General features: G+C 40.2%; 54 protein-coding genes (2 of these 54 cut by a window edge). 10 read left to right on the top strand and 44 right to left on the bottom strand.

Features of this window, described 5'->3' with window-relative positions; translation table 11 throughout:
* From ASE01S_RS04855 to ASE01S_RS04710, 29 genes are all read right to left on the bottom strand, one after another.
* Positions 1-383, bottom strand: partial view of an HK97-gp10 family putative phage morphogenesis protein gene (locus ASE01S_RS04855; protein WP_067839169.1) — the 5' portion only. It extends 49 nt beyond the left edge of the window; only the first 383 of its 432 coding nucleotides appear in the window; its start codon is at positions 381-383; the stop codon falls past the left edge of the window.
* Positions 376-711, bottom strand: a complete 336-nt coding sequence (locus ASE01S_RS04850) for a head-tail adaptor protein (RefSeq protein ID WP_067839166.1) — start codon at positions 709-711, stop codon at positions 376-378. The genes ASE01S_RS04855 and ASE01S_RS04850 overlap by 8 nt, the downstream gene beginning before the upstream one ends.
* Before the next feature lie 3 nt (positions 712-714).
* Positions 715-1,032 (bottom strand): head-tail connector protein, encoded by a 318-nt coding sequence (locus ASE01S_RS04845; protein ID WP_067839163.1) that lies wholly within the window; start codon positions 1,030-1,032, stop codon positions 715-717.
* 19 nt (positions 1,033-1,051) lie between these two features.
* Entirely contained in the window at positions 1,052-1,432 is a 381-nt protein-coding gene (locus ASE01S_RS04840; protein ID WP_067839161.1) for a head fiber protein, read from the bottom strand.
* A 12-nt stretch (positions 1,433-1,444) separates the two neighbouring features.
* Positions 1,445-2,650, bottom strand: a complete 1,206-nt coding sequence (locus tag ASE01S_RS04835) for a phage major capsid protein (protein ID WP_012102984.1) — start codon at positions 2,648-2,650, stop codon at positions 1,445-1,447.
* An 18-nt stretch (positions 2,651-2,668) separates the two neighbouring features.
* Positions 2,669-3,358, bottom strand: a complete 690-nt coding sequence (locus ASE01S_RS04830) for a head maturation protease, ClpP-related (RefSeq protein ID WP_067839158.1) — start codon at positions 3,356-3,358, stop codon at positions 2,669-2,671.
* Positions 3,359-4,603, bottom strand: coding sequence for a phage portal protein (locus ASE01S_RS04825; RefSeq protein WP_012102986.1), 1,245 nt, complete (start codon positions 4,601-4,603; stop codon positions 3,359-3,361).
* A 50-nt stretch (positions 4,604-4,653) separates the two neighbouring features.
* Complete coding sequence (locus ASE01S_RS04820; protein WP_041700827.1) at positions 4,654-6,258, bottom strand: terminase large subunit; 1,605 nt, start codon at positions 6,256-6,258, stop codon at positions 4,654-4,656.
* 88 nt (positions 6,259-6,346) lie between these two features.
* Positions 6,347-6,535 carry a DUF5049 domain-containing protein gene (locus tag ASE01S_RS04815; protein WP_018664388.1) on the bottom strand — a complete coding sequence of 63 codons (189 nt, stop codon included), beginning with the start codon at positions 6,533-6,535 and terminating at the stop codon, positions 6,347-6,349.
* A 131-nt stretch (positions 6,536-6,666) separates the two neighbouring features.
* Positions 6,667-6,987, bottom strand: coding sequence for a gamma-glutamylcyclotransferase family protein (locus tag ASE01S_RS04810; protein ID WP_245630321.1), 321 nt, complete (start codon positions 6,985-6,987; stop codon positions 6,667-6,669).
* A gap of 38 nt (positions 6,988-7,025) precedes the next feature.
* Positions 7,026-7,925, bottom strand: a complete 900-nt coding sequence (locus ASE01S_RS04805; RefSeq protein ID WP_042679856.1) for an amidoligase family protein — start codon at positions 7,923-7,925, stop codon at positions 7,026-7,028.
* Between the two features lie 145 nt (positions 7,926-8,070).
* The gene (locus ASE01S_RS04800) at positions 8,071-8,298 is read right to left on the bottom strand and encodes a DUF4314 domain-containing protein (RefSeq protein WP_039652078.1); all 228 of its coding nucleotides are present in this window, start codon (positions 8,296-8,298) and stop codon (positions 8,071-8,073) included.
* Entirely contained in the window at positions 8,295-8,987 is a 693-nt protein-coding gene (locus ASE01S_RS04795; RefSeq protein WP_067839154.1) for a virulence protein, read from the bottom strand. Before ASE01S_RS04795 ends, ASE01S_RS04800 begins: the two co-directional genes overlap by 4 nt.
* 100 nt (positions 8,988-9,087) lie before the next feature.
* Positions 9,088-10,332, bottom strand: a complete 1,245-nt coding sequence (locus tag ASE01S_RS04790) for a site-specific DNA-methyltransferase (protein WP_067839151.1) — start codon at positions 10,330-10,332, stop codon at positions 9,088-9,090.
* Positions 10,313-11,488 carry a methionine adenosyltransferase gene (gene metK, locus ASE01S_RS04785; protein ID WP_156655709.1) on the bottom strand — a complete coding sequence of 392 codons (1,176 nt, stop codon included), beginning with the start codon at positions 11,486-11,488 and terminating at the stop codon, positions 10,313-10,315. The genes ASE01S_RS04790 and metK overlap by 20 nt, the downstream gene beginning before the upstream one ends.
* Positions 11,489-11,505: 17 nt before the next feature.
* Entirely contained in the window at positions 11,506-12,057 is a 552-nt protein-coding gene (locus ASE01S_RS04780; RefSeq protein ID WP_067839148.1) for a P27 family phage terminase small subunit, read from the bottom strand.
* Positions 12,058-12,169: 112 nt separating this feature from the next.
* Complete coding sequence (locus ASE01S_RS04775; RefSeq protein ID WP_042679870.1) at positions 12,170-12,529, bottom strand: HNH endonuclease; 360 nt, start codon at positions 12,527-12,529, stop codon at positions 12,170-12,172.
* A gap of 120 nt (positions 12,530-12,649) precedes the next feature.
* Positions 12,650-13,108 (bottom strand): ArpU family phage packaging/lysis transcriptional regulator, encoded by a 459-nt coding sequence (locus ASE01S_RS04770; protein WP_042679872.1) that lies wholly within the window; start codon positions 13,106-13,108, stop codon positions 12,650-12,652.
* A 4-nt stretch (positions 13,109-13,112) separates the two neighbouring features.
* A complete protein-coding gene (locus ASE01S_RS04765) occupies positions 13,113-14,462 on the bottom strand; it encodes an SNF2-related protein (RefSeq protein ID WP_042679875.1) in 1,350 nt (449 codons plus the stop codon).
* The gene (locus tag ASE01S_RS04760) at positions 14,443-14,724 is read right to left on the bottom strand and encodes a VRR-NUC domain-containing protein (RefSeq protein ID WP_039652072.1); all 282 of its coding nucleotides are present in this window, start codon (positions 14,722-14,724) and stop codon (positions 14,443-14,445) included. The genes ASE01S_RS04765 and ASE01S_RS04760 overlap by 20 nt, the downstream gene beginning before the upstream one ends.
* A 257-nt stretch (positions 14,725-14,981) precedes the next feature.
* Positions 14,982-17,327, bottom strand: a complete 2,346-nt coding sequence (locus ASE01S_RS04755; RefSeq protein ID WP_067839144.1) for a virulence-associated E family protein — start codon at positions 17,325-17,327, stop codon at positions 14,982-14,984.
* Positions 17,324-17,743, bottom strand: a complete 420-nt coding sequence (locus ASE01S_RS04750) for a DUF7768 domain-containing protein (RefSeq protein WP_039652070.1) — start codon at positions 17,741-17,743, stop codon at positions 17,324-17,326. The genes ASE01S_RS04755 and ASE01S_RS04750 overlap by 4 nt, the downstream gene beginning before the upstream one ends.
* 2 nt (positions 17,744-17,745) lie before the next feature.
* A complete protein-coding gene (locus tag ASE01S_RS04745; protein WP_042679881.1) occupies positions 17,746-18,537 on the bottom strand; it encodes a phage antirepressor in 792 nt (263 codons plus the stop codon).
* An 86-nt stretch (positions 18,538-18,623) separates the two neighbouring features.
* Positions 18,624-20,558 (bottom strand): DNA polymerase, encoded by a 1,935-nt coding sequence (locus ASE01S_RS04740; protein WP_067839141.1) that lies wholly within the window; start codon positions 20,556-20,558, stop codon positions 18,624-18,626.
* Positions 20,555-21,115, bottom strand: a complete 561-nt coding sequence (locus ASE01S_RS04735) for a DUF2815 family protein (protein WP_024400913.1) — start codon at positions 21,113-21,115, stop codon at positions 20,555-20,557. Before ASE01S_RS04735 ends, ASE01S_RS04740 begins: the two co-directional genes overlap by 4 nt.
* Positions 21,116-21,119: 4 nt before the next feature.
* The gene (locus ASE01S_RS04730) at positions 21,120-22,247 is read right to left on the bottom strand and encodes a DUF2800 domain-containing protein (RefSeq protein WP_067839138.1); all 1,128 of its coding nucleotides are present in this window, start codon (positions 22,245-22,247) and stop codon (positions 21,120-21,122) included.
* Positions 22,244-22,561: an rRNA biogenesis protein rrp5 gene (locus ASE01S_RS04725; protein ID WP_024400915.1), complete on the bottom strand. Its 318-nt coding sequence runs from the start codon at positions 22,559-22,561 to the stop codon at positions 22,244-22,246. The genes ASE01S_RS04730 and ASE01S_RS04725 overlap by 4 nt, the downstream gene beginning before the upstream one ends.
* A 318-nt stretch (positions 22,562-22,879) precedes the next feature.
* Positions 22,880-23,374, bottom strand: coding sequence for an RNA polymerase sigma factor (locus tag ASE01S_RS04715; protein ID WP_067839134.1), 495 nt, complete (start codon positions 23,372-23,374; stop codon positions 22,880-22,882).
* Positions 23,375-23,534: 160 nt separating this feature from the next.
* Positions 23,535-23,744 (bottom strand): hypothetical protein, encoded by a 210-nt coding sequence (locus ASE01S_RS04710; RefSeq protein WP_042679895.1) that lies wholly within the window; start codon positions 23,742-23,744, stop codon positions 23,535-23,537.
* A 270-nt stretch (positions 23,745-24,014) separates the two neighbouring features.
* Between ASE01S_RS04710 and ASE01S_RS04705 the strand changes: the two genes are divergently transcribed.
* From ASE01S_RS04705 to ASE01S_RS04680, 6 genes are read left to right on the top strand one after another with little or no spacing between them, the layout of a single operon-like run.
* Positions 24,015-24,233, top strand: coding sequence for a helix-turn-helix domain-containing protein (locus tag ASE01S_RS04705; protein ID WP_021401135.1), 219 nt, complete (start codon positions 24,015-24,017; stop codon positions 24,231-24,233).
* Positions 24,234-24,257: 24 nt separating this feature from the next.
* A complete protein-coding gene (locus ASE01S_RS04700; RefSeq protein WP_067839132.1) occupies positions 24,258-25,496 on the top strand; it encodes an ABC-three component system protein in 1,239 nt (412 codons plus the stop codon).
* The gene (locus tag ASE01S_RS04695; RefSeq protein ID WP_021401094.1) at positions 25,480-25,719 is read left to right on the top strand and encodes an ABC-three component system middle component 7; all 240 of its coding nucleotides are present in this window, start codon (positions 25,480-25,482) and stop codon (positions 25,717-25,719) included. The genes ASE01S_RS04700 and ASE01S_RS04695 overlap by 17 nt, the downstream gene beginning before the upstream one ends.
* Positions 25,697-27,334: a DUF2326 domain-containing protein gene (locus ASE01S_RS04690; protein ID WP_067839129.1), complete on the top strand. Its 1,638-nt coding sequence runs from the start codon at positions 25,697-25,699 to the stop codon at positions 27,332-27,334. The genes ASE01S_RS04695 and ASE01S_RS04690 overlap by 23 nt, the downstream gene beginning before the upstream one ends.
* 19 nt (positions 27,335-27,353) lie before the next feature.
* Positions 27,354-29,807 (top strand): site-specific DNA-methyltransferase, encoded by a 2,454-nt coding sequence (locus ASE01S_RS04685; protein ID WP_067839126.1) that lies wholly within the window; start codon positions 27,354-27,356, stop codon positions 29,805-29,807.
* Positions 29,808-32,315: a DEAD/DEAH box helicase gene (locus tag ASE01S_RS04680; protein ID WP_067839123.1), complete on the top strand. Its 2,508-nt coding sequence runs from the start codon at positions 29,808-29,810 to the stop codon at positions 32,313-32,315.
* Positions 32,316-32,660: 345 nt separating this feature from the next.
* On the opposite strand, the gene ASE01S_RS04675 is transcribed toward ASE01S_RS04680, so the two are convergent.
* The 15 genes from ASE01S_RS04675 to ASE01S_RS04605 form a co-directional block, all read right to left on the bottom strand.
* On the bottom strand, positions 32,661-33,734 hold the full coding sequence (locus ASE01S_RS04675; RefSeq protein WP_067839120.1) for a hypothetical protein: 1,074 nt from the start codon (positions 33,732-33,734) through the stop codon (positions 32,661-32,663).
* A gap of 9 nt (positions 33,735-33,743) precedes the next feature.
* A complete protein-coding gene (locus tag ASE01S_RS04670; RefSeq protein ID WP_067839117.1) occupies positions 33,744-34,667 on the bottom strand; it encodes a recombinase family protein in 924 nt (307 codons plus the stop codon).
* Between the two features lie 273 nt (positions 34,668-34,940).
* Positions 34,941-36,323 carry a 23S rRNA (uracil(1939)-C(5))-methyltransferase RlmD gene (rlmD, locus tag ASE01S_RS04665; protein WP_067839114.1) on the bottom strand — a complete coding sequence of 461 codons (1,383 nt, stop codon included), beginning with the start codon at positions 36,321-36,323 and terminating at the stop codon, positions 34,941-34,943.
* Positions 36,324-36,589: 266 nt separating this feature from the next.
* Positions 36,590-37,684, bottom strand: coding sequence for a hypothetical protein (locus ASE01S_RS04660; RefSeq protein WP_067839112.1), 1,095 nt, complete (start codon positions 37,682-37,684; stop codon positions 36,590-36,592).
* 210 nt (positions 37,685-37,894) lie between these two features.
* On the bottom strand, positions 37,895-38,836 hold the full coding sequence (locus ASE01S_RS04655) for a diacylglycerol kinase (protein ID WP_067839109.1): 942 nt from the start codon (positions 38,834-38,836) through the stop codon (positions 37,895-37,897).
* A 230-nt stretch (positions 38,837-39,066) separates the two neighbouring features.
* Positions 39,067-40,497, bottom strand: coding sequence for an Asp-tRNA(Asn)/Glu-tRNA(Gln) amidotransferase subunit GatB (gene gatB / locus ASE01S_RS04650; RefSeq protein ID WP_067839106.1), 1,431 nt, complete (start codon positions 40,495-40,497; stop codon positions 39,067-39,069).
* Positions 40,494-41,975, bottom strand: a complete 1,482-nt coding sequence (gatA, locus tag ASE01S_RS04645) for an Asp-tRNA(Asn)/Glu-tRNA(Gln) amidotransferase subunit GatA (RefSeq protein ID WP_067839103.1) — start codon at positions 41,973-41,975, stop codon at positions 40,494-40,496. Before gatA ends, gatB begins: the two co-directional genes overlap by 4 nt.
* Positions 41,976-41,989: 14 nt before the next feature.
* Entirely contained in the window at positions 41,990-42,280 is a 291-nt protein-coding gene (gene gatC / locus ASE01S_RS04640) for an Asp-tRNA(Asn)/Glu-tRNA(Gln) amidotransferase subunit GatC (RefSeq protein ID WP_067839100.1), read from the bottom strand.
* Positions 42,281-42,795: 515 nt separating this feature from the next.
* Positions 42,796-43,962 (bottom strand): CamS family sex pheromone protein, encoded by a 1,167-nt coding sequence (locus ASE01S_RS04635; RefSeq protein WP_067839097.1) that lies wholly within the window; start codon positions 43,960-43,962, stop codon positions 42,796-42,798.
* An 18-nt stretch (positions 43,963-43,980) separates the two neighbouring features.
* Positions 43,981-45,981, bottom strand: a complete 2,001-nt coding sequence (ligA, locus tag ASE01S_RS04630) for an NAD-dependent DNA ligase LigA (RefSeq protein WP_067839340.1) — start codon at positions 45,979-45,981, stop codon at positions 43,981-43,983.
* Positions 45,982-46,001: 20 nt separating this feature from the next.
* Positions 46,002-48,224, bottom strand: a complete 2,223-nt coding sequence (gene pcrA / locus ASE01S_RS04625; protein ID WP_067839094.1) for a DNA helicase PcrA — start codon at positions 48,222-48,224, stop codon at positions 46,002-46,004.
* A 14-nt stretch (positions 48,225-48,238) separates the two neighbouring features.
* On the bottom strand, positions 48,239-48,925 hold the full coding sequence (gene pcrB / locus ASE01S_RS04620; protein WP_067839091.1) for a heptaprenylglyceryl phosphate synthase: 687 nt from the start codon (positions 48,923-48,925) through the stop codon (positions 48,239-48,241).
* Between the two features lie 434 nt (positions 48,926-49,359).
* The gene (locus tag ASE01S_RS04615) at positions 49,360-50,346 is read right to left on the bottom strand and encodes a Gfo/Idh/MocA family protein (RefSeq protein WP_067839088.1); all 987 of its coding nucleotides are present in this window, start codon (positions 50,344-50,346) and stop codon (positions 49,360-49,362) included.
* A 16-nt stretch (positions 50,347-50,362) separates the two neighbouring features.
* The gene (locus ASE01S_RS04610) at positions 50,363-50,668 is read right to left on the bottom strand and encodes a YerC/YecD family TrpR-related protein (protein ID WP_067839086.1); all 306 of its coding nucleotides are present in this window, start codon (positions 50,666-50,668) and stop codon (positions 50,363-50,365) included.
* A gap of 14 nt (positions 50,669-50,682) precedes the next feature.
* Positions 50,683-51,711, bottom strand: coding sequence for a DUF3048 domain-containing protein (locus tag ASE01S_RS04605; protein ID WP_067839083.1), 1,029 nt, complete (start codon positions 51,709-51,711; stop codon positions 50,683-50,685).
* 848 nt (positions 51,712-52,559) lie between these two features.
* On the opposite strand from ASE01S_RS04605, the gene ASE01S_RS04600 reads away from it, so the two are divergent.
* From ASE01S_RS04600 to ASE01S_RS04585, 4 genes are all read left to right on the top strand, one after another.
* Positions 52,560-53,336, top strand: a complete 777-nt coding sequence (locus tag ASE01S_RS04600; protein WP_067839081.1) for a MurR/RpiR family transcriptional regulator — start codon at positions 52,560-52,562, stop codon at positions 53,334-53,336.
* A 194-nt stretch (positions 53,337-53,530) separates the two neighbouring features.
* Entirely contained in the window at positions 53,531-54,883 is a 1,353-nt protein-coding gene (locus ASE01S_RS04595; RefSeq protein ID WP_067839079.1) for a PTS transporter subunit EIIC, read from the top strand.
* A 192-nt stretch (positions 54,884-55,075) separates the two neighbouring features.
* Complete coding sequence (locus ASE01S_RS04590; protein ID WP_067839077.1) at positions 55,076-56,854, top strand: sulfatase; 1,779 nt, start codon at positions 55,076-55,078, stop codon at positions 56,852-56,854.
* A 271-nt stretch (positions 56,855-57,125) separates the two neighbouring features.
* Positions 57,126-57,671, top strand: the start of a protein-coding gene (locus ASE01S_RS04585; protein ID WP_067839074.1) for a 6-phospho-beta-glucosidase. The gene runs 771 nt beyond the window's last position; the window shows 546 of its 1,317 coding nt (coding positions 1-546); it begins with the start codon at positions 57,126-57,128; its stop codon lies off the right edge, out of view.

Raw genomic sequence — 57,671 nt, 5'->3', positions numbered from 1 at the left:
CACTGCTTTCTTGATTTAGATTTTGCGGGTTTTAGAAATGGCCTTGCAGGTTGCCCATGTTTACCATATTCAATGATATTAGCAATTTTTGCATTGCTACCACCATCGCTTCTCGGTTCTGAAAACCCAACCTTGACATTATAATTACCTCTACGGTCTTGTTTTGCTGAAGTAACACCAAGGGAGGATACAAGTTCTCCCGTGGATTTGGATGGGTATTTTGTTCCCTTTCCAACAACAGAGCGTAGATTATCTTTGACTTTATCAAGCACAACTTCGCCACCAACTTCTAGTACCTTTGGGATAATCACATCAGTTTGCTCAGCCAATTTAGATACCTTAAGAAGAAAGTCCTCAGGCATTCTTACATCCATTTTAGCCATTCGATGCCACCACCTTTTTTGCTAAAACCTCAATATACATTCCTCGGCCTTTTACATCTTCTACACTGGTAATTTCATACCGCCCATCACTATCTACAATGACCATTTTTGTTGTCACATGGATACTAGGGATCCTTCGAAAACAAAAAAGAGCGGTTGCTTCAGAAAATACCGCCCTGTTTGCCCATTTCTCATTACCATGTCGTTCTTCCTTATACGCACGAACCGAGGCAATAATAGTGTCACTGAGTGTACCAAAGCCCTCGCTATCCTTATCGTTTTCAACGGAAACTATATCGATAAAGGTATTCATTTTCCCATAACTCATAGGCTACACCTTCCATTCACGATCTAACCGAAGTAGTAGGTTCACTGTGTTCCAAACCTGCTGCCCCGCTTGTACGCTATCGGCGAAGAAACCAGCCGTCGAGCCATCTCTGCTTTCGTAGAAATGACTCGACAGCATGATTACTGCCTGTTCAGTAGTTGGGGGCATAATATTCTCAGTGTAATAACCCTCAGCAACATGCTGATAACTTTCCGCATAAGAGACGGCGGCTTTGATGTAATGCAGCAGAAGTCCATCGTCTGCGTCATGCGTCAGGATCAGATTTGCTTTTACTTTAGGGAGAAGATTATCAGTTGTCATGCCGTCCGCCTCCTTCCGGTCATTCTTCGTCTGCAGCCATTAACCCAGCCGCTTTTAGTCTAGCGAGCAGAGCATTAAAATCCGTGACAAGAGTGGCTGTATCCTCGGCTATGCTGTCGGCTTGATTAGCAGCCATTTTTACCAGCCCAGAGACTGACTCCGTAGCATCGGTAGGATATGTTGGAGCATACAGTTTACCATCTTCACCAATTTTGATTTCGACAGTATCACCCTCATCAGCAGCTGCGGCTTTTACACCACCGAGAGTCTCCTCTGTTGCCACGAGAAGCGGATTGGCGGAGAGCCCCGTTACCGAGGCTCCTTCCTTGATTTCAAGTGTTCCGCCTATAACAGTTTTTTCTCCGCCTTGTTCGGTATAATTCTTAGTGTTATAGCTCATAACGCACCTCCATTAAGCTTTCTGCTGAAGTACTTTTATGGCTTCAGGTAGAATTAATTTTCCATCCACACGCTGAGTTGCAACAAAGCCTACTTGGCCAGTAACAGCATAAAGTTCATTAAGCCTCTTAAATACACGACCCTGACGATCAGCTACCCAGTAATAACTAAAATCACCAAATGCGATACTCTTCGCAGCTGCAGCAATAGTTGGCATATATGCAGAAGTATACAATGGTCGATTGAGGATAGTATCCGGTGTACCTGCCTGTAAGGAAGGTTGCCATAGGTACTGTCCTTGACCATCCTTTAGTTTACGGATTGCTTTTACAGTGGCGTCGTTCATAACGAATACAGCCTTATTACGGTAAGGTGCCTTTAATGAATAGAACAGATCAAGAACCTCGTCCATAGTGATTGCCGTAGCACCTGCAGTAGTTACACCAATTTGGGCACCACCTGTAGAAGCAAGGATACCTGTCGGTTTTCCAGATCCATCACCGGTAAAGAAAGCTTCTTCCTCTTTGTTACCGATACGCCTTGCAAACTCCTTAGAGATGTAGGCTTCAAGATTGAACACAGAATCGTTAAGAAGCTCCTCGGAAACTTTGATCATGGTAGCGAGTTTGTAAGCTCCTATAGAAACCTGTCCGAAACTATCATCGCTATCTGGGATAGTGCCTTCTTCATCCACCCAAGAAGCAGTACCTTTTGTAGCTACAACAGGAATTTTCCTATCACCAGAAGATGTATTGATAACATTGGCCAGTGAACGGAAAATGTTCTCTTCCTCAAGAGCCTCTACTAAGGTACGTTCAAACTCGTCAGGCACAAGATAACCACCCTCGGAGTCTGTACCGATTTGAAGGGCATTTCTTACGTTTACATCAAGACCTTCCCCTGCACGAGTACGCATAGCATTCCAGAATGCTTTCTTGTACTCTGCAGACGCACGTCCTGTCTTATCTTCAGCATGTTTGGACGGTGTGTTTGTAATAGGGCTACTAGTGGCTTTTGAAAGTTCTAAGTCAATAACCGCCTGACGTTCCAAACGTTCTATTTCCTTACCAAGTGCTACAACTTCAGCTTCCATCTTTTCATAGGTTTGTGTGTCCTCTGCGGATAACAATCCATCACCGCCACGTTTTGAATCAAGGAATGCCTTCGCCGCATCCCAAACCTTAGCGCGTTTCTCGCGCAATTCAAGAATTTTACTCATTGTATTTCCTCCTTTAAATTAGTGAGAAATTAAAGAAAGCCGCTTATCCAGCGACTCTATAGGTGTACCTGTCTTTTGTTTTTGTTTTTTGGGTAGTTTGCTAATAAGTGAGTTAGTAACCGCCATCCTGCTAAAGATAAGGCTATCTGCCAAATCCGGTGTTTCATTTTCCATAAACATGATCTTATCTGCAAAACCCAGTTCGATGGCTTTATTTGCATTCATCCATGACTCTGCATCCATCAGATGAGAAAGCTTTGTTCGAGAAAGACCAGTCTTTAACTCATAGGCATTAATAATACTTTCCTTAACTTCATCTAGTAGAGCTTTAGCTCGCAGCATTTCCTCGCTATCACCGATGGCAATGGTCGAAGGGTTATGAATCATGATCATGGATACCGGCGACATATATACATCTCCACCCGCCATTGCAATAACGGAAGCTGCACTTGCCGCAAGCCCGTCAATTTTTACAGTGACCTTTCCTGTATAGTCCATAAGCATGTTGTAAATCTGAGCTGCTGCAAACACATCCCCGCCAGGAGAGTTAATCCACACTGTAATATCACCGGTGCCAGCCAGCAGTTCATCTTTGAACATCTTAGGTGTGACCTCATCACCCCACCACGTTTCTTCGGATATCACTCCATTTAAATAGAGAGTGCGCCCTTCATCAGAATCTCGCACCCAATTCCAGAACTTCTTCATTTACTGACCTCCTTCGGTTTTGGCAAACGCTCCTGCGTCAGCCAATTTCGTCATATTTCCGTTAACCAGATATAAATCGCCACCTTCCTCAGCTGGGATACGGTTCATGTCCTCCAATTCACGGATATCATTAGCTGACATCCAGCCATTTTGCCGCCCGATAGCATAGCCATTCATTCGGCTTTGATAATCGCCGCGCAGCAGACCATCTAAATTGAACTTGATGAATACTGATGTTTTCTCAGAAGGCAAAATAAGCGATTGCTGGAGACTTTGCTCCCATCTCACCACCCACGGATCGAGAGTGTATTTTACAAACTCCAAAGACTGCTGCTCGATATTGGAGAAACTAGATTTCTCAAGATCTCCCACCATATGGGGAGGCACACGGAAAATCCTCGCAATCTCATTGATTTGAAATTTCCGTGTTTCTAAAAACTGAGCCTGTTCTGGAGGTATACCGATGGCTTGAAACTTCATGCCCTCTTCCAATACAGCGATTTTATGTGCCTTAGCTGTGCCTTGGTAAGCACTATTCCAGCTATCCTTGACTCTCTGTATGTCTTTAATTACTCCTGGGTGCTCCAGCACACCGCCGGGATTGGCTCCATTAGCAAAGAATGCCGCACCGTATTCTTCGGTAGCAAGTGACATACCGATTGCATTTTTTGCCATAGCAATAGGGCTATAGCCAATGAGTCCATCAAAGCCTAAGCCTGGTATGTGAAGTACATCATCTTTGCGAAGTGTGACATAGCCTCCCTTTGGATTTAGGCCACTTTCGTCTGTATCCCGGTAGTAGGTATAAACCAGTTCACCATTTGATGCTCGACTTACTTCCATCTTGTTAGGAAGTAGGGGATAAAGCGCAATTGCCTGGCCACGACCATTTCGAACTATCTGTGCATAAGCATTGCCCCAAAGTAAAAGATGACTCATCAGTGTTTCTCGAAACACAAATGAAGTCATCTCTGGATTTGGTTCATCATGAAGAAGGTAATACAAAGGGTGGAACGGAATCTTTTCTTTACCTCCATCAGAACGATATCTATATACATGTAGTGGCAGTCCAGCAATAGCTTCAGCTAGTATTCTTACGCAGGCATACACCGCTGTTGCTTGCATTGCAGTACGCTCATTTACTGTTTTGCCAGATGATGTACCGCCGAATAGGAAGGAAAATGCGCTACCCACACGGTTTTGCGGTTTGTCCCTTGAACGAAACAGTCCTTTTAATAAATTCATAGGCCTCACCTCCAAATTGAAAGAATTACACCACAAACAATCATCGAAATTTATAGAATTATTAAACCTCTCTCGTCATACACCGAGTCTCCACTATTACCTGGTCCACAGCGGATGGCGCGGTCGAGTGCCATAATAGTTGCCACTGCTCCATCTATTTTTTCTGTACTTTTTTCCTTGTCCGGTTTTATATTTCCAGCCGGATCTGTTTTTATATAGATGTTATCCATCATCCACCGTAGTACTGGATGCCCGCCGTGTGCTATTCTTTCTTCTAATGTCAGTTTCATAAGTTCCTTTGTAGGTGGTGACATATCTTTAAAACCTTGACCGAAGGGAACTACAGTAAAACCTAACCCTTCAAGGTTCTGCACCATCTGAACAGCGCCCCAGCGGTCAAAAGCAATCTCTCGAATGTTGTACTTTTCCCCCAGTTCTTCAATGAATTTTTCAATGTATCCATAATGGACTACATTTCCCTCGGTGGTTAAAATATAGCCTTGCTTCTCCCAAAGGTCGTATTGCACGTGGTCTCGTCGCACTCGGAGGTCAATATTATCCTCCGGCATCCAAAAATACGGGAGAACGGTATATTTATCTGTTTCATCTTCCGGTGGGAACACCAGCACGAAGGCTGTAATGTCAGTGGTAGAGGATAAATCAAGTCCTCCATAGCATACTCTACCTTCAAGGCTCTCTGGTTTTACTGGAAACGCACAGGCATCCCACTTTGCCATTGGCATCCAACGGACAGATTGCTTAACCCACTGGTTCAGACGCAGCTGTCGAAAGCTATTTTCCTCAGCAGGGTTCTGCTTTGCACTTTCACAAGCGGCTCTAACTTTATCGATACTTACTGTAATTCCTAAGCTTGGATTTGCTTTCTTCCATACTTTAGGATCAGTCCAATCATCCTCTTCTTTGGCACCGTAGATTACGGGATAAAAAGTAGGATCGTATTTTCTGCCCTCAATAATATCAACCGCTTTTTGGTGTGTTTCATAGCAGATACTCTGGGTATCCGTCCCTGCAGTGGTGATAAGAAAATATAGCGGTTGGGTTCTCGCATCACCAGACCCTTTTGTCATAACATCAAATAGTTTCCTATTTGGCTGAGTATGAAGTTCATCAAAAACAACACCATGTATATTGAAGCCGTGTTTTGAATAGGCTTCAGCCGACAATACCTGATAAAAGCTGTTGGTCGGCAGGTACACCAGTCGTTTAGTTGAAGCCAGCAACTTCACTCGTTTATTCAGCGCTGGACACATCCGCACCATATCGGCTGCTACTTCAAATACAATTGATGCCTGCTGGCGATCTGCGGCACAACCGTATACCTCTGCTCGTTCTTCACCATCTCCACAAGTGAGGAGAAGTGCGATTGCTGCTGCAAGCTCGCTTTTTCCCATCTTTTTAGGTATTTCTATATAAGCCGTGTTAAACTGCCGGTATCCATTAGGTTTTAAGATACCGAATAAATCACGGACAATTTGCTCCTGCCAATCGATAAGTTCAAAAGGCTTGCCTGCCCATGAACCTTTCGTATGGGAGAGTGCTTCGATAAAAGCCACAGCGTAATCAGCAGCGTCCTTATCGTAATATGACCCTTCAGCTATAAAGGCGGTCGGCTTATATTTCTTCAGTTTCCGCATAAACACCGCCCCTTTTATGGAAAAGGACATAAGAAAAGAGCCTCAATCCTATAGATGAAGCCCTTTTCTCTATCCTATTTAGATTTAGTTATTTCTTTTTATCCACTTCACCCGTCAGTATGAAATGGGCATATTCTGCTTTATGGTCTATTAAATAGACTACCAATTCATAAAACCCTCGTTCATTTGCCTCATACTGTACTCGGTCCACATCAAACATATTTGTGACTCCACTTTCTCGGATGGAAAGGATTTGTTGCTTAATTATCTCATTCATTGGCTACCTCCTCCGATTCTATTGAATCAGTTGTAGCTTTGCGCAGGATTTCCACATCGAAGCCCGCACTCTTATAGCCTTCTAAAATTGTACTGTAATAATAACAACTCGGCTGTCCAAGCGGTCTACCATCATTCATGATGTAGACCATTGCCTTGACGGTTTTGCCTCCCAACTTCACTTTTATTGTTTCCTTGCGATAAAGGAACGGCCATCCCCTCGTAACGGTCAAGTGCCGCTTCATCGGTCGGTGTAATCTCCCAAACTAAAACTGGTACGTTGCCACCCTCAAAAGGCTCGATTGTCGCCACAGCGCCCGCGTGTGCCCCTCTAAATAATAGGCGGTAGTCATTGATTTGGCTTGCTCCTACCACCTTCGCTGTGGGGCATCTGTCGGCCATTTGCTTTAGATTAAGGTTGGAGCCATAGGCAAGATATAATTTATTATTCATTGTAATCCTCCTTCTTAGCTTTGTGGGTTAGGGGCAGCTCAGGCCGCCCGAAACCGCCATGCAGCTGAACCCGAAAGTGCTGCGGTCAAATGCTCTCTGCAGTTTGCAAATTCATCACCAATGAAACCAATCCGGTTTAGGTAGGTTCTCATGGCAAATTTCTCGTTCTCCACCTGTGGCTTCTTTGCTGATGCACACTTTTGTGTTAAGGCTTGATGGTTGATGGCAAGCGCTAGAACAATGTAGCTTCTCATCTTTCCAGCATGAAGCTCGCTGTTAAAACCTCTAAGTTCAACTGTATGGTTTCCGGTAAAAAAGCTGTGAAGGTTGAGGAAATGGTAGCGGCTGTTGTGGTAATGAGTGCTTCTACTCTCGCTGTAACCCTCGTACCAAATGTCCTCAATTTGTCTCATGGTTTTAGGCTTTTTGTGGTTCATCTTCTCAACCAAAATGCTGTCCATCTTTTTGCAGTAGCGCATTCGCTCCGGTGCAATCTGTAGTGCTTTATAAAATAAGTCATTTTTACTTGCAATGATATTTATAAAGTTTCGAATACTTCTTGGGGTATGTTCAGCACCGTCTAGATGAATGTGAATGCCGCAAGATGTATTTGTAAAGGCTCCAGCTTTGCGAAGCTTTCTTACTAGCTCCTGCAAAGTTTCAATGTCCTCCCGGTAAGTTAGGATTGGGCTAACTAGCTCAACGCTATAATCTCTACCTGCAGCTACTTTTCTTCTACCTTCTTTTCTTTGACAGTGAATGCTCCCATCATACATAAATCTCCAAACTCTACCATCTGGAGTTTTTACCTTCTTAGTGTCGTAGTAAGTCCCGCCTTCACTATAAGTGCCTTGCAAAAACTCTGCAGCAACTCTGGCTGCCCTTTCCCTTGTAATCCCTGTAAATTCAATCTCGATTCCGAATTTTGCACTTAACATCGTACCTCACTCCTTTTAAAGTGTGTTTATCCTTTTGGCATGTACATATATCACTCTAAAAGGGTTAAATAGCAAGACAATTATTCGATATAAGGAGCATAATTTACACAGTTTTTCTTTACTTTTTCAGGATAAAACGTGTGCTTTATTCTTCAATCCTTCTGCAGGAATCCTCGCCATATACAATACCTAATGAGCTTCCAGAGTCCCAATTCACATGGATGGTTCCAATATCATCTACACTAATGACAGTTCCTCTCGTCCCAGGTTCCAGTTTGGTATAGGGATCATTCATCTTTACTAAAACCACTCGTGTTCCAGGCCTATAGATACTTCTGAGTTGTTCTAAGACATTAGGGTTAATGGTTTTCAAATTCCATCTACCTCCTCCTGCTTAGCAACTACACTTTTAAATGCAGAACTTCCGTTCAGTTTGGAAAGGAGTATCTTTCTTGCGGCCTTGTATTCTTCACCGATAAATCCTAACCTTAACAGAAAACAACGAAAGGCATACTTTTCATTATCCACTTCCTTAGCTGTGGCAGTGATTCTCTTCTGTTTTTTTGCCATATCACAAAGGGCTGTAATGAAATGCGTGTAAGCTTTAACTTTCTCAGCATCTTCATCAAAGGAAAACCAAGGGAATCGTAGAGTTTCCTCTGTTTGCTCAATAGGTAATTCCTCTACTCCAAGTGCTTTTTTAATGAGATCTCCTTTGCTTTCCAGAATCTTTTCCAAGTTACTTAAGGCAATGTCGGTGAAGTTTTCCTTAGGTATTTCAATTACCAACAAATCTGTATTATCTGTAAGCCCCTGTTCCAGGCCTTCTGGTTTCACATAAGTAAATCCTCGACTATTAAGTTCATCAAGCAGTTTGACCGCTTTTTCGCCCACAACACCCTCATCAAAAATAAGAGCACCTTCCTTATCCACTTCAAATCTGCCTATTTGATAAATAAATGTTGGTGCGCCTTTGTATTCAGGCTTTTCACCTAGTACTTTTCCAATCGCAGTAACGAGGGCCTTTCTCTCACCACCAGTACGATTAAATTCAATTTTCATCCTACATACCACCTTTCTTATTTGGTAGTACCATATATCACTCTAACGCTATACAATAGCAAGTTATTTCTGTGCAAAAATGAATTTAAAACTTGCTCTATCAATCTAATTCATCAGAAGATGTGGCTGCCACATTAAATGGAATCTTCTCTTTTTCTCGAATGACATATACCTCTTTATCTGTGCCAACCTGCTCGATGTAACGCTTCACAATAACATCGCAGTACTTTTCATCCAGCTCGATGGTATAGCAAATTCTATCGGTCTGTTCACAGGCAATCAGCGTCGAGCCAGAACCTCCAAAAGGATCAAGTACGATACTATTAGTAAGGCTAGAATTCATAATGGGGTAGGCAATTAAAGCAATGGGCTTCATAGTCGGATGATCTGCATTCTTTTTCGGCTTATCAAATTCCCAAATGGTTGATTGCTTACGGTCTGAATACCAGAGATGCTTCCCCTTCTTTTTCCAACCGAATAGCACCGGTTCATGCTGCCACTGATAAGGGGATCTTCCAAGAACCAATGACTGTTTCTTCCAAATACAAGTACCGGAAAGATAAAAGCCTGCGTCAACAAAGGCTTTTCTAAAATTAAGTCCTTCTGTATCAGCATGGAAAACATATATACTTCCATCTGATGCCAATACCGATTCGATATTCTTAAAGGCATCTAATAAAAATTGATAAAATGCGTCATTGGCCATATTATCATTTTTGATTTTCCCAGCGGTTCCTTCATAGTTGACATTGTATGGGGGATCAGTTACCACCAGATTGGCGACCTTTCCTTCCATTAAAATGTTATATGTTTCTTTTTTTGTGCTGTCTCCACATACCAGTCTGTGCTTACCAAGTATCCATACATCTCCTAAACGCGAAACAGCGGGCTTACTCAGCTCGCTGTCCACATCGAAATCATCTTCTCTTATTTTGTCTTTCAACGTATCCTTGAAAAGATCATCCAGCTCTCCGGGGTCAAAACCTGTGAGAGATACATCAAAGTCTGCGGCGTTTAAGTCTGTGATGAGAAGTGCCAGTTTTTCCTTATCCCAATCGCCACTTATTTTATTTAATGCGATATTGAGAGCCTTTTCCTTATCCTCATCCATTTCAACAACCACGCATTCTATCTCATCCATGCCCATACTCAGCAGGATCTTCAAACGCTGATGACCTCCGATGACTCTGCCTGTGGTCTTATTCCAAATAACCGGTTCGACATATCCAAACTCCTCAAGAGAGCGTTTAAGTTTCTCATATTCTGGATCTCCTGGCTTTAAGTCCTTTCTAGGATTATAATCAGCAGGGATTAGTAGCTCCGTTTTAATCTTCTCTATTAGCATACTTTTCCACCACCTCCCTTAACTTGCTGTATCTATTAACATCCTCCCAAGGAAACAGGTAGCTGTTAAAATGCCCGTAAACCGCTGTATCCGAGTAGAGGATATTTCTTAGATGCAGCTTTTCAATAATTGCTGCTGGTCTAAGGTTAAAAACCTCCTGAGCTGCAAGGGCTAAAATCTCATCAGGAACTGTTCCGGTTCCAAAAGTATTTATAGAAAAAGCTACAGGATTTGCCTTGCCAATGGCATAGGAAATAGCCACTTCACATTTCTCTGCCAAATCACACCACACAATATGTTTAGCAATATACCTAGCCATGTAAGCTCCGCTTCGGTCAACTTTGGTCGGATCTTTCCCACAAAGTGCTCCGCCACCATGTGATGCAAGTCCACCATAAGTATCCACCATGATCTTTCTTCCAGTTAAACCTGTATCTGCAGCAGGTCCTCCTAATACAAACTGTCCAGATGGATTAATAAGAATTTCTGTTTCATCATCAAAAGGGAAATCCTCAAAACACTGCCATAACACATTATTTAGAATATCTGATTTTAACTCTTCCTGAGTTTTATTCTTTTCATGCTGAACTGACACTACAATGGTCTTAACTCTCACTGGAACATCATCATTATACTCAATGGTCACCTGTGCTTTTCCATCGGGAAGGATACCTTTAATAAGTTTACCTTTCCTTGCCTCATCTAGTCTCTTTACAATTCGATGAGATAAGACAAGGGGAAGGGGAAGCATTTCTCTAGTTTCTATTGTGGCATACCCATACATGGTCCCTTGATCTCCGGCACCGACAGAACCATATTGTTCGTTTACACCATTTCGTGCTTCCAGTGCAGTATTTACACCAGCTGCAATATCAGGACTTTGATTGTGTACATATACATAAATCAAAAATTTCAAAGGATTATAACCCACTTGTTTTAATACATTCCTGACAATGTATCTGATATCAATTTTCTCGCTGCAGGAGATCTCGCCCGCCACGATAATTTTCCCTTTAGTAGCCATAACCTCACACGCTACGCGTGACGCTTTATCTCTTCTAAAGCATTCATCCAAAATATTATCAGCAATAATATCGCACAGTTTATCAGGATGTCCTGCACATACACTTTCTGCTGTTAAATATCTCTTACTCATCTCACATCTCCTTATTATTATTTACCTCTACGGGCAGTCAACAGTCGTTCCATCACATCATCCTGTGGATTTGTACCGGAATACTCTGTCGCACAGTTTTCACGAACAATCTGATATATTTCTATCCAGAGTCTGTTGGTTTGACTCATAAAATTATGGCTCATGGAAACGTATGGACTTTGGATAGCGTTGCCAGTAGTTGGATGCTTAGCAAGAAAACCAAACTCACTTATTGCTTCCTCACACTGTATCCACCTAGCAGCACTCATGGCATATCTTTCTAATAGCTGTGGTAGAACTAGATGTGCACACCCTCGCTCCTCAAGCCATTTCCACGTAAGCTCATAAATTTCGCTAGCTACTAAGGTTTTACCATCCTTTTGTACTGCTGAAAGCATAGCCCTTGGCTGTGGCATCTCCTGCCCTTGAAGTTCTGCGGTATTTTTAAATTCAACAACTTCCAGTTTTCTTTTTCCGGGATTTCCCTCAGCAATTTTATCTATAAGTGCTTTCTTTTTCTGGCCAGATCCAATACGGGCACCACCTCGATTTGTACCATCTTTGGCCATTAACTCACCTCTTTTCTTATTAAGGGGGTATTACCCCGTTTGAAACTGCGACTTTTTGCACGAAGCCCCACGCCCGTTGTCCACTTAAAAGGCTGTAGAGATTCGACTCCCCCTATCGGGATGGCCAACGGTCTCCATCTCTTGCTGTGATGGCAGAGTGACAAGGAGTACAAAGAGCCATCAAGTTACTTTCATCGTGTGTTCCCCCTCGCGACAAAGGAAGGATGTGATGCACTTCAGCAGCCGGTGTCAGCTTTCCCTGCCTTTTGCACTCTTCACACAGAGGATGGGCTGTGATGTAACCGTCACGTATTCTTTTCCACGCACGACCATAACGCTTCCTCGTCTCTGGATCGCGCTGATATTTTTCATATCGTGAAGCTTCCTTTTTGGCATGCTCCGGACAAAAGCGTTCATCTGTCAGCTCAGGACAACCAGGAGAAGAGCATGGTCGTTTAGGTTTCCTTGGCATTTCGCACCTCCATTTGGGTATAGAAAAAGCCCCCGCGGTTTTTCCACGAAGGCTCTCTACAGTTTTTCACAATACCATTGTATAACCGATTTCTAATAAAATCGTCCACGATATTACTCATTACTTTCCATAGAGCAGTAGCGCTAGATGCTGAAGCGCCCGATTCTTCTTGTTGTATGCAGAGGAACGTTCAATGTTAAAGCGGTCACAAATGTTATACACTGCATCTATCTGCTTTTGTTCATCATCCAAATAGAACTCCTTTAACACATACTGTTCATCCTCCGTTAAGGCATCCCACGCCGGTTGAAACCAGTCCATGTATTCCAGTGCTTGACGATAGCGTTCTTTCAATACATCAATTTCATTGATGCAGGCAATGAGCCTTTTCTCTCCTGCTTTTGGATCATGGGTCGATGGCATGCCATTTAGAACTGGAGAAGCAGTGGAACTCATTTCTTCGTTGAGAGTAGCAATGTCCTCATCAGTATGTTCTATGATGTACTTCATGCTGCTGTAATCTTTTAAGGCATTAATTGCCGCTGCTCTTTTATCTAAATACTGCCAGACAATGTTCATCGTATCAGACCTCCTTTAGTGTTGCTTTTACCGCATCTATCAGTGCGGATTGGGTATTGTCTTTATCTTTTAAAGCTTTCATTACACGCTCATCAATGGTGCCTTTGGCAATCAGGTGATGGATCACTACCGTTTCATTTTGTCCTTGACGCCAAAGACGGGCATTGGTTTGCTGGTAAAGCTCCAAGCTCCAAGTCAGGCCAAACCATACAAGAGTTGAACCTCCAGCTTGCAAGTTCAGTCCATGGCCTGCTGATGCTGGATGGATGACTGCAATGGGGATTTCTCCATCATTCCACCTTTTAATAGAATCGCTAGTGGATAATACCTCAACTTCAAAGCGCTTTTGTATTCGAGATAAATCATGCTTAAACCAATAAGCAATTAGAACTGGTTTGCCATTAGCGGCTTCGATTAAGTCTTCCAGTGCATCCAGCTTACGGTCATGTATATGAATAACTACACCTTGATCATCATAGACTGCTCCGTTTGCCATCTGCAGGAGCTTTCCTGAAAGAGCTGCTGCATTAGCAGCAGTAATATCCTCACCTTTCACCGTTGTAATTAAATCCCGCTTCATAGTGTCGATAGTTTTCATTTCTTTTTCAGAAAGCTTCACTGGCACTTCGTTTATAACCAACTCCGGCAACTTCAGGTAGTCTGTCCCTTTCATGCTAATAGTGATGTCAGATATGAGCCTATAAATAGCTTCTTCTGCTCCCGGTTTTGGTTTGTAGGAGAAGATCACTTGCTGATTGCGTTTATCTGGTACGAAAAAGTCCTCTCGATATCTGCCAATAAACCTGCCCAATCGCTGTCCCATATCCAGCAGGCGATACTCAGCCCATAAATCCATCAGTCCATTGGATGATGGCGTTCCGGTAAGCCCTACGATCCTTTTAATCTTTGGCCTGACTTTAAGTAGGCTTTTAAACCGTTTCGCTTGATGGGATTTGAAGGATGACAGCTCATCGATTACTACCATGTCAAAATCAAAGGGTATGGCACTTCTAGAAATTAGCCATTCGACATTTTCTCGATTGATGATGTATACCTGAGCTCTTTTCATAAGGGCTGTTTTCCTCTGTACCTCAGAGCCAACTGCTACGGTGTATTTAAGACCTTTTAGGTGATCCCACTTTTCAAGCTCTGCAGGCCATGTATCTCTGGCTACTCGAAGAGGTGCAATGACCAGAACCTTACGAACAAGAAAACTATCCAGTGTTAAATCAAAGATGGCAGTTAAGGTAATGACACTCTTACCTAATCCCATATCTAAAAGCACTGCTGCTATGGGATGGGTGAGGATATACTCAGTGGCATAAACCTGATATTCATGAGGCTTGTATTTCATGAAGTATCCCTCCAATCTGTTCTATGTGATCCAGGCAGAATACCAAAAATCCAAGTGATTCTAACTGTCTTTTTCGCTTTTCTTGTAGAGGCCTTAAGGTTTTACCTGGAGCTTTTACCTCCACAAAAGCTATTTTTTTATCCGGCAAAAGAATCAATCTGTCTGGCATTCCATCAAAACCTGGTGATGCAATCTTCAGTGCAATGCCGCCTATATCTTTTACTGCTTTTACCAGTTGTTGTTCAATCCATTTTTCTCTCATATAGCCTCCATGTTCCATAAATCCAAAAAGTCTCTATACGCGCGTATATACGCGTCTGCAGGTAATTTCTTCTTTTTGTCTTTAGGATTATTTTTAATAATTATTTTTGGAACGATGGAACATAAGTTATAAAGTAGCCTACTTTACAAGGGGCTGCCGCCTGTTCCGATGAGGTGTACCAAAAGACCGTTTTTGTTTCACCGGAACAGGTGAAATCTGTTCCCGAGAAAAAATTGTTCCATGTGTTCCAAACTAAATTATGTTTTGGGAACATAAACCCATTGTGGTCCATAAAGCGGGATACGTTCTTTTTTCACGAGTCCAGTCCAGCCTCCGATACTTGCCATAATTGCAGATATCTCATTGCCATCCATTCTTCGGAGATTGGCTCGATCTTTGCCAAAGCACTCACACCAGATTTCCATATTAGAAACCGATTTTCGTTTCCAAACACCAACCCTTTGGCTTTCACCAAACTCAGTCCCGTTGATATAGGCTCGACGTTCATATAGATCCATGGTGTCCCAATCCTCAGGTAAAAGCATATCAAGGTACTCTCTAACCAAACCTTCTCGCTCATCGGACTCCATAGCTTCTCGCTGTTCTTCTTTTGCAAGCTTTTCAAGGCTAGCATCAAGGTACAATTTCTCTCCAGCCTTTACATAGGTAAGAGCCTCAGCCCATATCTGCAGAATTTCATCCTGCTTTAGCTGCCAAGATTTTTTTGTGCCATTTCCCGGAGTCTTTACTGGCCAGAAGCGACGGTTTCCTGTGGTGTCCCGCAAATAGCCTTTCTCAGCATTGGTGGTTCCGAAAAAGATACATTGTCTTAAGTGCGGAGTAGCTCTCCTGCCAAAGCTGGCACGATAAATGTCATTTTGGCGAGACAAGAAACTTCGAAGTGTTTCGACTTCAGCTTTTTTAAGTCCGGCTAGTTCTCCAATTTCTAAAATCCAGTAACCTTGAAGTTTTTCTGCGGCGGTCTTATCCTTGGTATCCGATAAGTTCAAGCTATCTGAAAACCAGTCTCCACCCAACTTGGCTATGAGAGTGCTTTTTCCAACTCCCTGCGGGCCATTAAGAACCAACATGGAATCGAATTTGATACCAGGAGTTAGCACACGAGAGATAGCTGCACATAAAGTTTTTCTTGTTACAGCCCGAACATAAGAGTTATCTGATGCACCTAGATAATCGATGAGCAGGGTATCTACTCGCGGTACCTTATCCCATTCAGGGAGTGCATCAATAAACTCACGAATAGGATGATAAGATCGGTCGTCAGCTACCTTTGCTACCGCCACATCATAGTTTCTTGCAGAAAAGGTTCCGTAATGGGTGTCGATGTAACTAATCAACTGAGCATCGTCTGCATCTCTCCAGAACTTTGATGGATGCGGCCAAGGAACATCACCTTTTATTTCGAGACTATCTGATAGCTGATTAAACACAATGCTTTTCAGGTTTGGATCATTTTCAAGTATTAAAATCAAGTTTCTAAGGGTATTTTTAACTGATCCTGTCTTGTCAAGCTCCAGCTGCTTTTCCCAATCTTCATCAATAAACTCTTTTTCAGCCTGAGCCTTTCGTTCTTCTGCAAACTGCTCTTTTACCCGTTCATCCTCTAAAGTTAAATCAGTCATAGCTTTAAACGAAGGTAGTTTGCTAGGTGATGTATTTTCTGCCGCCTTTTCATCTAAGTCGCGAAACTTATGCACTCGGACCAGATCAAAAGCGTTTAGCAGCATTCCACATGCTGGATCTGTGGCATGATGGCTATAAGCAAATTTACCGTCATAGATTACCAAGCCCGCAGAAGAATCTGCAGGGATATAATCAAACCTACCATTCATAGCACTTGACTCATATACATCCGTCAAGAATGTATTAATAGCTTCTTCAATGGTATAAGCTCTGCAAAATGCCCCGACAACGCCCTCTTTACTTAAAGGGTCTGCTTGCTTTGTGATTTTCCTTTGTACAACCTCTGATTGTCTTGTGGATACAGGCCACATGGATGTATCCCGCCAATCTGCATATTTGGAAAGATAAACATCAGGATCTAAAAGCTCTCCATCCTTTTCTTTAAAGACAAATTCTCCATCAGACGGTGTGGATGGCCAATACATTAACCTAGATGGCTCATAAGTGGTATCATCGAATAAATCAATCCCAATCTCCTTTGCAACCATCCGGCCAAGAGCTGGGTATTCATCCTCTGTTACTTCTCTTTTAATTGGAATGATAAGTCTTAATCGCGGTGCATCTGGTGTATGTTTATGGGTTGAATAGATGCAGCATTTGAAATCATGTAATGCTTCAATTTGATCCCAAATCCTCGGTTTGGCATAATCCATATCTAATGTCAGAAGGGAGCGGGAGAGGACATAACCATTTCTGCGCTTTCCTTCACGAAGAGCTCCTCCCACAAATCCACCGACGTCTTTTATTGAGTCCTGCTGAGCGCGACTCATTTTTCGGAATTCAGATACTGTTTCTGTTGTTCGTATAGTAGATTTAACTCGGGAGATGAAGTCCTCCCATGTGATGTCTTTGTTCTTCCACTTTTTATCCATTCGGCTGTTACCAACCGCTATCTTCATATCTTCTGCACCTCCCTGCAGTTTTCGGTAAAATACCGAATAGGAATACGATGCTTCGATGCTTTATCTATTTCTGCTTGCATTCCTTTTGAGATGTTGCGACCAAATACCCACAGTTCCTCGCACTTTCTAAGCCAAACCATTCCAAAGAATAGTCCTAGTTTTCTTTGTTCTGGATCGCTATCATCTAGAACTTGAGGGTATAGCAGATGAGGAGCAAAAGGAATAGTTCCTTGCTCCACTGCAAACTTCAGATATTTTCTGGCCTTCTTCAGATTTTTTTCTGTATCCCCAGCAAAAGGTGAACAAATAAAGACACAAGGTTTGTAGCATTTTACTTTTTCTTCACGCATGACATTTTCCAAGGCTTCTGCTGCAGTTGGATCTGGATAGCTATCGGCGTTATATCTATCCATAACTACATCCCCTCGAATTCAGACTCTTGTTCAATCAGTGGTAAAATGCCATGATCCTTTAGAAGCTCATAAATAAACAAGCGTCCTTTCTGAGTCCAATAGGTATGAACCTTTGAATGTATCGTTCCATCCTTTCCAGGGTACGTATGGGTTTTTGTTGTTGTATATCCATGTTGGGCATACTTTTGATATAAGAGCCAGATTTTCCCTTGACGGAACTGAACGCCAAGATCATGTAGATATTCATTGAACCAGCGACCAGACTTTCCATAATCCTTGGCGATTGTTGTGATAGACACCGCATCCTTGCAATTAAGCACCACATCGTAATAACTGGCTTTTGGTTTCATTTCTGCAATCTGCTGTTCCTGAATACTAATCGTAGTTGTTAGCTCGGCATTTTTGGCTCTTGCAGCTTTAAGTTCCTGCAATGCTTTAATTAAAAAGTCTGGATTAGCAAGCAACTCATCTGTAGCATAAAGTCCATGCCTTCTGATTGAAGGAAGAACCTCATGAGTTACCCAGCGCTTGAACTTTTTAGCCCCTGGCTTGTCAGAGCGAAGAATTAAATTGTATAGTCCACTTTCATTGATACATGTCATTTCCTGCGGACCACCAGGGGTGTCCACTCTTACCGGCTCCCTTTCATCGGCATCTAATCTTTCTGCCGCATCTCGATATTTTGAGATACCGAGTACAGCACAGACATCCTTAAGTACCCACCAAGGACTACCTTCCTTTAAAATTGTTCTGACATTGTTGCCCTCGTAGTTGAAAATAGTTAATTTGTTCATATCGAACCTCCAGCATATAGTTGTAGAGCGATAAAACATGCCCTCAGCTATAAGCAAAAAAAGAGGAGGCTTCGAACCCCCTCAAATTAATCTTTTTTATAAAAATCACATTCAAACCCATCAGCACGAAGCAAAAGCCCCTGAGCCCAAGGTGGTGTCTGTCCCATAAGAGCACATATATCTGGAACAGATACTTCTAAAGGAACCTCTAAAACTACCTCATCATGGACATGCATTACAATATCAAAACCTTTTTCATTAAGCTTTCTCATGGCATAGCAAAGAAGATCTCTTGAAATGGCCTGCACGATGTTCTCAACAAACTTCGGACCATAGCTTTCAATACGCTCCCACTTCTTTGTGGCACCAACGCCTTCATACGTCACTGCTTCACTGCCGAATCTGTTAATCCCCATCCTTGGTTTGACATAGGTAAGCTGTCTCCCGGATGGCAGCCATATCAACAGCATTCCACTACGATATTCAAATCGGATACGCTGAGTTTCTGTTCCGCATCTTTCTTTTACAGCTTTTTTAACTGCTCTATCGACATCCCACCAAAGCCTAACAATGTTTGGATTCGCATTTCGCCATGCATAGACCAAAGGTTTTAATTCTTCTTCGGTAAGACCCATATCAAGTGCTCCCATTGCTTTTAACGCACCAACTGATCCACCATACCCCAAGGCCAACTCCGCAATTTTTCCTTTTTGTCTGAGTGGACTACCTTTTGTGACTTCTTCCAAGGGGACCCTAAACATCTGGGAAGCGGATGCTTCGTAAATCTTGCCATGGGTAGCGAATACCTCATTTCTCCATGTCTCGCCTGCGAGCCAGGCAATCACTCTAGCTTCAATTGCACTAAAATCAGCAACAATAAACTTATATCCTTTCTTTGGAACAAAGGCAGTACGGATTAACTCGGACAAAACTCCTGGAACAGAATCGTACAATAATTCCAAGGCCTCAAAATGACCACCTCTAACTAACCTTCGCGCCTGCTCCAGATCCGGCAAATGGTTCTGCGGAAGATTTTGAACTTGTATAAGCCTCCCTGCAAATCTGCCGGTTCGATTGGCACCATAAAACTGCAATAGACCACGTGCTCTTTCATCTGCACATACTGCATTTTCCATAGCGGTGTATTTCTTTACACTGGACTTGGCTAGTAGTTGCCTCAATTCCAGCACTTCACTCAGGTGATCTGGAGCTTCCTTTAATAGTGCCTTAACTGACGCCTTATCAAGACTATCCGTTTCCAGACCACTTTCCGATAGCCAGGTTTTCATCTGGGTCACTGAGTTTGGATTTTCAAGTTTAGTAAGCTCTTTTAGTCGGCTTGTGAATTCCTCTCGGGTTTGTTCATCACACTGGATAGCCTGCCTTACCAATTCTAAATCCAATTGAATACCTCGATCATTAATCTGCTGGTCTAGAATATAGTTCTGCCACTCCTCTTCTGGCATAGGGAACTTATGAAGCTTTGCCTGTATGGAAAGTTCAGCTTCAACATCTCGAAGGTTATATGCTTTGAAACTCTCCCACTTTTCTAAAGCATGCTCCGGTAGATTGCGAGTTCGGCCTCCATTAGACTGAGTCGCTTTGCATGGAACAGAGAAATATCGGATGGGCTCCTTACCCTCAGTCAGCTTTTTCTTATCTGCTCCTGTTACGATTGCTGCCCCTTCCAGAGATAGAGGAAGTCCTAGGTAGGCAGACCATACCATCGTACAACGCCATGTAGCAGGCTCAAGCCAGACACCAAAATGACGAGACAAGCAGATTCGTTCAAATTGAGCATTAAATGCCCACTTTATAACCTTACTATCTAAAATTGCATTCTGTATTTCTTGTGGGATGGCCTCACCACACGCCAAGTCAACTACCTGTACAGGACCAGCATCCACACTGTAGCCAAAAAGTAGGATTTCAAAATCCGGTGCTTCAGCGTAACGATAGACCCCGCTTTTGGCGAGGTCTACGCTACTATATGTTTCTATATCTATGCTGAGGGTTCTCATGATAAAAAGTCGTCATCCACGTCAGTGGCAAAGTCATCAGCTGCATTGGTTCTACCGCCTAAAGGCTCACCATCGCGGATTTTTTGAATGTTTCCAAGGCCACACGCTATACCCTTATTTCCATTGGAGTTAAAGGCATAGAAGTTGATACTCACTCTTGCATAGACACCGGAGTACACTTCTGAACGATCAAGGATTGGATTGACGTTTCTGTCTACAATTTGTGGAGCAGTATTGCTGTTGGCATTGATAAAATAGCTGTTGGCATAAGCCTCATCATCCGGACGATCAATGTCGCCATCACGCAGAGGGAGCTTGAGAACTGCTTTATTGGGAATCTTGCCACCAAATTTACCTTTGCCTTCCTCAATAGCAGCATTAACCGCTTCGTTGATAGCACTTAAGGTTTTAGTATCGCTCTTAGGGATAATCAGGCTCACACTGTATTTTTCAGCACCGCCATTGATGGATTTAGGTTCCCAGACATTGGCATAAGAGAGTCGTACCACTCCTGTGATTACTTTCGTTGGGTTCATTCTTTTTGCTATTTTTGACATAGTTTTATACCTCCATAAAATCATTTTTTGCTGATGATGTGTTCATTTCAGGACGCTTGTCTGAAACTGGTACTAGCGTTGGTTTACCTGGTGGCTTTATAACTAGTCCTCCAAGGACTTCATTAAATTTTGTCTTGCCCATCAATTTTTCCATTTCAGTAATGGTGATGAGACTTTGCTTGTATATGTCACGATAACCTGCATTCTTTGCTGCTTCTGCGACCGCTTCTTCATCTTTGTATTTACGGTTGGAACGGCCTTCGACTACTTTAAAGCCGGGCCACTTCTTTCCATGATTAACTGCTGCATCTGTCGCATAGGCTATAATCTCATTTGCCCAGCTGGTGAGATCACCGATAGAAGATAGAATCCCGGCAATTTCTTCATCTGATAAAAGTGGCGGTAGCGCAAACTCAAATGTAGCCAGTTTCATTTTTGCTTCTGCTCTTGCTCTACATTTCACTGCTGCTCGACAAAATTGACACCATTCTCCAGGGCAGTAGTTTCCGTCACCAGCGAAGGCCAGTTCAGCTTTAGGCTTCAAAACTTCTTCAGCCCACTGATACAAGCTTTCTTTTGAGACTGTGGACGTGCTGACATTTTCACGACGGGGCTGATAGATTGTCATTGAAACCATCTCGATGTCATAAATACCATCAAAGAGATCCAGTGCACCAAGGGCATATAGTTTCATTTGAGGATTGTCCTCTGCGCTGACTAAGACACCCTGACCATACTTAAAATCAATAATGTGAAGAGTTCCGTCAGCGATAATTACACAATCCCCGGTCCCAAAGCCATCAGGCACATACTTTGAAAAATCAAGCCGCTGTTCTATCAAGATCAAGGGATCACTACAGGCCTGCTTGGCTTGCTCAATTACTTCAAGTACATACTCCACGTAATCATCGGTGTAATTGTCCATCTCATCTGAGTCATATGGAGAAACCGGCTTTTTTGATCTCATCTTAAGCGCCTTGCGGAGTTTGTGTTCACTTAACGCATGGGCAGCAGTGCCTTTAGCCGCAGCTTCACCGCTGTTGTCGTCAAACTCCAGCTCCAACCTCGCTGATGGTGTACAGTTCATCCAGCGATGGGCTCCAGATGCAGAGAGAATTGCATGTTTACTCATTTCAATCCCTCCGCATCGGCAAGAAGTGCAGCATACTTGCTTGGATCAATCTGGCTGAGTTTTGATGCACCATACTTTTCTAGAAGTGCTCTTACTTCAGTTGTAAATCCGTCATGGCTTTTTTCCGCAAGTACCGCCCTTACTTCTTCTAAGGTGATCTGCTTTTCTTCAGATTGTTTTTCAGGCTTTGGTTGCTCTGGCTTTGTAATCTCATCAGGCCCATTACTTGCTATTGCATCAGCTACAGCCTGAACGCTATCCGCTAGCGATCTAAGATCTGACACCACATCGAGTAGAAGCTTGACCCTGCTCATGTCCCACACCTCCTTCCTTGATTTCCTTAATTTCTACCGTCTCAACTGAGTCGCCGGGAGTAATTACTAGCAGACTGACTTTCTTTCCGAATAGGAAATCAAGCATTCTCGTTCGGATTGTCTTCCGACTGCTTTGAATTACTGGACTTCTTACGCCACCGGGCCTTGCCACATTGATAGTAACTTTGTGTTTAAGGCTCATATTCCATCTCCTTTCCGGGGGCGATTTATCTGCCCCTCACCGATAAGCGAAAAAGAGAGTTCTTTCGAACCCCCTTTAGAGAAAAGAATTTTTATAATGGGTCCTTGCGAACCCAATTAGGATAGAATTTTTCTAAGTCTTTCTTGAAGCTTTTTAAGGCGACCGCGAATAGCCGCTTCTGTAACACCTTCTTCTGCTGCAATATCAGTGTTGGATCGTTTCTCAAGGTACACTTTTTTGAAGAGTTCTTTTTGTTGTGGTAAAAGACATTCCATTGCCTTAGTTAACTTGTCCAGCATATCTTGATACTCAGTTTCATCTTCAACTTGGAGCATAAGATGTTCGGGATTCGCAGTATCATCCGCAAGATACTTATTGCGGTCATTTGCCAATTCATTTTCACCATCATGATAGGCATCTAAATGAGTTGTAACTCTGTAATCATAGCGGCGCTGCTCGTCCACTTCGTCATCATCCATAGTATGTAAAAGCTCGATATCAGCTTCGGTGACTCCATCTTCGCCTGGGGTAATCACAATCTTTGTTCCTTCAGCGGTGTAATAAATGTAGTTAGTTCTCTTTTTTTTACTTGTTTTGTACGCTCTTTTCATAATTTGACTCCTTTGGTTTTCAAAATTTGGCTTTGAAAAATCCGCAGAAGCCGAAAAGATCCGTAGAACAAAAAAGGACGGCCAAGATAGTTCTCTAGTGTGAGAACTTATCCTGGCCGTCGTGCAGCTCTGCGGATTTTTTATTTAGTTAGCTATCTTCCTATGCTACATTAGCATGACTTTCTACATGAAAAGCAGAATCGCTTAATCGAGTGACTATCGTCACAACACCATCACGTTCAATTCTTAAAGTTCCTCCAATAGGTATTTGTGTACTGGTTTTACAGCGTTTATATAACACTTCTATGAGACCTGTTGTTGCATTGCCCTTGCAAGCTATGCGACCATTACAATCACGAATTTCTTCCATGACTTTACCCCCTTTTCAAAAAGTTCAGCTTGTCTTACCGTCTAACTAAATTTTATAAAGTCATACACTTTAAATCCTCAGCTACAACTCCGCTGACACTCCGCTAGGACTCCACAAATACAATTCGTTTTTATGATGTCAAACGAACTAAGCGTTCGTAAAGATTGAATAAGCATATTTAAATAATTGATTGTATTTCGCTTAGTAAATTGCTATAATAATAAAGACACGTCTTTGGATACCATCCAATTGTGCTTGGAGGCGATTATAATGGCTTTTAGTTATAACAAATTGTGGAAACTTTTAATAGATAAAAAAATGATGAAAAAGGATTTAATGGCAATAACGAACTTAACGTCGACAACGATAGCAAAAATGAGTAAAGATCTGCCGGTAAGCATGGATGTGTTAGGAAGAATCTGTAAAGCCCTTGATGTCAACATTGGAGATATTGTTGACTACGTCGATGACGATACTTCAACAGATTAAATTCAATGAAAGGAGGCGCAATATATGAAAAAGCTATGTTTTGGTACTTTTGCAACAATTTTAAAGATTTGTAGCGCAAAAAGAATTTCACAAAAACTTCTATGTGGTACCATGCTGCTTTCTATTGCGCCTACTTATGATATTCGTGGTGAGGACGGTACTGTTTCAGATTTAATTCTGGGTAAAAAGAATCTATCGCCTAATATAACTGATAAAGCTCCAACAGTAGACCCACGCGCTGTTTCTAATTACTTTAAACAGCACATTCTTAACATGTTGGATAGCAATAAAAGGAGCCTCATCATTCTTGCTCTGAAAGACATTATTGCGTCTGATAATACAATTGAGCCTGACACAATAGTCGAAATAGTGAATGGCATGACCAAGAAATCTATAGTAAGACGTGATGCTTTTGTTTTTGAAGACTTTATCGCCGGAGTTTTTCTTTACACAGTATTAAATGTCGAGAACCGAAATTGCGAAGATAGCGTGAAAGAGACAACTGCCGAGTACATACAGTCCTTTGAAGATCAAAAAATGGATATTAGTTTCATTACAACGTATAGCAATTTGTCTATGGAAACTGCTTACGAAATTGCGATTGATGCCCGCTCTTTAGTGTTGCTTGCAGAAACAGGTGGCAAATGCCAAAAGTGCGGAAGAGTTTTAGGTATAAAAAAAGAAGGCAACGACGTTAACTATGCTAAAGTCGTTCGCCTTTCAGAAACTGATGAAGTGGTTTTATGTGTTGAATGTGAGCGCGAAATTCAAAATGCTTCTGAGGAAGTAAAATTAGCTTTACTATCAGAAAAGCATGACTTGGAAGTTCTTATGGCTGCAAGAGATGCAACCTCGAGATATACAATAGAAAAGCAAATCGAACAAGTACTTCGGGAAGTTGACTTAATGGATGTTACTGATGATACACAACTCAAAATTGAACCTGTAAAAGTTGAGAATAAAATCACTGAAAAACGTTTGAAAGAAAGAGTGCTTTTTGATGTTCGGCGGTTGTATCAGGGAGTCAATGATGCATTAGATCGGTTGGCCGGAGAAAACAAGCTGAACGTCGATAAATTTGCAAAAAGCGTCAAACGGATGTATGAAGATGCAAGTGAATCACATATATCTCAAAGCGCAATATACAACCTACTTGTTGAAACTTTGTTTGAAAAAACCGGCCGCAAATATAGAGAAGCTTGCGAGATAATAATCTCCTACTTCGTTCAAAGGTGTGAGGTGTTCGATGAGATTACCAAATAAAGTAACTTCCTATACAAACAGCGTTATTTCTCTTTTCCCAGATATTTTAGAGGCATTAGCACAACAGGATATGTCACCTAAAGAGTTATTTGAACTAACTAGATATCGTGAAAAGGACATGGCTGATTTCCTGAGTGCTTTAGACTGCTTGTTTGCATTAGGTAAAATTGGACTAATTGAAGAAGGGAGGGTGCTACGATATGTTGATAGAGATTCAATGTGATAAATTTGCTCCAGAGCATCAAATTATCCGGTTTAACTCAGGCTTAAATACAGTTCTAGGTAGCGCAGGCGGTAGCAATGCAATCGGAAAATCAACATTCCTATGGATTATAGATTATGTATTCGGCGGTGAAAGCTACTACTCCCTGACAGATGATATAAAAAAGGAAATAGGCCCACATACCATCTATTTCACTTTCGAATTTGAGGGACAGCCATATTATTTCTATAGAAGCACTGACGATCCTAAAAGTGTATATCGAATCGATAAAGAGCGCCATTTCATAACAAAATTGACGCTTGACGAATTTCGAAGATTTCTGTTTCAGGAATATAAAATTGGGCTACCAGCCCTTACGTTTTCAGAAATAACCGAGCGTTTTTTCCGTATCTATGGACGTGAAAATACACTAGAAAAGTATCCATTGTTAGTGAAACCTCGTGAGCAAAATGAAAAGGCTGTGGATTTTCTATTGAAGCTATTTGGTCATTACAAAATCCTTGCTTCTATCAAATTTATGGAGGAAGAACTCGGAATTAAAGCTTCACAGCTTAAATCTCGTCAGCGTCAAAAGGTGGACATAGATAAAATCGAAAGTAACCAAAAGACTATCGAGTCATTGAGAAAGAGACTCCAAAAGCTAATGAAAAACAGCGAAGAGGCTCAATTAGCAATGTTTGGGTTTGATACACAAACATTCGAACGAATAACAGCTGTTCAAAAAGAATTGAATAGCATAATACGTAAGCGCAATCGTCTGCAATCACAGCTAAATGCTATAAAAAGCAATATAACTGACAGCAAGGCTGAAACCGCAAGTGAATTTGAATCCTTGCTACGCTTCTTTCCAAATGCAAATTTAAAAGCATTTGAAGAAATTGAACATTTTCATATAAAAATCAGAGAGATTTTAGGCGAAGAAATGGATCAGGAAATCTATCGATTACAACCACTAATCGAAGAATATGATAAGGAAATCAGACGCCTAAATCGAAAAATTGAAGAGTCCGGTATAGCAAAAGAGATGTCTGAGAGAGTACTCTCTCAGTGTGTTAATGTATCAAAAAGCATTGATAGACTTGAAGAAGAAACAGCCGAGTTGATTCATCAAAAAGAGTTGCAGGATGCTCGAGCTGAAGCAGAGCAAAAACTTGAAAAACTATTGTTGCAACAAACTGAAAAACTAGGCGAGATACAAGATGACATCAATCTTCGTATGGAAACAATTAACGGCGTAGTAACTGAGAAACAGGAAACTGCTCCTCTTTTGTATATCACTCCCCAGAAGGACATCATCTTCGAAACTCCTGGCAACACAAGTGAAGGAACAGCATTCAAGAGCCTTGTTGTGTACGATTTGAGTGTACTTGAATTACGCCCAATTCCTGCGATCATCCATGACTCCAATATTCTTAAACGTATTGAGGATGTTCATCTGGAGCATATATTGGAACGTTATCAATCTACCAAGCACCAGGTTTTTATTGCATTTGATAAAGCTGATTCTACAACCGAGAAAGCACATAGAATTTTAGAAGAAACAGCAATCTTGCGCTTATCAGACGGAAATGAACTTTTTGGTCGTTCGTGGAGTAAGTACGAAACGAATGATTAAATATAGGAGGATTTAAAAAATGGCTGCAATCAATGATTTACTGCGTCAAATCCCTGACACTTCTTTGCGTAATCGCTTGGAACAGGAATTTGCCCGCATATCAAAAAACAAAAAATTTGGTCTTGTATTTGAGGAGCATATCCCAGAATGTACTCCTCTTTACAATGTTCCTATCAAACGAGGTTCGACAGTTGCGTTAAAAACTGGCCACATTAATGATGTATATACAGTAATAAAAATAGATGGTGATTATGCTATTTGCCGTAACAAAACAACAGGGGATATAATGAACTCCCCACTTATGGAGTTAGTTTCAGTAGCTCAGTTTGGGGAACCGATATTTCCTACACTTCAGCCAATTGATTCTGTAGAAAATGCGCCTGATAGTAATTTATGGCATTCAATCATTGAAGCAGATAATTACCATGCACTTCAGTTACTGGAATATCTCTACCCCAAGAAGGTTGATTGTATTTATATTGATCCACCATACAACACAGGTGCGCGGGATTGGAAATACAATAATAATTATGTGGATTCCGCTGATAGTTGGCGCCACAGCAAGTGGTTATCTATGATGCAAAAACGGCTTAAAATTGCAAAAAGAATATTGAATCCCGATACTGGCGTATTGATAGTTACAATTGATGAACACGAAGTTCATCACCTGCGAACTTTGCTTGAAGAGCTTTTTCCCGAAGCATACATTCAAATGGTAACCATTGTAATTAATCCTAAGGGAGGAACACAGGGTAGATTTTCAAGAGTAGAAGAATACGCTATTTTTTGCTTTATGCCAAATGCTTATGTCGCTGGAGGTTCTGACCCTTTGTTAGGGGAAATAAAGACCGCTTCTATGAAACCGCGTTGGAAGGGACTATTGCGTTCTGGAGCAGATTCTCGTCGTGAAGATAGTAAAAACCAGTTCTATCCAATTTTAATAGATGCAGAAAAGAACAAATTAGTTAAGGCCCTTGAACCATTACCATACCCAGAAAAACCAGACTTAGGTGCAAAAATTGATGGCTATGATGTAGTCTGGCCGATAAGAAGTGACCTATCTGAAGGCCGTTGGATGCTAAGTAATTCTACACTTAACGCCCTTATAGAAAAAGGGTATGCCGCACTCGGCAGATATGATTCAAAACGAAAGACATGGGGGGTTTCCTACCTTAGTCAGAAATTTCAACAACAAATAGAGAATGGTGAAATTATAATTACTGGACGTGATAAAGAAAGAAACGTTGTTGATGTAGAGTTTGCGAATTCACAATCTAAACAGATTATGACTGTTTGGCATAGGAGTTTGCATGATGCAGGTGCATATGGTTCTGACCTGGTTTCAAGCATAATTGGACAGTCAAGAGCATTTTCTTTCCCAAAATCACTCTATTCCACAAAGGATGCAATTGCAGCAATAGTGCGTAATAACAAAAATGCCCTTATTGTAGATTTCTTTGCCGGTAGCGGAACAACGTTACATGCAGTAAATTTGCTTAATGCAGAAGATAACGGGAATCGCCGCTGTATTTTAGTGACGAATAATGAAGTATCGGACGCTGAATCAAAAAACTTACGAAGTAATGGGTATCAGCCTGGTGATCCAGAATGGGAAAAGTTTGGAATATGTCGTGCAGTAACTTGGCCGAGGACAAAATATAGCATCCTTGGCAAGCGTGACGACGGTACAGTCTTGACAGGCGATTACTTTACAACCCTGACTGAAACAAAGGAGGTTGAACGTTCATTCTATCAACTTGGTTTTGCTGAAAGCTTCGAAGTTCTAACGAACAGTACCAAAAAGCAACTTGTATCTTTACTTCGCAGTAAGGAAGGAAAAACACAACTACCGCAATCGTTGGTAAAAACGGAGAGCAAATTCATTGTTTCGGATAAACATACAGCTTCAATTCTATTTGATGTAAATGCTATTGATGAATGGTTAGATGCTCTGGAGGATCAAGACCATATCATTGACTTTTACATAGTAGTAAAGGAAACAGCGGTATTTAAGAGAATTAAGGCACAGGTTTCTGACTTGCTAGGCCCTATAAATGTAACATCGCAAGTTAAACGTTCCATGAGCGACGGCTTTTCTGCTAATACCGAATACTTTAAGCTTGACTTTTTGGATAAAGACAGCGTATCACTAGGGAAACAGTTCCGTGAAATATTACCCTTACTTTGGCTTAAATCAGGTGCAATCGGTAAGCGACCTGAAGTAAGCAACAATGAAGAACCGGAAATGTTAATTCTACCGCAGAACGGCTTCGCTATTCTAATTGATGAAACAAAGTATGCTGAGTTTGCTGAAAAACTCTCGGAGGAAGATAATATTAGGGTTATCTATTTCGTAACCAACTCCGAGGAAGCCTTCCGCGAAATGACTTCGGGAGTTAAAGTAAATAACACATACCAACTATATCGTGATTACATCGATAACTTTGTATTAGGGAGCAGGAGGGATTCATAAATGAGAGATATACTATTTCCTTTTCAGGAAACAGCCCTTGGTGAACTGCATTCTGCAATTAAAGATGCTCATGCAGTGTGGCGTGAAAATAAGCCTCAGATAATCTCGTTTTCCGCACCTACTGGTTCGGGAAAAACTATTATTATGACGACTCTTTTTGAGGAAATACTCTATGGTAACGAGGACAACCTCGGAGATCCAGATTCAGTTTTTGTTTGGCTTTCCGATTCACCAGAGCTCAATGAACAAACACGGTTAAAAATTGAAAGCAAGTCAGATAAAATTCCTGTTAGAGACTTAGTAACTATAGATTCAAACTTTAGTGCTGAGTACTTCGAAGGTGGTCACGTTTATTTTCTAAATACACAAAAGCTCGGTTCTGATAAGCTACTGACTGCAACATCTGATAAGCGACAGTATTCCATATGGGAAACACTTACTAATACTGCAAAACGGATTCCTAAAAAATTTTATGTGGTGATAGATGAAGCACATAGAGGAACTTATACATCTGTGCAAGCAGAAAATAAGGCGCAATCTATCATGCAAAAATTCATTAAGGGTAGTGAAGATGACGGTCTTTGCGTCATGCCTTTAGTTATAGGTGTGACTGCAACTCCTCAGAGATTTGATAACTTAATTGCCGGAACGACTTCAACGGTTCAAAAAGTCATCGTTCCACCTGAGCAGGTTCGTGAGTCAGGTCTTTTGAAAGATAGAATTATTATTCACTATCCAGATATTCAATTTAATGCCGATATGACCATGTTTAAAGGGGCAGTTGATAATTGGCGCAAAAAATGCTCTCACTGGAAGACTTACTGTGAGCGTGAAGATGAAAAAATAGTAAACCCTATTCTTGTTATCCAAGTTGAAGATGGAAATGATCGTATAGCAACCCAAACAGATTTGGGAGCTTGCATCGATTTACTAGAAGAAACGCTGGGACGCAAATTACAGCCCGGAGAAGCGGTACATACTTTTAATGACCGTGGCACACTTAAAGTGCGTGATGTTGAAATTCAGCAAATTGAAGCATCCCGAATTCAAGAAGAAGAAAATGTGCTGATCGTGTTTTTCAAAATGAATCTTTCCACAGGTTGGGACTGCCCCCGAGCTGAAACGATGATGTCATTCCGCAGTGCCCAAGACTATACTTATATTGCTCAGTTGCTAGGACGTATGATACGTACACCTTTGGCAAGACGGATTTCTTCTGATGCTGAGCTTAATAGTGTCAGTCTATTTCTTCCATACTTTGATGAAGAAACAGTGAAGAATGTAGTTAATGCCCTACGTGACAGTGAGGCTGCTATGCCTACCGAAACGGGCACCAGTAAAGAGCTTGTTACACTTGAACGAAACCTTGCCTATTCTGATGTATTTGAGGCGATGGATAACCTTATAACCTATCGGATAGATTCATCTCGAAAGCAGGCACCACTTAAATTATTAATACAGCTTTCACGTGCACTGACGATGGATGGTATTGACTTAGGGGCGCAGAAAACTGTTAAAAATGCAGTTTTATCAAAAATGGATGGTGAGATTTCACGGATAAAAGAAAGTGGAGACTTTGACACTCGAGGGGCTTCAATTACTGGTTTTGCTCTCGGTACACTGATATTTGAATACGGAGACAACGCCTACTCCTTTGATGAAGAAACACAGACAATGACCATGTCCGATTTTGATATTTCCCGACATTTTGAGCAAGCTGGAAAGTTGTTGGGAGAGGGTTTACACAAGGAATATTGGATTCGTCATAGTACCTGTGACCATATTGATGTAAAAAAAGAAATCATCATTCTTACACATGATACTGATGCAATGGAAAGGATTAATGACTATGCTGAGGAAGAATTCATAACACTGTACGAAAACAACAAGAGATCCATTGCTAGACTTAGCGAGGCACGAAAGAATGTCTATGAAAGATTAACTAATGCTTCTGTACAACCGATATCTGTACCATGGATATTACCAGATTCTATTGATTTTTCTAAACCAGATAATAGCAGTAAATTTGAGCAGCATCTTTATTGTTCAGAGGATGGCACATTTGAAACATCACTGAATCCATGGGAAAGCGGAGTTGTTACAGAAGAGCTTAACAATGGTGCTGTATGCTGGTTACGTAATCTTGACCGTAAAAAGTGGTCACTTGAAATCCCTTACGAAGTGAGCGGTGTCACAACTTCTATGTTCCCGGATTTAGTTATTGTTAGATCTGATGCACAAGGTTATGTTTTTGATATTTTAGAACCACACGATCCTAGCCGAAAAGACAATTATCCTAAGGCAGTGGGTTTAGCAAAATTCGCAGATAAGCATTGGGATATATTTGGCAGGATTCAGCTCATTCGACTTAAAAAAGGTGTCGATGGTCGTGAACATTTCTATCGACTAGATATGGGAAAAACAACGATTAGGAATAAAGTTCGTGGCATAACATCAAACGAGGAACTGGATAGAATTTTCAATACAGATGCTGTACGAGAAGATTAAATAATACATCTATCCTGTCTCCTCAACCTCAATAATAATCTAATCTGTCAACTCGACCCTATAGCTTTCAGGGTAGTTGATATGTTTCCTCGAAGAATAAAAATAAGGGTTTCCCGACATTAACATCTACGGCAAAGTAGCCGTGAGAAACGTTCAATGTCGGGAAACCCTTTATTTATCAATGCTTTGAATTTCCCTGTTTCTCCATCCTTGACATCAAGGCAACACACTCAACGTGATATACTTAGTCTATTCTATACTCCGAAAAAACCAACTAAAACCTTATTTCAAAGTATTTTAACATCAATCTTTTCAAGCCGAGATGTAGATTTTGATTAGGCTATTTTACGGTACTTCATGAAACCATACAGCATCATATATAATGTCACAGTGTTCTTTAAACCATGAACTCCATAACATAGGATTTGCATCAATTTCTCTATTGTCATTTTCATATTTTAAATAGGCTATCAACAATTTACGAACAGATATTTTTATTGTTTCTATCTCATCTTCGTATATTTCATAAAAATCCCACCATTTTGATTTTGACGGGTGGGCAGTAAATCTACACCTTAACAAATATAATCTTTCTAAATGATATTTTGCGACACTATCGTAAAACTTAATTTCATCATATACATAATCACTCATTTGTTCACGACTTTGTGTTGGTTTTTTAAGCCGCTTCTTTAACGACTGAAATATAACGTCAACCATATTATCCGCTGCCGTTAATGATTCTTCTGTAAAGTCTAATTCATATAGTTCCAAAAATCTAACATAATAAAATACTGCTTTATTTACATAAGGATCAAGCGCGTTTATCAACTTTAGATAACCTAATGTTTTCGAGTTTAAAATGGAAGGTTCTCTATCTATATAATTTTTAAAATTGTTCACCTCTTGCGCAACATTATCTCCATAGATATTCGTAAGGGTATTTCCTCTAAAATCTGTTGGAATACCTGTAGATAACGCAATGGCTCCTATCAAATTTACTTGATAACTACGATAAACATACTGAGATATAAAATGGAACAAAATATCAATCTGATCAGACACAAATTTGTCCTTCGATATATCTCTCCACCCATGACTCCAATTAGGGCACACAATGCCCACCTTTAGTACATTTTCTTCATCCGAATAATAGCAGAAGATGTTGTTGTAATTTAAGTTTAATTTTAACTCTGAAGTGTTTGTAAAATCCCTAATTTGAAAAAACTGTTCATTATCTCTTTTTGGAAGTTCGTGAGAAACTATTTTATCCAGAGTAGACTTAAACTGTTCAATTTTATTTTTTGTGTTTTGGTATGTCCTATAATAATTACATACTTTATTTTTGAATTTATCATACCCCAAAGTATCCCCACTCTCCAAAACAACATTTTTTAAGAAATCAAAATAAATTATCATGCCTGCTTATTACTTTTTCGAACTATATTTCTTACTCTTTCTTTGTACTCCATCTTCAGTTTTCACAACATTACTTCTCTTTTTCTTTTCCTCTTGTACCGCTTCAAATTGTTCTTTTGAAATAATTGCTGGATGGTTATTTTCTGAAACATAATGTTCTTGGTGTTCTCCCGCATTAAGTAGCCTAACTACACCGATATATTTCTCATTGCTCAGCATGACATCAATCGTTCGTTTACTCCAATTTTCTTTTCCGGTTGGGGTTTTTATTTCTCGTTTTTCTAACTCTCGCTTTATACCAATAATACTAAACCCGCGCAAATACAGTTCAAAAATTAATCGGACATTTTTAGCTTCATCTTCCTTAATGATCAGTTCTCCATCTATATCATTTTCATAACCGTAACATTTTCGGTTATATAATTTTGATGTGCCTTGTGCCGCATGACGTCTATAACCCCATTTAATATTTTCACTACGAGATTCATTTTCCGCTTGTGCAATCGATTCGATAATTGAAATCATCAAGGCACTATCTGTATCAGCTGTATCGAGTCCTTCTTGTTCAAATATGACACGAACTCCATGTTCCTTCAGTTTATTCAGTGATTCTAACACTTCAACTGTATCACGACCAAAGCGGCTAATATTTTTAGTGATAACAATTTCAATCTTTTTCGCCTGACAATCTTCTAACATACGAATAAATTCTTTTCTTTTTGAACCAGACTTTCCTGATGCAATATCTATATATGTATCAACAAGCAACCAATTCGGAGTGACGGCCGTTAACCTGGTAAGTGCAGATACTTGGTTTGTTAAACTATTTAATTGTTCCATGCTGTTCGAACTGACTCGACAATATATCCCCACACGTTTCTCTCGTAGTACAGGTCTTGGTGGAATAAAATGAACCCTTCGATTTTCAGACATTTTCTTTATCCTCCAGAAATCATATTGAAAATATCATACTTAGACTAATCACATTCAATGTATTTTCGGCAATATTAGTTAGTCTAAATATAACACGAGTTCCTTCAATTATCTATCCTGTCAACTCCCCTACCCAAAACCTAATCTGTCAACTCAACCCCATTTTCCAGCTCTTCCAACACCAATAACAAAAAGGGTTTTACCCGTTTATTCATATAAAATAAACATAGGTGAAACCCTATAAACCTTATTCTATCAACACTTCAACTATACTTATTCATCCACCCTAGACATCAATGCCACACACTCCACATGACTCGTCTGAGGAAACATGTCGACAGGTTGGACTTTTTTTGTTTGGTATCCCCCGTTTTCAAGAATGGCTAAATCACGAGCTAAGGTCGAAGGGTTACATGAGACATAGACAATGCGATCTGGTCGCATGGCCAGCATAGCTTCAAGTAGGGCTTGATCGCATCCTTTACGAGGGGGATCAACGACAATAACATCAGGCTTTAACCCCTGTGTCGTCCACCATGGCATTACCTTTTCCGCTTGTCCCACGAAAAATTCAGTATTGGTGAGATGATTTAACTCTGCATTCCGTTTGGCATCTTCAATTGCCTCTGGCACGATCTCGACACCGAGCACTTTTTTAGCATTTCGTGCTAAAAAGAGAGAGATTGTCCCAATACCACAATAAGCATCAATCACTGTCTCATTTCCTGTAAGAGCTGCGTATTCTAATACCTTATGATAAAGGACTTGTGTTTGAGATGGGTTTACCTGATAAAACGATTTGGCTGAAATGGCAAACTTAATCTCATCAATTGAATCATAAATGTATGCCTCTCCCCAAAGACACTTTGTTTTTTTACCTAGAATAACATTGGTCCGCTCTGGATTAATGTTTTGCATAATCGATTTTATATTTGGATTAGCCTCAGTTAACCGTTTAATCAACTGCTTCTTATGCGGCAACTCACTTGTTCGGGTTACTAATACAACCATTGTTTGATCATGAGCTTGTCCTGAGCGTACCATAATATGACGTAAAATTCCTCGGTGTGTTTGCTCATCATAAGCTGAGATACCAAGGTCATCTGCAATTTTACGTACTGCTTCAACCATCTGATCATTGCTTTCAGAAGTAATAATACAACGATCCATCCCATCGATGATATCATGGCTTCTTTTTCGATAAAAGCCTGTGATCAGTTGACCATTTTTTTCAGCAACAGGAATCTGCACCTTATTTCGATAACGCCAAGGATCCTCCATTCCAAGAGTTGGTTCAACCTGTACCTCTTTAATATGACCTATTTTCTGAAGTGCACTTTGAACTTGTTGAGCCTTCATTCTAAGCTGCATTTGGTAGCTCATATGCTGAAGCTGGCATCCCCCACATTGGCTATAGACATAACATGGTGGATCGACTCGATCTGGACTTACTTGTTCAATTTCAAGCAACTTACCTATGGCAAAATTCTTATTGACCTTAATTGCTTTAACCTGAGCTGTTTCTCCTGGTAATACATGAGGAACAAACATAGGATAACCATCTATTTTCCCAACCCCATTTCCTTCATGGGTGACATCTTCAAAATATAAAGTAACTGTTTCATTTTTCTTGACAGGTGCTTGATGTTTACTCATTCTATCTACGTCCTTTTTTAATTGCTGTAGATAGTGTATCAGAAAGGCTAACGAAAGGAAAGATAGACTTATTTCGACTTTCTATTTAATATTTCCTGAGAAATGAGATATTTGTCAATATTTCTGGATCGACTGACAGTATGGTGTAAATTCTTGAGCAAAGAATGATCCTAATCTTAACAGAAAAAGCACTCTGCCATTACAAAGTTGCTGTCAAAACTAAAGCAAAAGCCTGACGGCGTAATTGTCGGCAGGCTTAATCTACACTAATTTAAATAAGTAATAGTTGGGATTGGTTCAGCACCGCTAGCATAGTAAAAATTTAGTACACTAAAAAAATCAATGGATTTATTTGTATTTAAATCATAAATGAGAATATGATCGCCCCAGTTTGTCAAATCATCTTGATCTAATCTTCGCGGTGTCACCTTTCCCAGTGTATCAACAAATGAGCTTTCATATTGTGTCGGTGGGCCTGATCTAAAATATGACTCATGATGCATGAAAAGTGTATCAATATCCAAATAAAGCATGATTGCATTATCTGATTTAGCGTAATTAGACTGATAGCTTACCGGAGCTGAGATATTTCTAATTTTCACGCTAGAAATACTATGGGTTCGTTGATTATAATTGCCATCCCAGCTAAACATAAAAACTCGCTCCCAGTCGAGGTGACTGTTGTTCCCGGTTTGATTAGCTAGATAGCTCCCATTCACATAAATGTCACCATTGGGATAGCTAAGTACAAGGTATTGTAATGATGTTGAGGATGAGATAACCCCGCTTGCTCCCTCAGGATTACTTGCATTCATTCTAAGTGTGTAGGCATCTCCCACGGTCCCTTCAGAAAAGACACGTAAAGCCCAATCACCTTCAGGTAGTGAGCTATGAGCTATCGTTTGTCCAGCTTGTCCACCTAAGGCAGTAGGATAAGCTGTACCTGTGCTCCAATCAATTAAATAAAGCTGAACATAATAGTCACTAATGGCAGAATCAAGTTGAAATAGGATACTTCGATCACTATCAACTGAAAAAAACCACCAATCATCTGGATCAGATTCTGTCAATGAATCACTATAAATAAATCGATCTGAGTCAATTAAGTATGAGCTACTTGTTGACATTCGATTATCTTCTAATGTGATCTCTTCGTTACGATCAGTTTTTAGTTCAGTATCACTAAAGGATGCTTCTATTTCTTGATCATTAATTTCGAATTCGAACTGCTTTAGATCAGCTTCGAACTCAAATGGTTCAATTAAGGCATCTGCTAATACAGGATTAACCGCCATAAAACCTGTTGCACTTAATAGCAGTAGTGTAGCAAAGCAAAATTTTAAAAAATTACTTAACCGCATCTTATCACCTCATTTTATTAGTTTATGTCAAAACAAGGTTGCGTTTGTCTTAATCTAGATGTCTAAACTTCTTTTATCTAACCTCCTTTCTCGATAATCATCAAGTAACAATCAAAATATAACATGAATAATTTGTAAAATTGGTCGAATGATGGAATAAATTTTAAAATTTTTATAGGAAAATTTCAAAACCATAAAGAAACTCCCAAACTACGATTCGGGAGTTTCTGTCTCATTTGAACTTTCTATTTGAAGCTGGGCTTGTTCTGGTGTAGGAATAAAATATTCAATATGCTGTTGAAGGTTTAAAAACTCTGCTGGTAACAACCCACCATATTCGCCATCAATATTTAGCTGCATTTTTTCATCTGTATAAATCTTTATCTCTCGTGCTCTGGTATGAAATACTTTCGGATCACTATAGTGGGCTCCACGGGTGGCCTGGGAGACGATGCGGACAAATTCTGCTAGATTGCTTTTTCTCAAAACAAGGAGATCAAATAAACCATCATCCATCGTTGCATGTGGTGCTAGCTTTTCAAAGCCACCGACCGAATTCGTGTTGGCGACTAGAAAAAGCATAATTTCATCTTCAAAAACTTGACCATCGTATTCGATTCGCGTATAAATCGGTCGAAGCCTAGGAAGCATCTCAATTCCTTTCATGAAATAAGCTAACTGACCAAGCATGGTTTTCAATTTACTTGGTACCTCATAGGACACTTCCGTTAATTTTCCACCACCTGCTATGTTAACAAAATAATGCTCATTTACACGTCCAACATCAAGCTTACAGGTATGCCCTGCTAGAATGACATCGATCGCCTTGTCTATCGATCTTGGAATCGATAAGGCTCGAGCAAAATCGTTGGTCGTTCCTGCTGGTATGATTCCTAACCGTGGTCGATAATTGGCCTCTGAAATACCGGACACAACCTCATTTAGTGTACCATCACCTCCGACCGCTACTACCAGATCAAAGTGGCGAGCAACAGCAAGGCGGGCTGCTTTGGTAGCATCACCTGGACAGGTTGTAGCATGGGCAGAGGTCTCATAGCCTGCCTGTTCAAACCTTTTCAACACATCTGGAAGCTTACCTTTAAAAGCCTCTCTACCTGATGTTGGGTTATATATAATTCGTGCACGTTTCATTCATAAACCCCCAATATAACGTAACTCTATCTTGCCTTATCATATCATGTTTATAAGCGAAACTCTAATCATACACAGTTAGTAGTTTTTAAATCCATATAAACTCAGACATAGCATATGTTTAGACATAATCATACTGCCTCACTTAGCACGTACTGCAAGGGCTCAACTATCAATAATTGAAATGAGCAAAGTGCTCGTGTCACTTTGCTCATTTCATTTGAATGACTTTAGCGTTTCTTTATTTCGGCTAAAATAATTTTATTAACGAGTGGTGGGTTGGCTTGTCCTTTTGTCTCCTTCATGACCTGACCAACTAAGAAGCCAAGTGCTCGATCTTTACCATTCTTAAAGTCTTCAATAGACTGTTCATTTTTATCTAATATGGCATTAATAATTTCCGTTAACTGACCTTCATCAGAGATTTGCACTAAACCTTTATCTTTAATAATTTGCTCAGGATCGCCACCATGCTCAACGAGTTCAGCAAATACTTTTTTGGCCATTTTAGACGAAAGTGTCCCGTCTGAAATTAAGGTAATCATTTTGGCTAAGGCTTCAGGTGTTAGCGGAAGGTCATGTAATTCTTTTTGTTGCTTATTCATATAAGCGGAAACTTCACCCATCAACCAGTTTGAAGCTTGCTTCACATCAGCTCCTCCAGCAATAGCTGCTTCAAAGAAGTCTGACATTTCTTTGGTACTTGTTAGCACCATCGCATCATATGCTGGTAGGTTGAGCTCATTAATATAACGTGCTTTACGTGCATCTGGTAGTTCAGGAATTTCAGCACGGACACGTTCTTTCCAAGCCTCATCAATATAGAGTGGTACCAAGTCAGGCTCAGGGAAGTAACGATAGTCATCAGAGCCCTCCTTGACACGCATTAAAATTGTCTCTTTTGTTTGCTCATCATAACGACGTGTTTCTTGTAGAATCACACCACCTGATAATAGCTCTTTTTGCTGACGTTTTTCTTCAAATTCCAATCCTTTTTGAACAAATGAGAAAGAGTTCAAATTCTTTAATTCTGTTTTAACACCGAATTCTTCTTGGCCGATTGGTCGTAAAGAAATGTTTGCATCACAACGGAGTGAACCTTCCTCCATCTTACAATCCGAAACACCTGTATATTGAATAATATTTTTTAGTTTTTCAAGATAGGCATAGGCTTCTGCTGGTGAACGAAGATCAGGCTCTGAGACAATTTCAATCAAAGGCGTGCCTTGACGATTAAAGTCTACTAACGAGTAACCATCATCACTATGCGTCAGTTTACCTGCATCCTCTTCTAAATGGAGTCGCGTAATTCCAATCCGTTTTGACTTGCCATCTACTTCTATATCAATCCAGCCATTCTCACCAATTGGTTGATCAAATTGAGAAATTTGATAGGCTTTTGGGTTATCTGGATAGAAATAGTTTTTACGATCAAATTTAGTATCAGTAGCAATCTGACAATTTAGCGCCATTGCTGCTTTCATAGCAAAGTTAACGGCCTCTTCGTTTAAAACGGGTAATACACCGGGATAACCAAGGTCAATCGGATTAATATTCTCATTAGGTTCAGCCCCAAAATGGTTAAAGCTTGGGCTAAATATTTTCGATTCCGTTTTGAGCTCGACATGGACTTCTAATCCAATAATTGTTTCAAAATTCATGACTGTACACCTCCCAAGCTTGGGCGTTGTTTGTGGTAATCTGTTGCTTGTTCAAAGGCATAAGCAACACGGTAAATCATGCTTTCATCAAAATGCTTAGCAATAATTTGCAAGCCAATCGGTAAGCCTGTCTCTTTAGCAAATCCACAAGGGATCGACATACCCGGTACGCCTGCTAAATTAACCGGAATGGTTAAAATATCGTTAGCATACATCGTTAACGGGTCATCCACCTTCTCTCCAACCTTAAATGCTGGTGTTGGTGTCGTTGGACCGATAATCACATCAAAATTTTCAAATACTTTATCGAAATCATTCTTGATTAATGTCCGCACTTTTTGAGCTTTTTTATAGTAAGCATCGTAGTAGCCTGAGCTAAGTGCAAACGTTCCAAGCATAATTCTCCGCTTTACTTCATCACCGAAGCCTTCACTACGTGATTTCTTAAACATATCAATCATATTGTCCGCATTTTCACTGCGAACACCGTAGCGAACCCCATCAAATCGAGCTAAGTTCGCTGATGCTTCAGAAGACGCTAATAAGTAATAGGCAGCTACAGCATACTTAGAATGTGGCAATGTTACCTCTTCCCATGTTGCACCTAAATCTTCATAGACCTTTAACGCGGCTAAAACAGACTCACGTACTTCCTGGTCTACACCTTCTTGATCAGAAAGATATTCCTTTGGTACCGCTATTTTTAATCCTTTAACATCTTGCTTAAATGCATCACTGTATGTTGGGATGTCAATATTTGCTGAAGTCGAATCCATTGGATCATGGCCAACAATTGCCTGAAGTAGATGCGCATTATCTTCAACTGTTTTGGTAATCGGACCAATTTGATCTAAAGAGGAAGCAAAAGCAACCAAGCCAAAACGAGAAACTAAGCCGTAAGTAGGCTTAAGACCTACTACTCCACAAAAAGCCGCTGGCTGGCGGATCGAACCACCTGTATCTGAGCCTAAGGCAAAGAACACCTCACGTGCGGCAACAGCAGCTGCTGAACCACCACTAGAGCCACCAGGTACATAGTCAATATTCCACGGGTTACGTGTTGTCGCATACCCAGAGTTTTCATTGGAAGAACCCATGGCAAACTCATCCATATTTAATTTTCCAATCATGACTGTTTTTTCCTCTGCAAGCTTTTCAACGACTGTTGCGTTGTAGAGTGGGTCATTAAAGTTATCAAGAAATTTACTTGCACACGTTGTTCTGACCCCTTTAGTTACCATATTATCCTTTATTCCTATTGGAATCCCAAATAATAGATGGTCGGCTTGATTTGTTTCATTATCCAATTGTTTGGCTTGCTCAAGCGCTGCTTCCTTATTTAAGGTTAAGAAGGCCTTGATTTGATCATCAACGGCATCAATCTGATCATATGCCGCTTGCACAAGTTCTGTCACGGTTAATTCTTTATTATGTAGCTTGTCCTGTAATTCTTTTAATGTATAATCAAAAACTGACATTTGTATCTAGCCTCCTACTCTAAAATCGATGGTACTCGGAATTGTCCATCTTTTTGATCTGGTGCATTTTTCAATGCATCCTCCCGCTCGATCCATTTTCGTGGCTCGTCCTTACGCATAACATTCTTTAAATCAAGAACATGGGTAGTGGGCTCAACATGACTTGTATCTAATTCATTTAATAGTTCTGCATAATGAATGATATCACCGAGTTGCTTCGTCATAACGTCTACTTCTTCTTCTGTAATAGCCAGTCTAGCTAAATGTGCCACGTGTTTGACCTGTTCTTTTGAAATTTCAACCATTATGGTCACCTCCATTATTAGAAAAACTCGCATTCGCTCGCTATTAGTGAATGTATTAGCTTTTCTTTATCTTTATTTTTACTACTTCAAAGACTCACTTGCTAAAATTTCAATCCTTGTTAAGGTATAAAATTATCAACCTTAGCCCAGTAACTTCATTCAGCAGAAGTTTTCTACTTAAGAGGTCTGCACAATTGTATTTCATTCAGTAGAGGTTTAAAGCTTGGCTGAATCAAGTTAACGCCTCTAGTAAATGCCACAGATTTTCAGCGGAATTTATCGAGCGAAGCTCGTTCAAAATCTGAGCGCAAATACGCTTAGCCGCATTTAATACATACTTATGATAATAGCAAAGAATAGCGGGTTAAGGCAACTATCCATTAATGGATAGTATGCCTTAAACCTAAAAGTAAAACGCTCTACTCCCCGCAGTAGTATATAGAAACTGAAACTTATAATCTCCCAAAATAGCTCCTTTATTGCCTCTAGCCTTGGAGCATCGAGATAAGTTCACACTATCGATTATAAATATGAATAATAGGTTCCTCTTCTCCTGCTGCTCTGGTAATTAGGCTTTCCTGACGGTCGTTTGATTTGATATTAACTTCAATATCAAAATGGGTTTGAAAGCTATCTGAAATCAATCCGTACACATATTGGGTAAAGCCTACAACCTCAGCCTCCCCATTAAACTGGATCGGAATTTCTAAAATTAGTTTACGAATTTGGCCATCCTGATAAAATCCTTCTCCAACTAAGCCGACATAGTTTGGGAAAAAGTCTGCCACATCTGTTTTCAGCTTATCGATAGTAGCTGCTAGGTTAGGATCGATATCACGGCCCTCTTTTGAAGGAAATAGCACGTATTGCTCATCGATTTCTTCCCAGTTTCCTATCGATTCACTCCCCCCTTTAACCGTCGTCTTAGTAACAAAGTTTCCGGGTACTAGCCCATCTCTTGGTGCCTCACGGTAAATCGCAATCATAATAGGGACTTCTTGAAGACCCTCTTTTGCTCTTATTCGTCTCACAACTTCCTCCGCAATCCTATTGGCTTCAGTTAGCATTTTCTGTTTTGGGATATCATGATAATAAAATGGCCCGCCAATCTCGGTTTGATATCGGTAGTTTGACTTCATTGCGATCCCTAAGGAAATACCCGCTAATTGAACGGCATTATCATCTGTTCTGGCTAAATAGTTTTGTTCTAAAATATGGGAAAGATATCTCGGGTTTTCTTCCTCTTGCTTCCTAATCTCATCTTCCTCTGTATTTTCATCATAATTAACAGCTGGATTCAATCCCAACTCGGTTGAATCAGATTCTCGTTCCAACCAGCTGTATAATTCACTTGTACTAATCTGCTGTCCCTCCTGAAAGACATGAGTTTCAGGATCAAAGACCGAAGTTGAGTGTCGGCGTAAGTCATTCTCTAATGCATTAATATCGAGGCGATTGGCTACTTGGTTCGTAATAACTCCCCGGGATTGACTAAGTTTATAGGGTAACAACACCTGATATTCATTGTCTGAAACACTATAATTCGGCACAATCGCCAGCTCCTGATTGACTTCCTCTGGTAAAGTTTCATCAATTACCTCTCCTTGATTGGAATAGTCAGGAGCACAGCCTACTGTGATCATGATTAAAATTAAACTAGCAAATCGGATTAGACGCTTCATTTAATCCCTCCTCTCTCTTTACTGATTCAAAGCTTCGACTAACTGCTGCTCACTCCAAATGGTAATCTCAAGCTGTTCTGCTTTCGTAAGCTTCGAGCCAGCTTCTGCTCCTGCAATTAAAATATCTGTTTTTTTACTTACACTTCCAGTTACCTTTCCACCCAAGGCCTCAATCCGCTCTTTCGCTTCTTGTCGCGTTAGCTGCTCTAGCTTTCCAGTTAAGACGACGGTTTTATTATAAAAAGCAGAAGCTTCAGAAGCCGCTTCCGGTTTGGCACCTAAATACCGCATATTAATCCCTAGTTCTTTTAAGCGATTCATTAACTTTAAGACCTTTTCATCTTGAAAATAACGAACAACTGAATCAGCCATTTTATGACCGATTTCATTAACAGCCATTAAATCATCTAGTGTAGCTTGTTTAAGCTTATCCATGTCATCAAAGGCAATGGCTAAGGTTTTGGCAGCTTTGGCCCCGACAAAACGAATACCTAAGCCAAATAATAAGCGTTCTAGTGAATTTTGCTTTGAAGCATCGATAGCTTCAAGTAAATTATCGACTGATTTCTCACCCATTCTTTCCAGCTTAAGCAGTTCTGAGCGATCCAATTGATAAAGATCGGCGACATCTTGAACAAGTTTATGCTCGTATAATTGGGCAACGACCTTTTCGCCCAAACCGTCAATATTCATCGCTTGTCGTGAAACAAAGTGGATTAACCCCTCCATTAATTGAGCGTGACAGCTCGGATTAATACAGCGAAGTGCTACTTCTTCCTCAAGACGGACAAGCTCAGCACCACAAGCAGGGCAATGATCAGGCATACGATATAAAACCTCATCACCTTGACGTTGTTCTGGTATGACACGAACGACCTCTGGAATAATATCGCCCGCCTTTTTAATTACAACTGTATCATTTATTCGAATATCCTTCTCTTTAATAAAATCTTCATTGTGCAAGGATGCCCGTTGAACAGTTGTACCTGCTACCTTAACTGGTTCAAGTAGGGCTGTAGGAGTTACTGCTCCAGTACGACCAACGCTAAGTATAACATCCTTCAACTTGGTTACGGCTTCTTCAGCCGGGAATTTATAAGCAATCGCCCAGCGTGGACTTTTAGCCGTCGTCTTTAACTGATTCTGATAGTCAAGCCGATCGACTTTAATGACAATACCATCAATATCATAGCTTAAGTCTGCCCGTCGATCGACCCAGCTCTCCACAAAATCAATGACCTGATCAATACTTGTACATTGACGCCATTCTGGATTTATTTTAAAGCCAAGTTCTCGTAAATAGTTAAGCCGTTCACTGTGGGTAGTTAGTGACCCTGTTTGCCATTCACCTACAGCATAAATAAAAATATCCAAATGACGTTCGGCTGCAATCTGCGGATCAAGCTGACGGAGCGATCCTGCCGCTGCATTTCTAGGGTTAGCAAAAGGTTCTTCCTGACGTGTTTCTCGAGCTTCATTTAGGGCGAGAAAAGAACGTTGTGGCATAAACGCCTCACCTCTAACCTCAATCGTACTTTGGTCAGTAATTTTCAATGGAATGCTGCGGATTGTCCGAAGGTTTTGGGTAATATCCTCACCAGTTGTACCATCACCCCTCGTTGCACCTTGAACAAAGAGGCCGTCCTGATAGCGGAGCGAAACCGCTAAACCATCAATCTTCAGTTCACAAACATAGTCTACTTGATCAACCCCAAGACCGTCTCTTACTCGACGATCAAAATCAAGTAAATCCTGTTTATCGAAGGCATTAGCAAGGCTCAACATCGGTACATGATGCTCAACCTTTTTAAAGCCTTCGAGTGGCGCTCCACCAATTCGTTGGGTGGGTGAATCTGACGTAACGAGCTCAGGATGTTGTTCTTCTAATGTTCGTAGCTCTTGCATTAATCGATCATACTCTGCATCAGGTACCGTTGGCTGATCAAGAACATGATACTGATAGTTATAATCGTTTAACGTCTGTCGTAAAGATAAGATTTTTTCTTCTAAAGATGCCATCATTACGTCACCTCTTTCATTTATTGTTTCGTGATAGGCGCAAATTTCGCCAGCAAACGTTTGACACCCGTTGGCGCAGGAAAGGCTATGTCAAGCTCCATCGATTCTCCTGTACCTGTCACTTTTACCACTGTACCTATGCCCCACTTTTTATGGTTAGCTTTATCTCCAACTTGCCATCCTTGCTTTTCTCCACCCGTACTTTGCTTTTGGGCAAATCGTTTAAGCGATTTTTGCTTCGTTGGTTGTGTTTCTTCTGCTCTCGAGAAACCAAAACTCACTCGCTCAGACTCTTGCTCGTCTACTCCTTCAAGTAAATGACTTGGAATCTCTTTAATAAAACGACTGACAGGGTTCATATTGGTACGACCATAAAGTGAACGGAGTTTAGCATGCGTAAGATGAAGCTCCTTTTCAGCACGGGTTATCCCTACATAGGCAAGACGACGCTCTTCTTCCATTTCATCATCATCCAGCAATGAACGCGTATGTGGAAACACATTTTCCTCCATCCCAACTAAGAAGACGACTGGAAATTCAAGTCCCTTGGCCGCATGCAAGGTCATCATGGTTACTTTGTTATCAGCAAAAGGATCCTCATCTACTCGATCAATATCTGCGATGAGTGCCAAGTCAGTCAGAAAAGCCAGTAGTGTTTTATCTTCATTTTCTTGCTCGAAATGCTGTGTAACGGTTTTGAACTCATCTAGGTTTTCCAGTCGACTTTGGGCTTCAATCGTACGCTCACTAATAAGCTTTTCCTGATAGCCTGTTCGGTTAAGGACTTCCTCAACCATTTCAGTAACAGTCAAATATTCTTGTTGCTGATGCCAGTCATGAACCATTTGACCAAATTCAGCTAAGGATTTTGTGGCCTTAGTACTTAAGCCAACAAAATCAATTTCCTTAGTTGCCGTATAAAGTGAGATATCATGGTCTAGAGCGTACTGCTGTAATTTGTCTAAGGAGGTCTTACCAATCCCGCGCTTGGGTTCGTTGACCACCCTTGCAAAGCTTAAATCATCATCTGGATTTGAGACGAGTCGTAAATAAGCCAAAATATCTTTAATTTCTTTACGGTCGTAAAATCGAGTTCCCCCTACCATCTGGTACGGGATATTAGCTTTAACAAAGGTTTCCTCAATTGCCCGTGACTGGGCGTTTGTCCGATAAAGAATCGCTATATCACGGTACTGATAATCACTACTGCGCATGTACGCTTCTATCTTTTCAGCAACATAAATTCCTTCATATTGTTCGTTGGTTGCTTGATAATAATACAGCTTAGAACCACCCTGATTATTTGTCCATAATTTCTTAGGTTTACGACTCGTATTATGCTTAATAACCGCATTAGCTGCATCAAGAATCGATTTGGTTGAGCGATAATTTTGCTCAAGTAGTACGACATGCGCATCGGCATAGTCCTTTTCAAAAGATAAGATATTTTCAATGTCAGCACCACGCCAGCGATAAATCGATTGATCAGAATCCCCAACCACACAAATATTTTGATAACGCTCTGCTAAGCGTTGAACGAGATAATATTGGGCGTGGTTAGTATCTTGATATTCATCGACATGGATATATTGAAAACGACGTTGATAGTACTCCAAAACGTCTGGAACACGCTCAAATAGTTTAATGGTTTGCATAATTAAATCATCAAAATCTAATGATTGGTTTTTTATTAATGTTTTCTGATAGTGTTTATAGACTTGAGCAACCGTTTTGTCATAGTAATTGCCTGCCTGTGCCTCGAACTGATCCGCTGTCTGGAGATTGTTTTTAGCCGAGCTAATCCCTGACAGCATCGCTCTAGGATCAAACTTTTTACTATCAATATTTAATTCTTTCAACACATTCTTCACAACCGTTAATTGATCTCCACTATCTAAAATTGTAAAGCTGCGACTTAGGCCAATACGGTCAATATCACGTCTCAGTATCCTGACACACATCGAGTGAAAGGTTGATACCCACATGTAGTCACCTGTTGGACCGATAAGATGCCTTACCCGCTCTTTCATTTCTCTTGCTGCCTTATTAGTAAACGTAATAGCTAAAATATTACGTGGCGCTATATTTTTCTCCTCAAGTAAATAAGCAATCCGATGGGTTAGCACTCGTGTTTTACCACTTCCTGCCCCTGCCATAATAAGTAGTGGACCATCTGTGTGTCGCACGGCTTCTTGTTGACGTTCATTCAAACCGCTTAATAAATCCCTAACATGTTGACTCATCTCTTCTCACCACCTTACTCGTTGTGCTTTATCGCAACAGTTTCAATTGCTTGATCAAAATCGGTATAGAGGCTATTCCCTACTACAATCGTATCGGCAAGGGCAGCCATCTCTTCTGCTTGCTTGAGGGTGGTAATTCCTCCACCATAGACAAACTGGGTATGTGATAATTCTGCTTTAACCCGTTTCACTAACTCCGGATCACCATACTTACCACTATACTCCAAATAAAACAGTGGCAATCTGAAAAGATGCTCAGCCATTTGCGCATAGGCAATGACATCGTCGTAATCAGGTAATTGGCAATTAGCAAGCTGATACGCCTTCGACTCTTCATTCATAATCACATACCCTTCAGCAACAAGCTCCTGCCAATTGAGCATATGACCATATTCTTTAATCGCATTGTGCTGGATATCCATCATCCATTTCTTTTCTTGGCTATTCAACACCATTGGGATATGATAATAATCAAATCCGGGAGTAACTGCATCCAGAGTTGACACTTCTAAAACACAAGGAACGGTAAAACGCCGAATATGACTAAGCAGGTCAAGCACACCATCTAAGGTCACATGATCTGTGCCCCCAACCACAATGGCGTCTGTACCTGATTGACAAACGTGATTAAGCTGCTCATCTGTTAATGTTTTATTTGGATCTAATTTAAATACATGTCTCCATGTTTTTTGATTGTACACTAAGATCTCCCCTATACTTACTTATCTTTTTTCAGCCAGATTGACAATGTGTCAGTTCAACAAATCAACCTCGCTGTGACTAAGGAAGGTGACCTTCAACCTAGACTGTACCTAGTAGAAAAAGGTGGCTTACGCCAACCTTAGCCTAATTGCTCTATCATAAATACCATCTTCTAGTATAACAAAAAACAGCTCTAAGCGTGACTATTTAAGTAAAATTTGCAAGCTAAATATTGACGAAACATCGCATCAAAATAAGAGAGCGGTGGAAGCTATTCGCTACTTATTTACCGTAACAGACTGAGCAAAACAATCCCCATATAGGCACTTTTGGTCTTATGGTTATTTAGACGATGCTCAAAGCAAAAAAGTAAGCAAAAAAGCATGGATTCAATATCAATATTGAACCCATGCCCAAACTATTTAAAGACCTTCTATGCTTGATCAGCAGGAAAAACCAAGCCTATTGCAGCACGGCCCTGATCGAGTACTTTGATGGTATCAAGTGAGATTTGATACGTGTTAATATCACTTTCTCGTCGATCAGCTTGAAGCAATTGAATAAAGTGTTTGATTTCATAGTACATGGTTTGTTCTTTCTGTTCAACGGTAAGGTCCGTTATTGTTCCATCATTATCAATTCGTGTCAGCTTACGCATATCGCTAAGCTTTTCAATGACAATCGTTCCATTCTCTCCTTGAATTTCAGAAGGAACATGGGAATTGGTGATTTTAGAAAAGATTAGCTCTGCTGTTAACTCTGGATATTTAACCGTCATCGTCCCCATACCATCAACTCCAGAATCGAGCATATAGGCAGTTGCTTGCACTGATTTCGGCGCTCCAAATAAGGCAACCATAGGGTAAGCGGTATAGATACCAATATCCATTAAAGCCCCATTTGAAAGCTCAGGCTTAAAAGCATTATGGACGATCCCTCGCTTATAATCATCATAGCGTGAAGAATATTGACAGAAATTAGCCAAATAACGACGAATCGGACCAAGCTCTGCAAGCTGCTCTTTTAACACTCTGAAATTGGGTAAATGTGTCGTTTTCATCCCTTCCATTAGCAGTACATTATTTGCTTTTGCTACTGCAATCATTCGTTCAGCCTCTGCATGATTAGACGCAAACGGTTTTTCGACAAAAACATGCTTGCCCGCCTCCATACATACAATGGCTTGCTCAGCATGCAACGCGGTCGGACTTGCAATATAAACGGCATCAAATTCTGAGCTGTTAGCAAAAATAGTCAAGTCTGTATATGTATGAGCGACCTGATATTTGGCAGCAAATGCCCTTGCCTTTTCTTCAGTTCTTGAATAAACAGCTGTTAAACTAAAATCATCCAATAAAAAACCTGCATCTAAAAAACGATCAGTAATCCAATTCGTACCTATAACAGCAAAGCGAATCATGAACCTCATCCTCTCACTACTCATTTTGGTGATTCTTTTCTAGTCGTTCTAATACCATTTTATATCCATCACTACCATATGTTAAGCATCTTTTAACACGTGAGATCGTAGTTGTAGAAGCATTCGACTCTTCTACGATCGTGTGATACGTACGACCTTCAGCTAGCATTTTAGCTACTTGTAAGCGCTGGGCCAAGGATTGAATCTCATTCATTGTCGCGATATCATCAAAAAAACGATAACATTCCTCACGATCCTTTAAGGTTAAGATGGCATCAAATAGCTGGTCCAGCTGCTCACCTCTTAATTTATCAATTTGCATTGATGCACTCCTTTCTATTCTATCTCAGTCACACTAGACAAGCCTGGATCTGTTGGAATGACATTAATCCATGTTTGCCCTGGGATAAGCCCTACCTGTTCTCCATTACGTATTGGAACAATTCGTCCATCGCTATTTTCCCACTGAATTTTTTGAATCATTCCTTTTTGAAGTAAATAGGCATTACCACCTGACGTTAAATCTACTTCTCTTCTTCCAGCATCATCGACAATTTGATGTTCGGTCTCGATAATAAAGACATTATTTAGCTGAATTGGTGTTTGATCACTTAGTTCCACTGTTTGTTGTTGATCATTGTAGCGGAAATATGTTTCAGATGATACATCGTAGACGTAACGAACGGATTCTTGCCCATAAAATAGTTCGACTTCTGATACAGTCTCGCCTTCAATATCATCCAGCTCGTCTTCAGCTAAAAAGTGTAGTGGCTCATAACTCGCCTCAATATCATATCCCTGAGCAGCAGCTACTTCTGCGACTGAATTAAATTGCAAATAAGAATTGTGCGGTGCTACGCGAAAGGATTCTCGCTTAAATAGATGACCATCATCATCATAATAAGCACCATTTAGATGATCAGCAGCACCTGCTTTAAGCATATCTTCGATAAAATTAGCGGCTCCATGGTAGATATATAAAGCGTTATAACTGTTAGCTAGTTGAAAGTAATAAGGACGAGCACTACGTACCGGGCCTACAACTTCAGGGGTTTGACTGTGAAACAATGCCAAAAAACGTGTCGTTTGACCCTCTGCTAAAATTTCAAAAACAAGATCAGCCTGAGATAAACCTGACTGTGGTCGTGCCGCAGGATGATTATTAATCATAACACCAACCATGCGATTGCTAACTGGGGCTGATGCAGCTTCACCAGTTAGTGGATAAGAGTGACCCGCATCCACTTCGTCTAGCTCAATATCTTTTTTTGTAAGATTTTGCCCTGATTGCTCCGTGTCAGGATTTGAACAAGCCATTAACAATAACAATAATAATGTAAATACCGTGATGATTTTCTTTTGCATAAACGTTTCACGCATCCTTTACTTAAACATTTAGATAAAACTCTTTTCTCGATTATATCAAAATTCTAGCAAGTTAACCTATCCTTTTTAATAGAGATTCGATAAATCATAGAAAAAAACCTCACTGTCCTCCCTTTAAAAGCAATGAAGGTGGCGTTTGTTGGTAGGACAACAATGAGCTGTAAATAGGTTAACAATGAGATTGCCAGATAGAATTTGGCAGTCTCTTAGATCCACTATGTTTATATTATCTTATTTATGATATGATTTTTTAAAAGTCATATCTTAATGATTAACGATTAAAAACGGTACCCAAACTTATTACACGAGGACTGGGACATAACAAAAATTTTAACCTTAAATACAAATAATGCTTATAGATCAACTCCCTTTTTGTTAGCACTGGCTCGGGCTTACAGGACGTAAGCAGTTGTGCGTAGCCTCAGGATGTGGTGGTTTTAGCCTAAGTGGATCTTCAGCTCTTATCGGGACTACAATTACTCGTCCCACCAAAAAGACTTGTTTCCACAGGGCAAGGAGAGCATCGTCGGTCATATATCGAACGAAGAAAAATGGATCTTTATATTCAAGGCGTCTTCGTATTTTGCCTCCACTATGTCAGCTTGTTCGGAATCTCATTCCATCTATTTTCGTTATGTCCGATCCCACTGCCATTTCAATCAAAAGAAATGTGCCAATATTCTATTAATTAATTAAAAAACAAACCGCGTTCTTTTGTATAGCTTTTAAATGTATATCGGATTGTATAATATCTCACCATAGAGGAAAGGACCTCGTTGATACTTTTGACGAGCAATTTTTTACGACGGATAATAAGGGGCGATAGAATGAAGTTAGAGCAAATCATTAATGAAAAATATGACTACTTTAGTGAGGGCGATCAAGTTCTTGCTAAATATCTACTGGATCATAAAGATGAAATAAGAAATTTAAGCATTACTGAATTAGCTGAGCGAAGTTTAAGCTCTAAATCGTCTGTTTTGCGCTTTGCTCAAAAATTAGGCTTTTCCGGGTATACTGAGCTAAAGAACTTTATCAGATGGGAGCTCGTAAATCATCAGTCACACCAGAATTATAGCAACTATGGTGAGATCATCTTAAATGATGTCCAGAAAACGATTGAAGCACTAAATATGAATGATATACTAAAAATAAGCCAAGAAATTGATCAAAGTTCTAATGTCTATTTAGCAGGAACAGGTTTTTTACAACAAAATCTCACGATAGAAATGCAACGTATTTTTTTAGGCTTAGGAAAGAATATGCAAGTAATCCCCTTAGATATCAGAACCGATTTACATCAATTGGTTGTTGAGAAAATGACTGAAGATGACTTATTGTTTGTTTTCTCAAGCACAGGTAACAATCCTTCTATTAAAGAAGCTTTGGCCATCCCATTAATTAAGAAGGTCAAAATAGTAGCTATAACTGCAACATCGCACAATTGGCTAAGCTCACACGCAGATTATTCGATCCACATTTATTCAGATCGCGATCCACTCGCTGGTGATTCTGGCTTTTCTTCAAGTGTCTTTTACTGTATTATCGAAATGTTAAGCTATAGTTTTTTTGACTATAAAAATAATAAATTAACAAACGGTTAACCATTAGGTTAGCCGTTTTATTACCTTCAAATTATTTGCAAATCATGATCAATGGATTGAGACGTGTTAAAAGCGGTTTCCCGATAAGTGAATCCGCTTCCCAATATTACTGTAATATCTTTTAATTGTTTATCCTTCTGTTTATAATGCAATCATGGTAGCGCCACCAATTACATTTGAAAGGGGTTAATTCAATGGATGATAAGACTCTGGCAAGAAAAATAATCGAACTATCGAACGGTCCAGAGAATTTTCAAAGTCTCACAAACTGTATGACTCGTGTCCGAATAAACTATAAAGATTTATCAAAAGTAGATATAGACGCAATAAAAGCGTTAAAAGGAATTCAAGGCATTAACCAGGCCGAATCGACACAACTTATTGTTGGACCCGGTCGTAGTGAAAAGGTAAGAGCAGAACTTGAAAAGCAATTAAACCTAAACACAGATGATGAATCAGAAAGCGCAGAAAAACAAGGTTTTCTCAAAACCTTATCAAGTATTTTCGTACCAGCTCTCCCTGCTATTATTGCATCTGGTGTATCGATGGGGATCAATAATATTATCCTGAGTATGGCAAAAATCGAGGCAGCTGAAGCAGGTATTGCTGGAACAGAAGCACTTTCTTCTCAGCAAGTTGTACTCGATTCATGGAACATGTTGGAGATTAGTACCTTTTTAGGTATTGTCGGTGATGCAACCTTTGCCTTTCTCGCTATTTATATAGGTATCACAGCTGCTCGAGTATTTAAAACAGATATGATCCTTGGTGGAATTCTTGGGGCAGTTACTATTGCTGGAGAATTAAGCATACTGGGCTTACAAAGCGGTCAAGGTGGACTATTTGGTGTTATATTTGGTGTATTTGTTCTAGCCCAAATTCAAAAATGGTTAAGAAAGATTATTCCTAATATCTTAGATGTTGTGCTGACGCCAACCCTAACAATATTAATTACAGGTGCACTTTATCTTTTGATCATAATGCCTATTGCTGGGTTTCTGTCAGATGGATTAATTAATGGAATTATGTGGCTATTAGATGTAAGCGGTATTCTAGGTGGCTTTGTGTTAGCAGCTGCATTCCCGTCCTTAATTGCTACGGGATTACATCACGGACTCGCACCTATTCACATGGAATTAATCAACACAACTGGAACAACTCCTATCTTTGCTGTACAGGTCATGAGTAATGCTGGATTAGTAGGGGCTGGATTAGCCATTTACCTCTTATCTAAAAGTGCTAAAATGAAGGAAATTGCTAAGGGTGCCCTACCTACAACCTTTTTGTCTGTAGGTGAACCAACCATGTATGGTGTCGTTATTCCATCCGGTTTTGGCTTTATAACCGCTTCAATTGGAGCTGGATTTGGCGGGATGATGATTCGTCTATTAGATGTACAAGCCTCAGCGATAGGAGCTGCAGGGATGTCTGCCGTTCCTTTAATTGCAAATGGTGATTATATAAAATATCTATTAAGTTACGCTGTTGGTTTTGTTGCTGCTTTTATTATCACGTATACAGTAGGAAAAGCAAAAAATTATAGCTAAAAAAAAGAAACCATTTTTAGATGAGACTTAGTTAAGAAAGATTCGAGTAAAAAATTAATGCACGAAAAGACATGAAGCAGGCAAGCTTAAGCTTGCCCTATCAAACTTTTGCGTGCATTTTCTCGTATGAGAAAATGATTAAACACTCACCTACTTTTTTGAACTCATCTATATGGAAAGGGGTCGACAATTATGCGCGTTATTCAAGTCATGTTTGATACGTTAAAGAGAAACTACTTAACACCGTATGAGATGAATGATGTATATACACCAAACTTTGAACGATTAGCGAAGAAAACGGTTCGCTTTGACAACTTTTTTGCAGGAAGTTTACCATGTATGCCAGCAAGAAGAGACTTGCATACTGGCAGATATAATTTTTTACACCGTGGCTGGGGGCCGATTGAGCCTTTCGATGATTCAATGCCAGAAATTTTAAAACAACACGGCATCTATACACATCTTGTTACTGACCACAAGCATTATTGGCGAGATGGGGGGGCAACCTATCATCCCCGCTATTCTTCATATGAATTTATTAGAGGCCAAGAAGGTGATAGTTGGAAAGGGATGGTAAATAAACCATTTCAGTTAAAAGACCTTGACAAGTTAGGAGAAGAAGGGGCAAGCAGAAAATTTACGAGTATGTCACAGGATTTTGTCAATAGAACGTATATGCCTGAAGAGAAAGACCACATGATGTACCGAACATTCGATGCTGGTTTAGAATTCTTGCAAACGAATGTGGACGCAGATGATTGGTTTTTACAAATCGAGTCCTTTGATCCACATGAACCTTTCTTTGTCCCGAAGAAGTATTTAGACATGTATGATGTAACAGAGGATGAATTCAATGGCTGGCTGTTATATAGCTATGATGATTTCTCACCAGAAAAAATTGACATTATCAAAAAGTACTATAAGGCATTAATTACCATGTGTGATGTTTATTTAGGAAAAGTGCTTGATTTTATGGATGAGCACAACATGTGGGAGGATACCATGTTAATTGTCAATACGGACCACGGCTTACTTCTAGGTGAGCATGAGTGGTGGGGCAAGAATATCATGCCTGTCTACAACGAAATTGCACATTTACCTTTCTTTATTTGGTATCCACAATTAGAAAGAAAGGGAGAAGCTGTTAGCCAATTAGCACAAACGATTGATATTCCGGCTACTATTCTGGACTTCTTCGAGATTGATTTACCTAAAGATATGAAGGGCAGACCTTTAAGGGATATTGTTGAATCTGATCAGCCAATACACGATGCTGTATTATTTGGTTATTTTGGTAGCAATCTCAATATTACAGATGGTGAGTATGTTTACATGCGTGCTCCCGTTCCTGAACAAGAACATGTATTAAAAGAATATACCCTTTCGCCGATGCGGATCAATCGTCGCTTCACTTTAGATGAGCTAAAAGATGCCAAATTAAATGATTCATTTAGTTTTACAAAGGGGATAGGTGTCCTGGAGCTTCCATCACAAGATATTATGGCAAAAAATTATCAGCGATTTGGCCATAAATTGTTTAATTATCAGGAAGATCCGCAACAATTGCATGCGTTACTCGATGCTGAAAAAGAATTTAAGATGATTGAAATGATGAAGAGACTGTTACGTGAAAATGAAGCTCCTTCATCCTTATATACGTATTTTGGCTTAGATAAGATAAATAGCGTAGACGATGTCAAAAAAGAACATGATCAGTTCAACAAATTTAAAAAAGCCGTTTGTGAAGACTTGTCTTTCTGTAATAGTGGTGCAAAGGAAGGATATTTAACATTATACGAATTGCTAAAAGATAATGAAGAACAGCAAAATAAATTAAAAGAAGACCTAGTCAAACAAAATGCAGAAGCGATAGATTGCAGCAGCTTAATCGCTTGGGTACAAAAAAATATTCCATCTGCCGATCAATCGTTTGTTCTCTATCAATTAAATCTATCAATGAGGACTTCTTAATCCTCTGGGTTAAATCAAAGTCAATGATAAAAATGGTTAAGATCTTACAAGGTCTTAACCATTTCCATTGCATCCAAACCATTCGCTGTTGAAATGGGGTCAAGCCCCTTTTCTCCACTTTCGCCAACCTAAAACATCCTGTTCCTAAAATGGAACAGGTTACTTTCGATGTGATATTAAACCGTTTTCAACTCCTTTATAGGCAAGCTTTCAGAGTTACGTTACAATAATAACGAATGGTATCAAACTTAGACTAATGGAGGGATTGCAAATGGTAAAAGGTTTAAAAGTAGCAACGATTGGTGGTGGCTCAAGTTATACACCTGAACTCATTGAAGGCTTTATCAAACGCTATGAAGAATTTCCGTTATCAGAGCTTTGGCTTGTTGATATTGAAGCAGGGAAAGAGAAATTAGAAATTGTCGGTAATTTGGCCAAGCGTATGGTTAAAAAAGCCGGTTTACCAATTGAGGTTCACTTAACACTTGATCGAGAAGCTGCGCTCAAAGATGCTGACTTTGTCACGACTCAGTTCCGTGTAGGATTGCTTGAAGCACGGGCCAAAGATGAACGTATTCCATTGAAATATAATGTACTTGGTCAGGAGACAAATGGTCCAGGAGGATTATTTAAAGGTCTGAGAACGATTCCTGTTATCCTTGATATATGTAAAGATATGGAACGTCTCTGTCCTGATGCTTGGTTAATTAACTTTACCAACCCGGCTGGAATGGTGACAGAAGCTGTTCTTCGCTATTCTAACATTGAAAAAGTCGTTGGTCTATGTAATGTGCCAATCGGAATTGAAATGGGGATT

The sequence above is a fragment of the Amphibacillus sediminis NBRC 103570 genome, assembly GCF_001552275.1.
Classification (GTDB): domain Bacteria; phylum Bacillota; class Bacilli; order Bacillales; family Amphibacillaceae; genus Amphibacillus_B; species Amphibacillus_B sediminis.
The sequence above is the reverse complement of the archived record's forward strand: the minus strand, read 5'-3'. Positions and strand labels throughout refer to the sequence as shown.

Coding starts and splice junctions, on each gene's coding strand:
- ASE01S_RS04850 (WP_067839166.1), bottom strand. CDS start 711: ATGAGTTATGGGAAAATGAATACCTTTATCGATATAGTTTCCGTTGAA.
- ASE01S_RS04845 (WP_067839163.1), bottom strand. CDS start 1,032: ATGACAACTGATAATCTTCTCCCTAAAGTAAAAGCAAATCTGATCCTG.
- ASE01S_RS04840 (WP_067839161.1), bottom strand. CDS start 1,432: ATGAGCTATAACACTAAGAATTATACCGAACAAGGCGGAGAAAAAACT.
- ASE01S_RS04835 (WP_012102984.1), bottom strand. CDS start 2,650: ATGAGTAAAATTCTTGAATTGCGCGAGAAACGCGCTAAGGTTTGGGAT.
- ASE01S_RS04830 (WP_067839158.1), bottom strand. CDS start 3,358: ATGAAGAAGTTCTGGAATTGGGTGCGAGATTCTGATGAAGGGCGCACT.
- ASE01S_RS04825 (WP_012102986.1), bottom strand. CDS start 4,603: ATGAATTTATTAAAAGGACTGTTTCGTTCAAGGGACAAACCGCAAAAC.
- ASE01S_RS04820 (WP_041700827.1), bottom strand. CDS start 6,258: ATGCGGAAACTGAAGAAATATAAGCCGACCGCCTTTATAGCTGAAGGG.
- ASE01S_RS04815 (WP_018664388.1), bottom strand. CDS start 6,535: ATGAATGAGATAATTAAGCAACAAATCCTTTCCATCCGAGAAAGTGGA.
- ASE01S_RS04810 (WP_245630321.1), bottom strand. CDS start 6,987: ATGAATAATAAATTATATCTTGCCTATGGCTCCAACCTTAATCTAAAG.
- ASE01S_RS04805 (WP_042679856.1), bottom strand. CDS start 7,925: ATGTTAAGTGCAAAATTCGGAATCGAGATTGAATTTACAGGGATTACA.
- ASE01S_RS04795 (WP_067839154.1), bottom strand. CDS start 8,987: ATGAAAATTGAATTTAATCGTACTGGTGGTGAGAGAAAGGCCCTCGTT.
- ASE01S_RS04790 (WP_067839151.1), bottom strand. CDS start 10,332: ATGCTAATAGAGAAGATTAAAACGGAGCTACTAATCCCTGCTGATTAT.
- metK (WP_156655709.1), bottom strand. CDS start 11,488: ATGAGTAAGAGATATTTAACAGCAGAAAGTGTATGTGCAGGACATCCT.
- ASE01S_RS04780 (WP_067839148.1), bottom strand. CDS start 12,057: ATGGCCAAAGATGGTACAAATCGAGGTGGTGCCCGTATTGGATCTGGC.
- ASE01S_RS04775 (WP_042679870.1), bottom strand. CDS start 12,529: ATGCCAAGGAAACCTAAACGACCATGCTCTTCTCCTGGTTGTCCTGAG.
- ASE01S_RS04770 (WP_042679872.1), bottom strand. CDS start 13,108: ATGAACATTGTCTGGCAGTATTTAGATAAAAGAGCAGCGGCAATTAAT.
- ASE01S_RS04765 (WP_042679875.1), bottom strand. CDS start 14,462: ATGAAATACAAGCCTCATGAATATCAGGTTTATGCCACTGAGTATATC.
- ASE01S_RS04760 (WP_039652072.1), bottom strand. CDS start 14,724: ATGAGAGAAAAATGGATTGAACAACAACTGGTAAAAGCAGTAAAAGAT.
- ASE01S_RS04755 (WP_067839144.1), bottom strand. CDS start 17,327: ATGAAGATAGCGGTTGGTAACAGCCGAATGGATAAAAAGTGGAAGAAC.
- ASE01S_RS04750 (WP_039652070.1), bottom strand. CDS start 17,743: ATGGATAGATATAACGCCGATAGCTATCCAGATCCAACTGCAGCAGAA.
- ASE01S_RS04745 (WP_042679881.1), bottom strand. CDS start 18,537: ATGAACAAATTAACTATTTTCAACTACGAGGGCAACAATGTCAGAACA.
- ASE01S_RS04740 (WP_067839141.1), bottom strand. CDS start 20,558: ATGAGAACCCTCAGCATAGATATAGAAACATATAGTAGCGTAGACCTC.
- ASE01S_RS04735 (WP_024400913.1), bottom strand. CDS start 21,115: ATGTCAAAAATAGCAAAAAGAATGAACCCAACGAAAGTAATCACAGGA.
- ASE01S_RS04730 (WP_067839138.1), bottom strand. CDS start 22,247: ATGAGTAAACATGCAATTCTCTCTGCATCTGGAGCCCATCGCTGGATG.
- ASE01S_RS04725 (WP_024400915.1), bottom strand. CDS start 22,561: ATGAGCAGGGTCAAGCTTCTACTCGATGTGGTGTCAGATCTTAGATCG.
- ASE01S_RS04715 (WP_067839134.1), bottom strand. CDS start 23,374: ATGAAAAGAGCGTACAAAACAAGTAAAAAAAAGAGAACTAACTACATT.
- ASE01S_RS04710 (WP_042679895.1), bottom strand. CDS start 23,744: ATGGAAGAAATTCGTGATTGTAATGGTCGCATAGCTTGCAAGGGCAAT.
- ASE01S_RS04705 (WP_021401135.1), top strand. CDS start 24,015: ATGGCTTTTAGTTATAACAAATTGTGGAAACTTTTAATAGATAAAAAA.
- ASE01S_RS04700 (WP_067839132.1), top strand. CDS start 24,258: ATGAAAAAGCTATGTTTTGGTACTTTTGCAACAATTTTAAAGATTTGT.
- ASE01S_RS04695 (WP_021401094.1), top strand. CDS start 25,480: ATGAGATTACCAAATAAAGTAACTTCCTATACAAACAGCGTTATTTCT.
- ASE01S_RS04690 (WP_067839129.1), top strand. CDS start 25,697: ATGTTGATAGAGATTCAATGTGATAAATTTGCTCCAGAGCATCAAATT.
- ASE01S_RS04685 (WP_067839126.1), top strand. CDS start 27,354: ATGGCTGCAATCAATGATTTACTGCGTCAAATCCCTGACACTTCTTTG.
- ASE01S_RS04680 (WP_067839123.1), top strand. CDS start 29,808: ATGAGAGATATACTATTTCCTTTTCAGGAAACAGCCCTTGGTGAACTG.
- ASE01S_RS04675 (WP_067839120.1), bottom strand. CDS start 33,734: ATGATAATTTATTTTGATTTCTTAAAAAATGTTGTTTTGGAGAGTGGG.
- ASE01S_RS04670 (WP_067839117.1), bottom strand. CDS start 34,667: ATGTCTGAAAATCGAAGGGTTCATTTTATTCCACCAAGACCTGTACTA.
- rlmD (WP_067839114.1), bottom strand. CDS start 36,323: ATGAGTAAACATCAAGCACCTGTCAAGAAAAATGAAACAGTTACTTTA.
- ASE01S_RS04660 (WP_067839112.1), bottom strand. CDS start 37,684: ATGCGGTTAAGTAATTTTTTAAAATTTTGCTTTGCTACACTACTGCTA.
- ASE01S_RS04655 (WP_067839109.1), bottom strand. CDS start 38,836: ATGAAACGTGCACGAATTATATATAACCCAACATCAGGTAGAGAGGCT.
- gatB (WP_067839106.1), bottom strand. CDS start 40,497: ATGAATTTTGAAACAATTATTGGATTAGAAGTCCATGTCGAGCTCAAA.
- gatA (WP_067839103.1), bottom strand. CDS start 41,975: ATGTCAGTTTTTGATTATACATTAAAAGAATTACAGGACAAGCTACAT.
- gatC (WP_067839100.1), bottom strand. CDS start 42,280: ATGGTTGAAATTTCAAAAGAACAGGTCAAACACGTGGCACATTTAGCT.
- ASE01S_RS04635 (WP_067839097.1), bottom strand. CDS start 43,962: ATGAAGCGTCTAATCCGATTTGCTAGTTTAATTTTAATCATGATCACA.
- ligA (WP_067839340.1), bottom strand. CDS start 45,981: ATGGCATCTTTAGAAGAAAAAATCTTATCTTTACGACAGACGTTAAAC.
- pcrA (WP_067839094.1), bottom strand. CDS start 48,224: ATGAGTCAACATGTTAGGGATTTATTAAGCGGTTTGAATGAACGTCAA.
- ASE01S_RS04615 (WP_067839088.1), bottom strand. CDS start 50,346: ATGATTCGCTTTGCTGTTATAGGTACGAATTGGATTACTGATCGTTTT.
- ASE01S_RS04610 (WP_067839086.1), bottom strand. CDS start 50,668: ATGCAAATTGATAAATTAAGAGGTGAGCAGCTGGACCAGCTATTTGAT.
- ASE01S_RS04605 (WP_067839083.1), bottom strand. CDS start 51,711: ATGCAAAAGAAAATCATCACGGTATTTACATTATTATTGTTATTGTTA.
- ASE01S_RS04600 (WP_067839081.1), top strand. CDS start 52,560: ATGAAGTTAGAGCAAATCATTAATGAAAAATATGACTACTTTAGTGAG.
- ASE01S_RS04595 (WP_067839079.1), top strand. CDS start 53,531: ATGGATGATAAGACTCTGGCAAGAAAAATAATCGAACTATCGAACGGT.
- ASE01S_RS04590 (WP_067839077.1), top strand. CDS start 55,076: ATGCGCGTTATTCAAGTCATGTTTGATACGTTAAAGAGAAACTACTTA.